This is a genomic window from Clostridium boliviensis (genome assembly GCF_033342255.1).
In the GTDB taxonomy this organism is placed as follows: domain Bacteria; phylum Bacillota; class Clostridia; order Lachnospirales; family Lachnospiraceae; genus Lacrimispora; species Lacrimispora boliviensis.
In genome coordinates this window covers 1-52,614 of the sequence record NZ_JAWONS010000049.1, presented here as the reverse complement: position 1 = coordinate 52,614, position 52,614 = coordinate 1, and the positions used below count along the sequence as shown (strand labels likewise).

51 protein-coding genes and 1 pseudogene are annotated in these 52,614 nt (G+C 44.0%); 47 read left to right on the top strand and 5 right to left on the bottom strand.

The window, feature by feature from the left end:
- The 4 genes and pseudogenes from RZO55_RS02635 to RZO55_RS02620 form a co-directional block, all read left to right on the top strand.
- Window positions 1–232: pseudogene (locus RZO55_RS02635) on the top strand (hypothetical protein); the annotation flags it as partial.
- A gap of 117 nt (window positions 233–349) precedes the next feature.
- Complete coding sequence (locus tag RZO55_RS02630; protein WP_318062747.1) at window positions 350–865, top strand: Gx transporter family protein; 516 nt, start codon at window positions 350–352, stop codon at window positions 863–865.
- 88 nt (window positions 866–953) lie between these two features.
- Entirely contained in the window at window positions 954–2,471 is a 1,518-nt protein-coding gene (galT, locus tag RZO55_RS02625) for a UDP-glucose--hexose-1-phosphate uridylyltransferase (protein ID WP_318062746.1), read from the top strand.
- Between the two features lie 141 nt (window positions 2,472–2,612).
- Window positions 2,613–3,476 carry a YitT family protein gene (locus RZO55_RS02620; RefSeq protein WP_318062745.1) on the top strand — a complete coding sequence of 288 codons (864 nt, stop codon included), beginning with the start codon at window positions 2,613–2,615 and terminating at the stop codon, window positions 3,474–3,476.
- 128 nt (window positions 3,477–3,604) lie between these two features.
- On the opposite strand, the gene RZO55_RS02615 is transcribed toward RZO55_RS02620, so the two are convergent.
- Window positions 3,605–4,567, bottom strand: a complete 963-nt coding sequence (locus tag RZO55_RS02615) for a glycoside hydrolase family 43 protein (RefSeq protein ID WP_318062744.1) — start codon at window positions 4,565–4,567, stop codon at window positions 3,605–3,607.
- A 354-nt stretch (window positions 4,568–4,921) separates the two neighbouring features.
- Between RZO55_RS02615 and RZO55_RS02610 the strand changes: the two genes are divergently transcribed.
- The 11 genes from RZO55_RS02610 (at window position 4,922) to RZO55_RS02560 (ending at window position 16,009) form a co-directional block, all read left to right on the top strand.
- Complete coding sequence (locus RZO55_RS02610; protein WP_318062743.1) at window positions 4,922–5,962, top strand: ABC transporter substrate-binding protein; 1,041 nt, start codon at window positions 4,922–4,924, stop codon at window positions 5,960–5,962.
- Window positions 5,963–6,105: 143 nt separating this feature from the next.
- Window positions 6,106–7,020, top strand: a complete 915-nt coding sequence (locus RZO55_RS02605; RefSeq protein ID WP_318062742.1) for an ABC transporter permease — start codon at window positions 6,106–6,108, stop codon at window positions 7,018–7,020.
- 2 nt (window positions 7,021–7,022) lie between these two features.
- Window positions 7,023–7,820 (top strand): ABC transporter ATP-binding protein, encoded by a 798-nt coding sequence (locus tag RZO55_RS02600; protein ID WP_318062741.1) that lies wholly within the window; start codon window positions 7,023–7,025, stop codon window positions 7,818–7,820.
- 193 nt (window positions 7,821–8,013) lie between these two features.
- The gene (locus tag RZO55_RS02595; protein WP_318062740.1) at window positions 8,014–9,606 is read left to right on the top strand and encodes a C40 family peptidase; all 1,593 of its coding nucleotides are present in this window, start codon (window positions 8,014–8,016) and stop codon (window positions 9,604–9,606) included.
- A 133-nt stretch (window positions 9,607–9,739) separates the two neighbouring features.
- Window positions 9,740–10,666, top strand: a complete 927-nt coding sequence (locus RZO55_RS02590) for an NTP transferase domain-containing protein (protein WP_318062739.1) — start codon at window positions 9,740–9,742, stop codon at window positions 10,664–10,666.
- Entirely contained in the window at window positions 10,666–11,697 is a 1,032-nt protein-coding gene (locus tag RZO55_RS02585; protein WP_318062738.1) for an XdhC family protein, read from the top strand. Before RZO55_RS02590 ends, RZO55_RS02585 begins: the two co-directional genes overlap by 1 nt.
- Window positions 11,697–12,293: a nucleoside-triphosphatase gene (locus tag RZO55_RS02580; RefSeq protein ID WP_318062737.1), complete on the top strand. Its 597-nt coding sequence runs from the start codon at window positions 11,697–11,699 to the stop codon at window positions 12,291–12,293. Before RZO55_RS02585 ends, RZO55_RS02580 begins: the two co-directional genes overlap by 1 nt.
- A complete protein-coding gene (locus tag RZO55_RS02575) occupies window positions 12,294–13,310 on the top strand; it encodes a FecCD family ABC transporter permease (protein WP_336624247.1) in 1,017 nt (338 codons plus the stop codon). It abuts the gene before it with no gap.
- A gap of 12 nt (window positions 13,311–13,322) precedes the next feature.
- Entirely contained in the window at window positions 13,323–14,126 is an 804-nt protein-coding gene (locus RZO55_RS02570; protein WP_318062736.1) for an ABC transporter ATP-binding protein, read from the top strand.
- Complete coding sequence (locus RZO55_RS02565; RefSeq protein WP_318062735.1) at window positions 14,102–14,845, top strand: Rossmann-like domain-containing protein; 744 nt, start codon at window positions 14,102–14,104, stop codon at window positions 14,843–14,845. The genes RZO55_RS02570 and RZO55_RS02565 overlap by 25 nt, the downstream gene beginning before the upstream one ends.
- Before the next feature lie 30 nt (window positions 14,846–14,875).
- On the top strand, window positions 14,876–16,009 hold the full coding sequence (locus tag RZO55_RS02560) for an ABC transporter substrate-binding protein (RefSeq protein ID WP_318062734.1): 1,134 nt from the start codon (window positions 14,876–14,878) through the stop codon (window positions 16,007–16,009).
- A gap of 4 nt (window positions 16,010–16,013) precedes the next feature.
- Here the strand turns inward: RZO55_RS02560 and RZO55_RS02555 are convergent, their stop codons facing one another.
- From RZO55_RS02555 to RZO55_RS02540, 4 genes are all read right to left on the bottom strand, one after another.
- On the bottom strand, window positions 16,014–16,991 hold the full coding sequence (locus tag RZO55_RS02555; protein ID WP_318062733.1) for an aldo/keto reductase: 978 nt from the start codon (window positions 16,989–16,991) through the stop codon (window positions 16,014–16,016).
- A 62-nt stretch (window positions 16,992–17,053) separates the two neighbouring features.
- Window positions 17,054–17,647: a TetR/AcrR family transcriptional regulator gene (locus RZO55_RS02550; RefSeq protein WP_318062732.1), complete on the bottom strand. Its 594-nt coding sequence runs from the start codon at window positions 17,645–17,647 to the stop codon at window positions 17,054–17,056.
- 153 nt (window positions 17,648–17,800) lie between these two features.
- Window positions 17,801–20,113 (bottom strand): hydratase, encoded by a 2,313-nt coding sequence (locus RZO55_RS02545; RefSeq protein ID WP_318062731.1) that lies wholly within the window; start codon window positions 20,111–20,113, stop codon window positions 17,801–17,803.
- A 3-nt stretch (window positions 20,114–20,116) separates the two neighbouring features.
- On the bottom strand, window positions 20,117–21,448 hold the full coding sequence (locus RZO55_RS02540) for a citrate synthase (protein ID WP_318062730.1): 1,332 nt from the start codon (window positions 21,446–21,448) through the stop codon (window positions 20,117–20,119).
- 351 nt (window positions 21,449–21,799) lie between these two features.
- On the opposite strand from RZO55_RS02540, the gene RZO55_RS02535 reads away from it, so the two are divergent.
- From RZO55_RS02535 to RZO55_RS02380, 32 genes are all read left to right on the top strand, one after another.
- Entirely contained in the window at window positions 21,800–22,492 is a 693-nt protein-coding gene (locus RZO55_RS02535) for a ClpP family protease (RefSeq protein WP_439100014.1), read from the top strand.
- A 61-nt stretch (window positions 22,493–22,553) separates the two neighbouring features.
- Complete coding sequence (locus tag RZO55_RS02530) at window positions 22,554–25,283, top strand: FtsK/SpoIIIE family DNA translocase (protein ID WP_318062728.1); 2,730 nt, start codon at window positions 22,554–22,556, stop codon at window positions 25,281–25,283.
- A gap of 23 nt (window positions 25,284–25,306) precedes the next feature.
- Window positions 25,307–26,977: a formate--tetrahydrofolate ligase gene (locus RZO55_RS02525; RefSeq protein ID WP_318062727.1), complete on the top strand. Its 1,671-nt coding sequence runs from the start codon at window positions 25,307–25,309 to the stop codon at window positions 26,975–26,977.
- Between the two features lie 13 nt (window positions 26,978–26,990).
- Entirely contained in the window at window positions 26,991–28,472 is a 1,482-nt protein-coding gene (locus tag RZO55_RS02520) for a UDP-N-acetylmuramoyl-L-alanyl-D-glutamate--2,6-diaminopimelate ligase (protein ID WP_318062726.1), read from the top strand.
- 45 nt (window positions 28,473–28,517) lie between these two features.
- Window positions 28,518–29,951 carry a UDP-N-acetylmuramoyl-tripeptide--D-alanyl-D-alanine ligase gene (locus tag RZO55_RS02515; protein ID WP_336624246.1) on the top strand — a complete coding sequence of 478 codons (1,434 nt, stop codon included), beginning with the start codon at window positions 28,518–28,520 and terminating at the stop codon, window positions 29,949–29,951.
- Window positions 29,952–29,975: 24 nt separating this feature from the next.
- Complete coding sequence (gene priA / locus RZO55_RS02510; protein WP_318062725.1) at window positions 29,976–32,204, top strand: replication restart helicase PriA; 2,229 nt, start codon at window positions 29,976–29,978, stop codon at window positions 32,202–32,204.
- 17 nt (window positions 32,205–32,221) lie between these two features.
- Entirely contained in the window at window positions 32,222–32,716 is a 495-nt protein-coding gene (def, locus tag RZO55_RS02505) for a peptide deformylase (RefSeq protein WP_318062724.1), read from the top strand.
- Window positions 32,716–33,651 (top strand): methionyl-tRNA formyltransferase, encoded by a 936-nt coding sequence (gene fmt, locus RZO55_RS02500; protein WP_318062723.1) that lies wholly within the window; start codon window positions 32,716–32,718, stop codon window positions 33,649–33,651. Before def ends, fmt begins: the two co-directional genes overlap by 1 nt.
- Window positions 33,652–33,690: 39 nt before the next feature.
- Complete coding sequence (locus RZO55_RS02495) at window positions 33,691–34,407, top strand: zinc metallopeptidase (protein ID WP_318062722.1); 717 nt, start codon at window positions 33,691–33,693, stop codon at window positions 34,405–34,407.
- Window positions 34,400–35,734: a 16S rRNA (cytosine(967)-C(5))-methyltransferase RsmB gene (gene rsmB / locus RZO55_RS02490; RefSeq protein WP_318062721.1), complete on the top strand. Its 1,335-nt coding sequence runs from the start codon at window positions 34,400–34,402 to the stop codon at window positions 35,732–35,734. The genes RZO55_RS02495 and rsmB overlap by 8 nt, the downstream gene beginning before the upstream one ends.
- A gap of 1 nt (window position 35,735) precedes the next feature.
- A complete protein-coding gene (gene rlmN / locus RZO55_RS02485; RefSeq protein ID WP_318062720.1) occupies window positions 35,736–36,773 on the top strand; it encodes a dual-specificity RNA methyltransferase RlmN in 1,038 nt (345 codons plus the stop codon).
- A 20-nt stretch (window positions 36,774–36,793) separates the two neighbouring features.
- Window positions 36,794–37,537 (top strand): Stp1/IreP family PP2C-type Ser/Thr phosphatase, encoded by a 744-nt coding sequence (locus RZO55_RS02480; protein ID WP_318062719.1) that lies wholly within the window; start codon window positions 36,794–36,796, stop codon window positions 37,535–37,537.
- Window positions 37,534–39,690 (top strand): Stk1 family PASTA domain-containing Ser/Thr kinase, encoded by a 2,157-nt coding sequence (pknB, locus tag RZO55_RS02475; RefSeq protein ID WP_318062718.1) that lies wholly within the window; start codon window positions 37,534–37,536, stop codon window positions 39,688–39,690. Before RZO55_RS02480 ends, pknB begins: the two co-directional genes overlap by 4 nt.
- Window positions 39,691–39,700: 10 nt before the next feature.
- Window positions 39,701–40,579 carry a ribosome small subunit-dependent GTPase A gene (rsgA, locus tag RZO55_RS02470; RefSeq protein WP_318062717.1) on the top strand — a complete coding sequence of 293 codons (879 nt, stop codon included), beginning with the start codon at window positions 39,701–39,703 and terminating at the stop codon, window positions 40,577–40,579.
- Between the two features lies 1 nt (window position 40,580).
- Window positions 40,581–41,243 carry a ribulose-phosphate 3-epimerase gene (gene rpe, locus RZO55_RS02465; RefSeq protein WP_318062716.1) on the top strand — a complete coding sequence of 221 codons (663 nt, stop codon included), beginning with the start codon at window positions 40,581–40,583 and terminating at the stop codon, window positions 41,241–41,243.
- Window positions 41,240–41,899, top strand: coding sequence for a thiamine diphosphokinase (locus RZO55_RS02460; RefSeq protein WP_318062715.1), 660 nt, complete (start codon window positions 41,240–41,242; stop codon window positions 41,897–41,899). Before rpe ends, RZO55_RS02460 begins: the two co-directional genes overlap by 4 nt.
- A gap of 96 nt (window positions 41,900–41,995) precedes the next feature.
- Complete coding sequence (locus tag RZO55_RS02455) at window positions 41,996–42,583, top strand: ECF transporter S component (protein ID WP_318062714.1); 588 nt, start codon at window positions 41,996–41,998, stop codon at window positions 42,581–42,583.
- Window positions 42,584–42,592: 9 nt separating this feature from the next.
- Complete coding sequence (locus RZO55_RS02450) at window positions 42,593–43,432, top strand: pyridoxamine kinase (protein WP_318062713.1); 840 nt, start codon at window positions 42,593–42,595, stop codon at window positions 43,430–43,432.
- Between the two features lie 130 nt (window positions 43,433–43,562).
- The gene (gene serS / locus RZO55_RS02445; protein ID WP_318062712.1) at window positions 43,563–44,852 is read left to right on the top strand and encodes a serine--tRNA ligase; all 1,290 of its coding nucleotides are present in this window, start codon (window positions 43,563–43,565) and stop codon (window positions 44,850–44,852) included.
- A 59-nt stretch (window positions 44,853–44,911) separates the two neighbouring features.
- Entirely contained in the window at window positions 44,912–45,277 is a 366-nt protein-coding gene (locus tag RZO55_RS02440; protein ID WP_318062711.1) for a VOC family protein, read from the top strand.
- 11 nt (window positions 45,278–45,288) lie between these two features.
- Window positions 45,289–45,954, top strand: a complete 666-nt coding sequence (locus RZO55_RS02435; protein ID WP_318062710.1) for an alpha/beta fold hydrolase — start codon at window positions 45,289–45,291, stop codon at window positions 45,952–45,954.
- Between the two features lie 79 nt (window positions 45,955–46,033).
- A complete protein-coding gene (gene ylxM / locus RZO55_RS02430) occupies window positions 46,034–46,384 on the top strand; it encodes a YlxM family DNA-binding protein (RefSeq protein ID WP_318062709.1) in 351 nt (116 codons plus the stop codon).
- Between the two features lie 11 nt (window positions 46,385–46,395).
- Window positions 46,396–47,751, top strand: coding sequence for a signal recognition particle protein (gene ffh, locus RZO55_RS02425; RefSeq protein ID WP_318062708.1), 1,356 nt, complete (start codon window positions 46,396–46,398; stop codon window positions 47,749–47,751).
- Between the two features lie 83 nt (window positions 47,752–47,834).
- The gene (rpsP, locus tag RZO55_RS02420; RefSeq protein ID WP_097004116.1) at window positions 47,835–48,077 is read left to right on the top strand and encodes a 30S ribosomal protein S16; all 243 of its coding nucleotides are present in this window, start codon (window positions 47,835–47,837) and stop codon (window positions 48,075–48,077) included.
- A 15-nt stretch (window positions 48,078–48,092) separates the two neighbouring features.
- Window positions 48,093–48,320 (top strand): KH domain-containing protein, encoded by a 228-nt coding sequence (locus RZO55_RS02415; RefSeq protein ID WP_104437503.1) that lies wholly within the window; start codon window positions 48,093–48,095, stop codon window positions 48,318–48,320.
- A 129-nt stretch (window positions 48,321–48,449) separates the two neighbouring features.
- A complete protein-coding gene (gene rimM / locus RZO55_RS02410) occupies window positions 48,450–48,959 on the top strand; it encodes a ribosome maturation factor RimM (protein ID WP_318062707.1) in 510 nt (169 codons plus the stop codon).
- 21 nt (window positions 48,960–48,980) lie between these two features.
- Window positions 48,981–49,727: a tRNA (guanosine(37)-N1)-methyltransferase TrmD gene (gene trmD, locus RZO55_RS02405; RefSeq protein ID WP_318062706.1), complete on the top strand. Its 747-nt coding sequence runs from the start codon at window positions 48,981–48,983 to the stop codon at window positions 49,725–49,727.
- A 138-nt stretch (window positions 49,728–49,865) separates the two neighbouring features.
- Window positions 49,866–50,213, top strand: coding sequence for a 50S ribosomal protein L19 (rplS, locus tag RZO55_RS02400; protein ID WP_318062705.1), 348 nt, complete (start codon window positions 49,866–49,868; stop codon window positions 50,211–50,213).
- Window positions 50,214–50,276: 63 nt separating this feature from the next.
- Entirely contained in the window at window positions 50,277–50,828 is a 552-nt protein-coding gene (lepB, locus tag RZO55_RS02395; RefSeq protein ID WP_318062704.1) for a signal peptidase I, read from the top strand.
- 9 nt (window positions 50,829–50,837) lie between these two features.
- Complete coding sequence (ylqF, locus tag RZO55_RS02390; RefSeq protein WP_318062703.1) at window positions 50,838–51,677, top strand: ribosome biogenesis GTPase YlqF; 840 nt, start codon at window positions 50,838–50,840, stop codon at window positions 51,675–51,677.
- 76 nt (window positions 51,678–51,753) lie between these two features.
- On the top strand, window positions 51,754–52,410 hold the full coding sequence (gene rnhB / locus RZO55_RS02385) for a ribonuclease HII (RefSeq protein ID WP_318062702.1): 657 nt from the start codon (window positions 51,754–51,756) through the stop codon (window positions 52,408–52,410).
- Window positions 52,400–52,614: YraN family protein (locus RZO55_RS02380; RefSeq protein ID WP_336624245.1), on the top strand; the 215-nt coding region annotated here is incomplete at its 3' end. The genes rnhB and RZO55_RS02380, both read left to right, overlap by 11 nt.

Here is a 52,614-nt window from a genome sequence, read left to right as displayed (position 1 = left end):
CGGAAGCAAAAAGAGCCAGCTTTCCATGGATGGAAAGTATGTGATGACGGAGAACGGACCCAAGTGGCATGAACAGGCAGAAGCAGTTGTGGGTTATGTGCTGGAGCACCAGTCATTGGAAGGTCTTGTTAATGAAGAGGGGTACACGGATTCAGTATCTTCTGTCAGCATTAACTTAATGGGATTTGTCAACGGAGTAAAAGACTGTTTAAACCAGGCAGGAAAGCAGTAGAGTTATAGCTAAATCCCGGAAACCGGCACATAGTGCCCTTTCCGGGATTTTTTATTTTTACACAATGAGGGGAATGTGATAAGATAAAAGCGGCATGTTAAAAGAAGGAGCTTAATCATGAAAAAAAAGAAATCGGCACACATGGCCGCGCTTTACGGAATGCTGATTGCACTTGCCTTTGTTCTCAGCTTTGTTGAAAGTCTTATACCAATTTCTCTGGGAATACCGGGTGTTAAGCTGGGACTGGCAAATCTTGTGACTGTTGTCGGACTTTATACGGTAGGAACTGCTGGAACTGTAGTTGTTTCTCTTCTTCGAATTGTACTGACAGGTTTTACATTCGGAAATTTATTTGCCATGCTGTACAGTCTGGCTGGCTGGGGACTTAGCATTGCGGTTATGGTTATTTGCAAAAAGAAAAACTGGTTTGGAACTTCAGGAATCAGCATTCTGGGGGGGATCGGCCATAACATCGGGCAGATTACAGTCGCTGCATTTGTGGTAAAGCAGGCGGGAGTATTTTTTTACCTTCCCATGCTGCTGATTGCAGGCACAGCGGCTGGGCTAGTTATAGGAATACTGGGGTCCATGATAATTAGCAGAATTAAAGAGGTTATAAAAAAATTGTATTAAATAAAAAAATATTGTATTGTGTTACTGTTTTGTCAAAGGTATAATGGGAAAGACAATAGGTGGAATGAACTCCAGGAGGAATAGCAGAATGATTGATATGGCAATTAAGAAACTGGTAACTTATGGACTGGAAACAGGGCTGATCAGTGAGGCAGACCGTTATTATGCAGTGAATCAAATTCTCGATGTATTGTGGATGGACGAGTATGAAGAGCCTGAGGAAGAGCCGGGGAAGACAGATCTTAAGGAGGTGCTTGGACAAATGCTTGATTATGCATTTGAGACTGGTATCATTCCCGAAAACAGTATTACATACAGGGATTTGCTGGATACGAAGCTGATGAACTGTCTGATGCCCAGGCCCAGTGAAGTGGGAACCAGATTCTGGGGGCTTTACAATCATCAGTCACCTCAGGCAGCCACTGATTATTATTATAAACTGAGTCAGGACTCTGATTACATCAGGCGGTATCGGATAAAAAAGGATATGAGATGGGTGACACCATCCAAATACGGAGATCTGGATATCACCATTAATTTATCAAAGCCCGAGAAAGATCCCAAAGCTATAGCAGCAGCAAAGCTTGCGAAGCAGAGCGGTTATCCCAAATGTCAGCTTTGCATGGAAAACGAAGGGTACGCGGGAAGAACGGATCAGCCCGCCAGAAACAATCACAGAATTATACGGTTAACCATCAATGACAGCCAATGGGGATTTCAGTACTCTCCCTATGTTTATTATAACGAACACTGTATCGTGTTTAACGGAACCCATACTCCTATGAAAATTGAAAGGGAAACCTTTGTAAAATTATTTGATTTTGTTAAACAGTTTCCTCATTATTTTCTTGGATCCAATGCGGACCTTCCGATTGTAGGGGGATCCATTTTATCCCATGATCATTTTCAGGGAGGGAATTATGAATTTGCAATGGCAAAGGCTCCCGTTAAAGAGCAGTTTTGCATCGACGGATTTGATGGTTTGACAGCCGGCATTGTGAAATGGCCCATGTCTGTATTACGTACAAGAAGCAGAAACCCGGAAGATTTAATCGAGCTTGGTTCCAGAGTGCTGAAAGCCTGGAGAGCCTATACCGATGAATCGGCCTTTATTTTTGCAAGTACCGGCGGACAACCTCATAATACAATTACTCCCATCGCAAGAAAGCGGGGGGAAGAATATGAACTGGATCTTGTATTGAGAAATAACATAACAACGGAAGAATTTCCATATGGCGTTTATCATCCGCATGAGGAGCTTCACCATATTAAGAAAGAAAACATCGGTTTAATTGAAGTGATGGGTCTTGCTGTTCTTCCTTCCAGACTGAAGGATGAACTGAATCTGATATCGGAATACCTGATTGAAGGAAAAGACATAAGAAGCAGCGAAACAATTGAAAAGCATGGAGACTGGGTGGATTCCTTCCGTACTAATTATGAATCCTTTACAAAGGATAATATAGAGGAAATATTAAAGAAAGAGGTTGGACTTGTCTTTGAACGTGTGCTGGAGGATTGCGGCGTCTTTGCGTGCAATGATACCGGAAGAGAAGGGTTTGTACGTTTTCTCTCCAGTATGGGTTTTCATCTGGTGCCACAATAGAAAGATTGTGAGAATATAAGAGAGAATCATGTTTGTAATTATCGCCCCTTTGAGTTATATTCTAGTGGGAACGGTTGGGAAGCTTCCGTTTACTGAATACGGAACCGGACTGATGAGCCGGAGGGGGACATAATAACAGTCATGAAGCAGATAGAAAATAAGACACTGAGAACGCTTACAGAGTATGGACTGATTACGTTCAGCATCTGGATAATGGTGGTGGGGATTTACTTTTTTAAATTTCCCAACAATTTTGCTTTCGGAGGTGTAACCGGGCTTGCGACTGTAATCAGTGCATTGACCCATTGGTCAGCCAGCGAATTTACCACAATTGTTAACACAGTACTGCTAGCGCTCGGATTTCTATTTTTAGGACGGAGCTTTGGTGTTAAGACAGTTTATGCCAGTGTCATGATGTCGGTGTTCTTATATATCCTGGAAAAGGTATGCCCGATTTCCAGACCGCTGACAAGTGAACCGCTGCTGGAACTGATTTTTGCTATACTTCTGCCCAGTATTGGATCAGCAATCCTGTTTAATATTGGAGCCTCCAGCGGAGGCACAGATATAATTGCTATGATATTAAAAAGGTATACCAGTTTTAACATTGGAACAGTACTGTTGTTAGTGGATGTAACCGGAGTGATTATCGCTTATTTTGTTTTTGGCCCTCAGACGGGATTATTTTCTTCCCTGGGATTAATGGCGAAGTCACTGGTAATTGATGATGTTATAGAAAATATGAATCTTTGTAAATGTTTCAGTATCATTTGTGATGATCCCGCTCCGATCTGCGATTATATTATTCACGGACTGAATCGAAGCGCTACTGTGTATGAAGCCCAGGGGGCTTACAGCCATCACAAAAAGACGGTGATCCTGACAACCATGAAGCGTTCCCAGGCACTGAAGCTTCGGAATTATATACGAAGGGTTGAGCCGTCAGCTTTTGTACTCATTTCTAATTCAAGTGAAATTATTGGCAAGGGTTTTCTTGCGGGTTAATGAATAAAAAAGGGGCTGTCGCACTAAGTAATTAGCGCGCAGCTCCTTTTTCATGCAAAAAAACAGTATAAGATTTAGAGATTCAAACAGCTTTTTGATTAACGGTCTGAATCAAATAATTCTGTTAATTAATAGGCTGGCCATCCATTACTGAAATACAGGTCGCTGATCAATAAGGTTGGATTTCCGTTATTTTCAGCATCATATGCATGGCGTGCAATTATATAGTTATTTCCGTTCTTATATACATCTTGACCACCCGGACCCTTCCATCTGGAATTGCCAGAATCTAAGATGGTGCCGCCTCCGTTAGTCATGCTTGTCCCATTCTTATCCACAAATGGTCCTGTAATGCTTTTAGACCGGCCATAGATGATCTTATAAGTACTGTTTACGCCCTGGCAGCACACACCGATAGATGCAAAGAGATAATAATATCCGTCCTTGTAAATTATGGAGCCGGCCTCTATGCCTCCTGATTTAATCGCAATGGAATAAATGGTACCATTCGGCTTCATTGTAGTCTTATTCAGTTCTACAATATGCAGACCGTCAAACCAGGAACCAAAAACAAGCCAGGGACTCCCGTTTGTGTCAATTACCAGGTTGGGATCAAGAGCATTGTATGAATTGGTCCCGTTTTTTGAAGAGATAACCATTCCGTCATCCCTCCAGTCGCCAGATAAAATACTGGAGCAGGAAGTAAGCCCTATGGCTGAATTATTTTTTCCAAATTCTGATACGCAGTAGTACATGTAATAACGTCCATTATAATATTCAATATCCGGGGCCCATACATCATTTGATCCCATACCAGGAGCATAGGACCTCCACCAGGGCAGTTCTGATTCAAAAATCTGCACTCCATTTTGCCAGGTCTTTCCATCTGTGGAGTATTTCATTGCCAACCCCTTACCGGTATAAGGTGACCACCAGAGATTCCCCTCTTTAATCAGTGCAGGGTCGTGTGTACCCACGTCACCGGTAAGATTCCAAAAGGCAGCCTGAACCGGCACTGTGCTTATCAGTGTAACAAGCACGATTACTGAAATTAATCGCAATAAAAGTTTTCTTCTTAATATTGATCCCATATTTAAATACCTCCTTTATTATAATTATATTGTGTGACTATTGAAATGAATCTTAATATTTTTTTGGTTATTTCTTAATACATCGCACAGATCATTAATAAACTTATAGGATGGAAAAACCGGTCAGCATTTATTTGAACTAAAAACAGCATAAGATTTAGATATTAAAATAGCTTTTTGCATAATAAATTATATGTAACAGTTAACAATATAAGTTAAAATGACGAAAATGTGCTTTAACACTTTAAAAACACATAAATTTAAAGTAATAAAATTGACGGAGGTTATTTTTTGTAGTATGATACAAATTAAGTTCTAAACAGGACAAGTTTTGGAAGGAAGAGGAGAGAAATTATGAAAAAGAAAGCGAAAGCATTATCCCTGGCACTTGCAGGTGTCATGATGTTATCCCTTGCCGCGTGCTCCGGCAAAGCACCTGAAAAGACGGAGGCGCCTGCAGACACCACTGCAGCACAAAGTTCTGAATCAGCAGGAGGGACTGAAACAACTGCAGCTAAAACGGCAGATGGGAAACAATATAAGATTGGAGTTCTTCAGCTGGTTCAGCATACGGCTCTTGATGCTTCCAATAAAGGGTTTATCCAGGCGCTTGATGACGCAGGACTTAATTATACGGTTGATCAGCAGAATGCTTCCGGTGACCAGCCTACCTGTCAGACCATTGCCAGCAAGCTGGTGAATGATGGCGATGATTTAATTCTTGCCATTGCAACTCCGGCAGCCCAGGCTGTAGCAGGTGCAACCAGTGAAATTCCGGTTCTGGTAACTGCTGTTACGGACCCGGCAGCTTCTGATCTGGTTGAAAGCAATGATATGCCTGGAGGCAATATCAGTGGAACTTCAGATCTGACTCCGGTAAAGGAACAGATCTCGTTATTAAAGAAGATTCTTCCTGATGCAAAAACCGTAGGTATTCTTTACTGTACTGCAGAATCCAATTCTGAAATCCAGGCAAAGATGGCAAAGGAAGCGATTGAGGCGGCCGGCATGACAGCCGTGGATTATACTGTTTCCAGTTCCAATGAGATCCAGACTGTTGTAACCTCCATGGTAGGTAAAGTAGATGCGATTTATGCGCCCACTGATAACACCATTGCGGCTGGTATGGCAACAGTAGCGATGATTGCCAATGAAAATAAACTTCCTACGATCTGCGGAGAGGATGGGATGGTAAAAGCTGGCGGTCTTGCAACTTATGGTATCGATTATTACGAACTGGGATACTTGACCGGACTGCAGGCAGTTAAGATCTTAACGGAGGATGCCGATGTTTCCCAAATGCCAATTGAATACCTTCCTCTTGAGAAGTGCAAACTATCTGTAAATGAAGAGACTGCAAAGGCACTGGGGATTGATTTATCCGGTCTGAAATAATACGAAATATAAATGGTAGAAACTACAGGCGGCCAGAAAAACGACCGCCTGTAATCCATAGATGCTTTACATAAAAGATGAATCATACATTTTTTATGTAAGGCATTTATGTCAGTGTAAAGAAGACAACGGAGGAATGATAGATGAGCGGTTTAATAGTATCCCTTCAGGACGCAGTAGTTCAGGGTGTTTTGTGGGGGATTATGGTGTTGGGTGTTTATATCACCTTTAAATTATTGGATATAGCGGATCTGACTGTAGATGGAAGCTTTGCACTTGGCGGCTGTGTCTGCGCTGTTATGATCCTGAACTTTCATATGGACCCGTGGGTTGCCCTGGCAGTGGCGGCAATTGCAGGAATGGCAGCTGGTGCGGTGACAGGATTGTTACATACAATCTTTGAAATTCCTGCAATTTTAGCGGGAATATTGACCCAGATAGGATTGTGGTCTGTTAATCTTCGGATTATGGGAGGCAAGAGTAATGTTCCACTTTTAAAGACAGATACCATTATGTCCAGATTCATTGATATTACAGGGTTCAATAAACCGATTGCTTCTCTTTTGATTGGTATTGGAATTGCAGTAATAATGATTGTGCTTCTTTACTGTTTTTTTGGAACGGAAATCGGAAGTGCCATGCGTGCTACCGGTAATAATGAATCCATGATCCGCGCCCAGGGCGTTAATACCAACTGGACCAAGCTTTTAGCTCTTGTAATCAGCAACGGACTGGTTGGAATATCAGGCGGTCTTGTCTGCCAAAGCCAGAAATATGCAGATATTGGTATGGGAACCGGCGCGATTGTCATCGGTCTGGCAGCAATTGTCATCGGAGATGTGCTGATGGGACGTCTGCGTTCATTTGGAAGTAAGCTGACTTCTGCAGTAGTGGGCTCCGTCCTCTATTTCGTGATCCGTGCGGTTGTATTGAGAATGGGTATGAATGCCAATGATATGAAACTTTTATCAGCAGCGATTGTTGCAGTGGCTCTTTGCGTACCTGTTGTGGTAAGAAAACTTCGTTTAAAAAATTCTTACACAGAAGGAGGAGAATGATCATGCTTGATATTAAGAATGTAAGAAAAACATTTAACAAGAATACAATCAATGAGAAAAAAGCGCTGAACGGCATTCACCTTCATCTGAATGAGGGGGATTTTGTTACGGTGATCGGCGGAAACGGAGCTGGCAAGTCTACCATGTTAAATATGATTGCAGGTGTATATCCCATTGATTCCGGAAAGATTGAGATTGATGGTATTAACATTTCCAGATATCCGGAATATAAGAGAGCCAAGTACATTGGAAGAGTGTTCCAGGATCCAATGATGGGTACAGCTGCCGGAATGGAGATTCAGGAGAATATGGCACTTGCTTACAGAAGGGGGAAAACAAGAGGCTTATCATGGGGAATAAAATCCGATGAGAAGGCATTTTATTATGAAGCGATTCAAAAGCTGGGACTGGGACTGCAGGACCGGATGACCAATAAGGTAGGACTTCTTTCCGGAGGGCAGAGGCAGGCGCTTACGCTTTTGATGGCAACACTTCAAAAGCCCAGGCTCCTTTTGTTAGATGAGCATACAGCTGCACTGGACCCTAAGACAGCCAGAAAAGTTCTTGATATCACGCAGGAAATTGTAGCGGAGCAGAATCTTACCACACTCATGATTACTCATAATATGAAGGATGCGATTCAGATTGGAAACCGGCTGATTATGATGCATGAAGGCCGTATCATATATGATGTTTCAGGAGCAGAAAAGAAAAAACTGGAAGTAGAAGATCTGCTGAAAAAGTTTGAGGAAGCAAGCGGAGAGGAATTTACAAACGACCGTATGATTCTTGCTAAGTAAATGAAAGATCAGGACCTGGGGCTTTTAAGAGAAGCTTCCGGTCCTTTTTTTAACTGATTTGTAACATAATCTTAATAATTTTTTGAAATTCACATGTCGCATAATGTAACAATTTGTGATATACTGTAGCAGATAGGCTCATAAACTGAATCGGTCAGCCGACGAATATATGAGGATGGAGAGAAAACACAGGATGGAAAACAACGAGAAAAAAGACTACATAATCCGTTTGGATAAAGCAAAAAAGAAACGTAATAAAAATGATTATAAAAAAATACTTATACTTGCAGGTTCTGCAGTTCTCCTGGTAACGGTTGCTACTGCGGCAGGTATAGCTGTCAGGAAGCAAAAGAGTGCAAGACCTGCTTCAGCTACAGCCTCGGAAGCAGTTGGAGCGAAGGCAGCCGACGGTTCTGAGCAAAAGAAGGATAATGAAGCGGAACAAAAAGCGAAAGAGGCCATGGAACGGGAAAGCGTGATCGGATCCTATAAAAACCTTGGTGTTGTTCAGGTAAGCGGATATTTAAATGTCCGTAAGGAACCGGGGACAGATGCAGACGTTATTGGAAAACTGCTGGGAGACAGCGCCTGTGATATTTTAGAAGATACGAAGCAGGGTTGGTACCACATCAAATCCGGCGGTATTGAAGGATATATTACTTCAGAGTATGTATTAACCGGAGAAGATGCTAAGAAGAAGGCCCAGGATCTGGTAAAGCTCAGGGCTGTCGTACAAACGGATAATCTGAATATCAGAAAAGAACCGTCTACGGATTCCGATGTGGTAGGACAGGCACTTACGGATGAACGGTATGAAGTGGTGGGACAGTCCGATGGATGGGTACAGACACCAACCGGATATATGTCTGCTGACTATGTGAAACTTGAATATTCCATGAACGAAGCCAGGAAGCTGGATTTAAAAGCCATGGTATTCAACTATTATAAGAATATTGGAATTTCTGATGTGGATAATTATCTCAATGTCAGACAGGAACCGAATGAGAGCGCGAAGATCATTGCTAAGATGCCAAGTAAGGCAGCCGGTAATATTCTTGAGACAACAGATGACGGCTGGTATAAGATCCAGTCTGGAAAAGTAACCGGTTATGTGAAGTCAGACTTTATTCTGACCGGTCAGCCGGCAAAGGATGAGGCCATGCAGGTTGCGGAACTGATGGCGGTGGTGAATACCGATATGCTTAATGCCAGAACGGAGCCATCCACTGATGCCAAGATATGGACCCAGATTTCTAACAATGAGAAATATCCGGTATTAAAGCAGATTGACGGCTGGATTGAGATTGAACTGGAAGAAAACAGCAGTGCATTTGTTTCTACCGATTACGTTGATGTCCGCTATGCCCTGCCGGAAGCCATTAAATTCTCTCCTCTTGAAGAGAAAGCCAATGCGCAGTCCTCTTTAAGAACTCAGATTGTTAATTACGCCCTTCAATTTCTGGGCAATCCATATGTATGGGGAGGAACCAGCCTGACAAAAGGAGCGGACTGCTCCGGATTTACAATGTCTATCTATAAAAAGTTTGGTATAGGACTGCCTCATTATTCCGGTTCCCAGTCAGGTATGGGAAAAGCGGTCAAGTCAGGTGATATGAAACCAGGTGATCTGCTCTTTTATGCAAGCAGCGGAGGGAAGGTCAATCATGTTGCCATGTATATTGGAAATGGGCAGATTGTTCATGCAGCAAGCCGGAGAACCGGAATAAAGATTTCCACATGGAATTACCGTACTCCTGTAAGAATAAGAAATTTAGTCGGAGATTAATATACTCCCGGAATGGATTAAAATCTGTTCCGGGAGTTTTTTTATGCCATTTGGGTTTACAAATATTTTCCAATGATCTATAATTAGGAAAAGCGTAATATTTTTAAAAACATAACGGTTAGGAGGGGATTATTTGAAGACAGGTGCTGTCATTACCGCAGCGGGACATAAGCGTACAGCCAATTCATTCAGTCCCATGCTGCCAATCGGGCATACGACTGTGATCAGAAGGATTATTATGACCCTGAAACGGTGCGGCGTAGATCCCATTGTGGTGATTACCGGCAGGGATGGCAAGGAGGTAGAAAAACATATATCCAAATTACGGGTGATATGCTTAAGAAATGAGGATTACGAGAATACACAGATGTTCGACAGCATTGGGATGGGGCTTCGCTACATAGAAGATCTGTGCGACAGAATTCTGATTCTTCCGCCCAAATTCCCCATGCTTCTTCCGGAAACGATTCAAAAGATAATGGATTGCAGCGGGGCTGCATCCTGTCCGGTATATGAAGGAAGAAGGGGGCACCCGGTTATGATAGATAAAACTCTGATTCCAACACTGCTTTCATACCGGGGAGAAAGAGGGTTGGGCGGTGCGCTCAGACAAGCAGGCATTAATGAGCTGGTGGAGGAGATCCAGGTAGAGGATAAAGGAATCATTGAAGCGATTGAGGCAGAAGGGGTGTCTGCTTATTCTCCCCATCCTGGACATCCGGCTATGCACCCATCCGTCAGTCTGCATCTGGAATTTGATGAAGTGTTCTTCGGTCCTGAGATGGCCCAGTTTTTAATGCTGATTGAACACGCCGGGTCAATGCAGACAGCATGCCGTCATATGAATATGTCTTACAGCAAGGGGTTCAAAATGTTAAAGAATGCGGAAAGTCAGCTGGGATATCCATTACTGATTACTCAGTCCGGAGGCCTGGAAGGGGGATTTTCCCAGCTTACGCCAAAGGCAGTAAGCCTGATGGAGAAGTATGTGGCACTGGAAAAAGAATTGAAAGGAAAGGCAGAGGAACTGTTTAATAAATACTTTGAGGAGGGTTTATAATGAGACAGCTGTTTCGTGAAGTACTATCTACACTATTACAGGGGGAAGATGCCGTTCTGGTTACCATTATTGCAAGCTCAGGCTCCACGCCCAGGGGAACCGGCTCCCATATGCTGGTACGCCAGGACGGGACGACTGCCGGTACCATCGGCGGAGGCGCTGTGGAATTTAAGTCTGTTGAACGGGCGTTAAAAGCAATGAAAGACAAGCGCTCCTATACCCATGGTTTTGTGCTGGGAAAAGAACAGGTGGCAGATTTGGGGATGATCTGCGGCGGAGATGTAGTGGTTTATTTTCAATATCTGGATCATGAAAATCTGGATTTTCAAACGGTTTGCAGTGAGATAGACAAAGCATTTGAACGGGATGAGAACAGCTGGCTTATTATGGATATTACTGATGAAGCAGCGTGGGGGCTGGGAATTTATAATGAATCTTCCGGATTTTTGGGAATCGAAGGACCGGATGAAGCGGGTAAGGCAGAAATGATTAAGAATAAATCGGTACAATTTTCCGCCGGAGGACGCAGATATTATAGTGAGCCCTTTGTCAGCGCCGGCTGTGTTTACATATTTGGGGGAGGACATGTTGCCCAGGAGATCGTTCCGGTTCTTGCTCATATTGGTTTTAAATGTGTGGTATTTGACGACCGGGAGGAATTTGCCAATAGAACGTTATTTCCTGCAGCAGAGAAGGTTATTACAGGAGATTATCAGAGGATTTTTGATTATCTGGAGATTCGGGAATTCGACTATGTGTGTATCATGACCAGGGGGCATCAGTCAGATTATATTGTGCAGAGACAGGTTCTGACCAGGAATGCATGTTATGTAGGAGTGATCGGAAGCAGAAAAAAACTGGCTGCTATAAAAGAAAAACTGATGGCAGACGGAATTCCTGGTGATAAAATTGACCGCTGTCACAGCCCTATCGGACTGGAAATATATGCAGAAACACCTGCTGAGATAGCAATCAGTGTAGCTGGCGAGTTAATCAGCGTAAGAGCAGGACGGGAAGGAAGACACAGATAATGGGTAAAAGTCTTTTTTTAAAGGGAGATTCGGGAGAGGGAAAGACTACACTTCTTTTTCAGTGTCTGAAGCCTTACCGGGCTGTTACGGGAGGCTTTTTTTCCCAACGGTTAGTGGATGAAAACGGAGATACAGCCGGGTTTAGGCTGGCATCTGCAAAAGAGGAGTGGGAACCGAAGGGAGTTTACAGGGAAGGGCTTGCTGATGTGTTCCTGAGACGTACAAAAGACGGTATGGTTTTATTTCCTCAGGTATTTTTGAGTACCGGAAGGAAGCTGCTTACCGGTAATGGAGAGGAGAAGTTCATACTGATGGATGAGATTGGCGGAGCTGAGCTTTTGATTCCTGAATTTATGGAAGCGGTGCATGACTGCCTGGATGGTCCGAAACTTTGTATCGGAGTGATTAAAAGCCGGAAAAATTATGCGACGATGATGAGCCGCAATGGAAGCTGTCCCTTCGCTCCCCGGCTTCGGGATATGCTGGAAGCAGAGGTTTTAAAAAATCAGGATAATCAGCTTTTAACCTATTGGAGAAAGGATACAGAAACTGCCAGAGAGAGAGTCTTAAACTATATAAGAGAAGGGATTTCATAAGTGGGAATAAGGGAAAAACGTTATAATAATCATCTTTATCTGATTGGGGTATTTTTTGTGCTCTGCTTTTTTGGCTCGTTTCTTTTGGGACGTTATCCTGTTTATCCGGTGACACTGGTAAAAGTTCTGCTGTCCCGTGTACTTCCCATTGAAACTGCCTGGCCTTCCCAGGTTGAAACTGTTGTATTTAAAGTCAGGCTTCCAAGAGTCTTAATGGCTGCACTGATCGGTGCAGGTCTTTCCTTTGCAGGAGCAGCCTACCAGGGAATCTTTAAAAACCCCATGGTTTCGCCTGATGTACTGGGAGCATCCTCAGGTGCCGGATTTGGAGCCGCTTTAGGATTGTTCCTTTCTTTGGGATACGGCGGCGTTTCCCTTTGTGCATTTGTTTTTGGCCTGACGGCTGTGGGAATTGTCTGCCTTGTAAGCAGCCGTGTTCCCTATAATCAGGTGCTGGGTCTGGTACTTTCCGGCATTATGGTCAGTTCTCTTGCCAATGCGGCTGTTTCGTTTATCAAGCTTGTGGCAGACCCCACCAATACGCTGCCGGTCATTACCTACTGGCTTATGGGAAGTCTGGCTTCCATACGCCAAAAAGATGTATTCTTTGCAGCCCCCTGGATTTTGATTGGAATTATCCCGATTTATCTTCTCAGATGGAGAATTAATGTATTAAGTCTTGGGGATGAAGAGGCAAAAAGCATGGGAATCCATACAGGAAGACTGAGGCTTGTCGTAGTGCTTGGTGCTACTCTGATTACATCTGCATCAGTATCCGTAAGCGGTTTAATCGGCTGGGTAGGCCTGGTTGTTCCCCACCTGGCACGAATGCTGGTTGGCAGTGACTACAGGAGACTTTTGCCGGCGTCCCTGCTTCTTGGAGGAGGCTTTCTTCTGATTGTAGATAACTTTGCAAGACTACTTACGACCAGTGAGATACCCATTGGTATTTTAACTGCTTTTGTGGGAGCACCATTTTTCCTGTATCTTATTTTAAAAGAAGGAAACAGGCTATAAAGGGGGACTATTATGGAATTAATGATTAAGAATCTGGAATTCTCCTATCAGAAGCATTCAGTCTTAAAAAAAACCTCTTTTACATTGAAGGGTGGGCAGCTGGTCTGTGTTCTGGGGAAAAACGGAACGGGAAAAAGTACCTTGTTCCGCTGTATTCTGGGATTTTTAAAGGGTTTTTCAGGGACTATTTATATTGATGAAAGGAAACAGGAGGATTATACAGAAGGGGAGCTTGCAAAAAAAGTTGCGTATATTCCCCAGAATCACGATACGGTATTCGATTTTCCGGTAATTGATATGGTAATGATGGGAACTGCGGCCACTCTGTCTTTGTTTGGCTCTCCTGGAAGAGAGGAAAGAAAAAAAGCCATAGAGGCGCTTGAGATGATGGGGATCGAAGGCTTAAAAGACCGGATTTACAGCCAGTTAAGCGGCGGTGAGCAGCAGCTTGTACTCATAGCCAGAGCAATTGCCCAGGATGCCAGGATTCTTCTGCTTGATGAGCCTTGTGCCAGTTTAGATTACGGGAATCAGATCAGAGTCATGAAAGAGTTAAAGAATTTATCGGAAAAAGGTTATCTGATTGTGATGTCCACTCATAATCCGGAACATGCATTTTATTTTGCCCATCAGGCCATGGTCATGATGGAGGGGGTAGTTGCAGCGCTGGGAGAACCGTCGAACGTATTGACTAAAGAGCTGCTTCAGAGGCTTTATCAGGTACCCATTGATATTTATGAGGATGGACGCAGTGGTAGAAAAATATGCATGCCAGGGAAGGAGAACAATAGATGTGGGAACTATATGATAGTCTGATTGAGCCGATTCCAGCTGATGTAAGAGTAAGTGATTATCTTACAGGGAATTACTGTACGCTGGTAACTGCAGGGGACTGTATGGGGGCAGCAGCTACAAATCCTTTAAGTACGGTGAAAAGAGCAGGAAAAGAAGTGGGGGAGATGTCCTTAAAGGAAGCAGCGGGAATGATAAAATCATGGAATTTTGTTGAGGCAAGTATTGGTGCAGCGGCGGTAAATGCATTTTACAATCAGGCTGAGTGTCTGGAACACCTTAATAAAACCGGGCAGATCACCATGCTGTCCGGTGAAGATACATTTTTGGCGCATAAAGAAGATTTCAGAGGGAAAAAAGTTGCAACTATCGGACATTTTTGCTATGCAGAGGAATTTTTAAGGGAAGCCGCCACCTGTGTCATTCTGGAGCGGAATCCAAGAGAGAACGATTATCCGGATACTGCCTGCGAATTCCTGCTTCACGATATGGATTACGTGTTTATTACAGGACTTACACTGGTCAATAAAACCCTGCCGAGACTTCTTAAATTAACACGGAATGCAAAAGTTATTTTAGTGGGACCAAGCATTCCCCTGGCACCCCAGCTCTTTGAGTTGGGTGTCAGCGAGCTTGCAGGAACCTTAATTCGTGACAGAATACAGTTGAAAGAAATGGTAAAAAACGGTGAATATAAAGCGGTAATACGTGCTGGTACTCCGATTCGCATTACCGGAAAATAAATATTGCCCAAATGGCAGAATGGAGGATTTATGAGAAAATTTAGAGGAGGATTAGTTCTGGCAGCTGCACTTTGCACCGTTTTTTTCATGTATGGCTGTCAACAGGGGGAAACAAAGGAAACAGCAGCTGTTAAGACGGAGGCAGCTTCTTTCCCATCTTCTGAGAGTGCAAAAGCAGGTTCTTTTGAAAACACCAGTGATAAAACCCGTGTGTTTACGGACTCAGCAGGACGGGAGGTAACACTGCCGGAAGAAATTCATAAAATTGCACCCTCCGGTCCACTGGCACAGATCGTACTATACACCGTTGCACCGGACAAGCTTGCAGGTCTTGCAGCGGATTTTACAGATGGTGCAAAAAAGTATATTGATGAGAAATACTGGGGACTGCCCAGGTTCGGACAGTTTTATGGGAAAAACGCAAATCTGAACATGGAGGCTCTGATTGCTGCAAAACCCGATGTTATCATCGATATCGGTGAGGCGAAAAAGACAGTCAAGGAAGATATGGATGCATTGTCTGAGCAGTTAGGGATACCGGTAGTGTTTGTAGAGGCAGACTTAGATTCCATGAGTGCTGCTTATAAAATGCTGGGAGAGATTACTGGAGAGACAGGGCAGGCCGAAAAGCTGGCTGATTACTGCGACAGCACATTGAAAAAATCTGAAGCGGTCAAGGCTTCCCTGGTGGCAAATCAAAAAAAATCGGTTTATTTTGCAATCGGAGACAATGGACTGCATACCAATGCGGAAGGTTCCATACATGCCCGGGTAATAGAACAGATCGGGGCTGAGAATGCGGCAAAGGTAGAACAGGCATCCAGCGGAGGCGGAAGTGAAGTGTCGATGGAGCAGCTTCTTCTCTGGCAGCCGGATATTATTCTGGCAGATTCACAAGCTCTCTATCAGACTATTACAACAGATTCCGTCTGGGCTGAATTAAATGCTGTGAAGGAAGGACGTGTTTATCAGATTCCATCAGCTCCTTACAGCTTCATGAGTAATCCTCCTTCCGTCAACCGGCTGATCGGTATTCTCTGGCTTGGCAACCTTGTTTATCCGGAGCAGTATCATGAAGATGTAAAGGCTGATGTTAAAACATTTTATGATTTATTTTATCATGTGCAGCTTACCGATGCACAGGCAGATGATATTGAAAAATAAGAGATTAGTTTAGCAGCTGATCTATTTCTTTCATTTGTTCAGGCGTAAGCTTTCCAAGTTCCATGGCCCCGGCATTTTCCTTTATCTGCTGTGGGGTTTTAAAGCCTGGAATTGGAATGGTCACGCTGCTTTTTGCCCAGATCCAGGCGAGTGAGCCCTGTACCAGGGTTCTTCCGTTACTGGTAAGAATATCCCGCACTTTATTAAGCTTTTTTAAAACTTCCGGTGCAGGTCTTCCATTTTTAAAGACTGCTTCTGTCCAGGAATGGCCTGCACCTCTGACATCATCAGGGGAAAGCAAGGAATCCTGGTTGAATTTACCACTTAATAATCCCATGGCGAGAGGACTGCGGTTGATGCTTGCAAGATTTCTTTCCTCGCAGAGCTGAATCATCTCGGGGGAATCCTGAAGAATATTTAACTGATGCTGAATGGCACTGCAGTTCCTGTTCTCTGAAAAAAGTTTTGCTCCGTTTACCAGATCGGTACTCCAGCCGTAGGTTCTGATTTTTCCTTTCTCTGTCATTCGTTCCAGAGTATCCAGAACTGTTTCCATCTCTGACAATCCTATCTCCCAGACATGAAGCTGATACAGATCAATGGTATCTGTTTTTAAACGGCGCATGGAGGCCTCGCAGGCTCTTTCTATATATCCAGGATCTAAATTGTAACCGTTTAACGTACGTGTAGCTTCATTTCCCATGTAGCCAAATTTTGTTGCAAGAACAACCTGATTTCTTTTTCCTTCAATCGCCTTTCCGATCACAGTTTCGCTGTGGCCGATTCCATATGCATCTGATGTGTCAATTAAATTGATTCCAAGATCCAAAGCAGTCTGAATGGCTTTGATGGAAGTCTCATCGTCTGTCTTGCCGTAGCCGTCGATTTTTCCGTCCATATAGAATTGACCGCCGATCGCCCAGCTGCCGATTCCCATTGGGCTTACTTTAATACCGGATCTTCCTAATAATCTGTTTTCCATTCTAAATTACCTCCCTAATAATATACCAACCGTTTGGTAGAATACGCTGAAAAATAAAGGGGCTATACACCCTTTATTCCATTCCAAAATACTTTAAAACATGAATCCATTTGGCGAAGCCCCTGTTCCAGACTCATTAATCCAGTAGACAGGGTAATGCAGGTGATCAGATAGTAAAAAGTGGCGGCCATATCTGCCGGATTTAATGACTGAAGCTCTTTTTTTTCAATTCCATTCTTCATAACAGAAGTCAGTTGGGCATTAAATATATCGAAACTGTCCTGTGTAAAATGAATGATTTCCTCCTTCATCTGTTCCGGGGGATAGTAATAAATCATATTCCAGAAGTCCATCTCTGTATTATACCAGTGATACTCCAGATAATCTTTATAAATGGTAGACAGAAGCTGTCTGGTAGGCAGATCTTTATACTTATGAAATATGGTTGTTAAGTAATTATAGTATTTTTCTACAATGATATCGAATAGTTCGCGAAACAACTGCTCCTTACTTTTAAAATAAAAATAGAGAGAGGCTTTGTTGATGCCGACTTTAGATGCGATCTTTTCCATACGGGCGCCTTCAAAGCCGTGAAGAGAGAATTCCTCCAATGCTGCCTGCATAATCCGTTCTTTTGTATCCGCTCCCTGACCCATGTGCTGTATTCCTTTCCATACAATTAAACTACCAGTTGGTAGATTGAATATAACATAGTTCATCAGCGCTGTCAATAACAGAGGATTGTTTTCTGTAAAAAACACAGCCGCGGCTTACAGGCATTATTCTTCCTGCAGGCCGCGGCTTATAAATTATAACTGGCTGCTTTTATTCCTGTTGTAATTAATCAGACAGCCGGCTTTGACGATTTCCCGTTCTTCCGGTGTCATGTCTGCAATATGAAGCCGTATTTCATGAATGGGATTTCCCTCCTCATTTTTTACCACATAAGCAGTGATGTGATTCATGTCTCCGTTAAGAGCGGTACGGATATCAGAAACATAGATAAAGTCTCCTATATCAAAGGACGGATCTTCATCAAGTAAAAACGGCAGCATGCCCCAGTTCATTACATTGGAACGGTAACGCTTGGTAGCATACTCGTTGGCGATGTTGGCAAGTCCTCCCAGAACTCTCTGACAGCTGGCTGCCTGCTCTCTTGCAGAACCGTCGCCCGGTTTTACTGCATAGATGACACTGCCGATTTCTGTTTCGCTGGCTTTTAAATCCGGCTGTTTTAAATATTCCTTAAGAGCGTGAAATGCAGATTCCAGTTCCTGATCGGCTTTAAGCGGGCAGGCTCCTGATTTCCTTATATTTTCCAGCTTATTTACTTCTTTGGAACGGCCAACGTATTCCGGATCCCGACGGGACAGGGTGAATTCCGCCAGTCCCAGCGGATTGGAACGGTAGGATGAGGTCTCGCCTGAAGGAATCAACTCATCGGTTGTTGTAACTGGGTCCATAATCCTGGAACATACGCGAAGTAAAATATTGTCGGTCAGGGCGATCATGGAAGGCCAGTCTTTAATGTTCGGTCCGTAAATCAAGGATTCATCCTCTATGGCTTTTTGGTACCCCTGGTAGACACGTCTGTCATAGGAGGATGAGTCAAATTCATAGGCAGGGACGGTATAATCGTCTACAAAATTCTCTGCAGATGTTAAATATCCGCCGTTTGCAGCAGTAGCCGCAATAGAGCGGGCATCCATTAATGCCACGCAGGATATCTGGCCATTACCCGGTTTGGAACCTTCCCGGCTGGGGAAATTCCTGGTGGTATGGCGAATGCTCAGAGCGTTATTTGATGGTGTATCTCCGGCACCGAAGCAGGGTCCGCAGAAAGCGGTACGCACAGTGGCACCAGCTGCCATCAGCTGGGATATGGCACCTTTTTTCACCAGGTCCATATAGACCGGCTGGGATGACGGATAGACAGAAAGATTAAAAATGTCATTTCCACAATCCTTGCCGGATAGCATGTGTGCAGCCATCATTACATTGGAATAATTGCCGCCTGCACAGCCTGCGATTACACCCTGCTGTACCATCAGTTTCCCGTCTTTAATCTTATCGGTTAATGAAAGAGCAGCTTTTCCGGTTCCCAGAATATGGGCAGCTTCCTGTTCCACTGTTCTTAAAATGTCACCCAGATTATGGTTCAGTTCGTCAATCTCATAAGTATTGCTTGGATGGAAGGGGAGGGCAATCATTGGTTTAATGGTGCTTAAATCCACGTGGACAACACCATCGTAATAAGCTGTTTCACCTGGGTTTAATTCCTGATAGTCAGATTCTCTGCCGTGAAGCTTTAAATATTCCCTGGTGTCCTCATCCGTTCTCCACACAGAGGAGAGACAGGTTGTTTCTGTCGTCATAACATCAACGCCATTTCTGTAATCAGTGTCCATGGATGATACACCGGGACCTACAAATTCCATGATTTTATTTTTCACATAGCCATTTTTAAATACAGCTCCGATAATAGCCAGCGCCACATCATGGGGGCCAATAAATGGAGCAGGAGATCCGGTTAAATAGATGGCAACAACTCCCGGATAGGCGACGTCGTAGGTGTCTAAAAGAAGTTGTTTTACCAGTTCGCCGCCTCCTTCGCCGATCGCCATGGTACCAAGAGCACCATAGCGGGTATGGCTGTCTGAACCAAGAATCATGCGCCCGCAGCCTGCCATCATTTCTCTCATATACTGGTGTATGACTGCAATGTGGGGAGGAACGAAGATTCCTCCGTATTTTTTAGCAGCAGATAGACCAAATACATGATCATCCTCATTAATTGTTCCGCCAACAGCACAAAGAGAATTGTGGCAGTTGGTCATCACGTATGGAATGGGGAATTTGGTAAGACCGGATGCCCGGGCTGTCTGAATAATTCCTACAAATGTTATGTCATGGGATGCCATGGAGTCAAAACGCAGTTTTAAGTGCTCCATGTTTCCTGATGTATTATGTTTTTCTAATATGGAGTATGCAATAGTACACTTTTTTGCTTCTTCTTTTGTAATGGGAGTACTTCTCCCGCCGTTTACCGCAGACAATTCCTCTTCTGAAATCAGCTGGGTGCCGTTTATAAGATAAGCTCCTCCGTCATACAACTTTACCATAAGTTATCGTTCCTCTCTCTTTTTATAGGGAATGGTTTCACCCACATATTTGGTAGCCGGACGCATGATTCTGCCGTCATACATCTTGTTTTCAATGTTATGAGAAAGCCAGCCTGCCATACGGGAGCATACAAATAATGGGGTATACATGTCTTCGGGTATCTGTAACATATTATAAGCGAAGCCGCTATAGAAGTCCACATTGTTTGACAGGGACTTACCGTTTCCGGCCAGGCAGGTTTTTGCAACTTTCTCAAATTTTGTCAGGAATTCATATTCATCTTCCCTGTTTTTTTGCCGTGCAAGTTTTTCACAGCAGACTTTTAAAAGATCGGCACGGGGATCAGAAACTGTATAGACCGCGTGTCCAAGCCCGTATACAAGGCCGGAATTATCATAGAAATCCTTTGCCAGAATTTTTTGGATTACTGTTTTCATCTGTGCTTCTGTTGCTTTGATCCCGATTTCTTTTTCGATAGCACTGATCATCTCACTGCAGCGGATATTGGCACCGCCATGCTTTGGACCTTTTAAGGAGCCGATGGAGGCGGAGCTGGAGGAATAGATATCGGTTCCGGTCGAGGAGATGACAACGTTTGTAAAAGTGGAATTATTGCCGCCGCCGTGATCTGCGTGGATCATAAGCATGATGTCTAAAAGATCCGCTTCCTGCTGGGTAAAGATTCCGTCTCTTCTTAACATGTAAAGGATGTTCTCAGCCATGGAATACTCCGGCTTGGGATAATGAATGATCAGACTTTCCCGGTTGTAGTGATGGATCTTGCACTGATAGGCATATACAGCAAGAGAAGGAAGCTTAGCCAGTATATTAATTCCTTTCAGCAGTGTCTGATACGGGTCCGTATTATCCGGATCCTCATCGTAATCGTAAAGAGCCAGGATGCTTTTTTGCAGACTGTTCATTAAGTTTAAGGAAGGGCTGCGTAGCATGTTTTTTTCAAGAAATTCATCTTGAAGATAATAGTGCTGGCACAGCAGAGAGGTAAATTCCCGCAATTCCTTTTGGGTAGGAAGGTATCCAAAAAGGAGTAAAAATGATGTTTCTTCAAAACCAAACCGGGAATTGTCTTTGCCGTTGACAAGATCGCTGATTTCAATTCCGCGATAATAAAGCTTACCCGGAACATTTACCTTTTTCCCATCTTCGATTTCATAGCCAACTACATCGGATACGCGGGTAAGACCGACTCTGACTCCGGTACCGTCATCGTTGCGGAGCCCCTTTTTTACGTTGTATTCTTTGAATAGGTTATTTGGAATATCCGTAAAGTTTGAGGATTTTCCAAACGTTTGTGCAATGAAAAAGTTGTTCATGCGATAATTTCTCCTTTTTTCAGATTAAGCCACAGAGATTTTTACAGAAAGGCAGCGCGATAGGATTACTCCTGCGCTGCCTTCGTTGGCAAAGAAATGTGACTTTTTATTGTTTCGTAGTTTATCATGTAAAAGCATCAAAGTCAATACCTTGTTGCGATCACAATGAAAATATTGTTGTATTTTTGTTTTTCAAGTCAGGCATATTTTTACCAAATTTATCACATCATAAGAAAGCTATTCAATATAATCGCAAACAGGAGGTTTCCTTACGTGAAAGAGTCTGAATATAGAAACAACAATCAGGAAGAAAACGATACCAGGAATACAAATGGAATCAGAAAAGAAAATCTGGAAGAAAAAAAGGCAGAGAAAGATATCGAGCAGAAAGAGGATCAGAAACTGGAAGAGTATGGGCAGGCGACTCTGGAGGATAATGAGGGCAAGCGGAAAATTCATCTGCTGACCATAATCGGAGAGATAGAAGGGCATGAAAATCTTTCCAGCAACAGCAAAACTACAAAATACGACCATATTCTTCCCAAACTTGCAGAAATCGAAGATGATGATTCGGTGGAGGGATTATTGATTTTGTTAAACACCTCCGGAGGGGATGTGGATGCAGGTTTAGCTATTGCGGAGATGATCGCTTCCTTAAGTATTCCCACCGTATCCCTGGTTCTTGGGGGGAGCCATTCGATCGGAGTGCCTTTGGCGGTCTGTACCAATTATTCTTTTATCGTGCCCACTGGTACCATGATGATTCATCCCGTAAGAATGACCGGCATGGTAATTGGTGCCTCTCAGACTTATGAATATTTTGAAATGATACAGGACAGAATCTTAAGCTTTGTTTCTGCTCATGCAAAGATTGCATATGACCAGTTAAAAAGGCTGATGCTGAATACGGAAATGCTCACCAGGGATTTAGGGACAGTACTTGTAGGGGAAGAGACTGTGAAGGAAGGCCTGATTGATGAAGTGGGCGGAATTAAAGAGGCATTGAAAAAATTATATGAGCTGATGGAAACTGCTTCCTCTTAGCCGTTGCAATTCTCCCGTTTTTTTTGTATACTGATACCAATGGATAGAAGGGGGAAGTATTGTGCCTGAGACAACAAAGAAGAAGACAACAGCAAAAAAAGGGACAAAAACAAGAAGCGGGAGAGCGAAGAACACCAGCACCAGAAAGAATGTGGTTCTGCCGGAACCGGAATTTATCCACTCGGAAGTCATAATTATTATATCATTTGCCGCTGCGGCCATCCTGTTTTTAAGTAATTTTCATTTATGCGGAATGGTAGGCGATTTTTTTCGCAGCGTGCAGCTTGGTATATTCGGCGGAATCGGATACATTGCACCGGTTTTGATGTTTGCGGGAATTGCATTTTACATTTCAAACCAGGGAAGCCCAAGAGCCGTTTTTAAACTGGTCTCCTGTGTTTTGGCGCTGGTTTCTTTGTGCGGATTTTTACAGCTTCTTTTTGGAGTAAATACCGGTGAAAATTCCGGACTTTTAAATATTTACCTGGATGCTTCCGTCAGTGGAACAGGTGGAGGCTTAGTTGGCGGATTGCTGGCGGAAGGGCTTGTTTCCATAATCGGAGTGGTGGGTGCGTATCTGGTAACTCTGGTTTTAATCATTATCTCACTGGTGTGTATTACAGAAAAATCCTTTGTTAATATGATAAAGGCAGGAAGCGGAAAGGCCTATCATCATGCAAAAGAAAATATGGACATGCATATGGAGATTCATGCAAAGCGGCAGGAGCTGAGGAAACAGCTGAGAGAGGAACAGAAACTGCGGGGCGTGAATTTGGACGCTACCAAGCTTTCTGCAGTCCGGCAGGAAGTAGAACCAGATAAACCAGATTTTGAGAGAGATCTCTATGAGGAAGAGCAGGATATTGGTGTTGGAGACATTGCGGATGAGATAGATCTGCAGACGGATAAGCTGACTGCAGTGACAGCAGTTCAGACAGAAGAAGAAAATCCGGCTGATGTGTTTCGTGGCAGCATTTCTCCTGAACCGAAAACAGAGGACGAAGACACGGTTCCATTTGAACCGGATGATATCGCGGCTCCATATAAGAGAAGTTCTGACGAGACAACCTTCTATATGAAGAAAGAGGTCAGAACGCTTAAGGAAATGGATATTGTGGAAGAAGATTTCTATCCCGAAGAACCAGAACCGGCTGTGGTTGCAGCGAACGAGACATTCTCTATTCCAGAGGAACCAAAGCAGGTGGTGACTGCATCTGGCAAGATCATTGAGACAGATACCGAGGCGCTGCAAAAGAAGCTGGAGAAGAAGCGGGAAGAATCTCAAAAAGATGAAGATGTCAGTGTAAGCCGGCAAATTATTGAAAAGAAGGAAATAGTGAAAAAGGAATATAAGTATCCGCCTCTTTCGCTGCTGAAAAAAGGCAAGTCATCGGTATTTTCTAACCAGGAATACAAGGAGACAGCCATCAAACTGCAGAAGACATTGCAGAATTTCGGTGTGGGAGTAACTGTAACCAATATCAGCTGCGGACCCTCCGTAACCAGATATGAGCTTCATCCCGAGCAGGGAGTTAAGGTGAGCAAGATCGTTGGTCTGGCTGATGATATCAAGCTGAGTCTTGCTGCAGCAGATATTCGTATCGAAGCGCCGATTCCGGGAAAATCCGCAGTTGGAATTGAAGTGCCTAATAAAGAGAACAACATGGTGTTTTTACGTGATATTCTGGAAGCTGACAGTTTTCAGAAACACTCCTCAAGTATTGCTTTTGCAGTGGGAAAAGACATCGGCGGACAGGTTGTTGTAACGGATATTGCCAAGATGCCCCATCTGCTGATTGCAGGTGCTACCGGCTCTGGTAAGTCTGTCTGTATCAATACACTTATTATGAGCATTATTTTCAAAGCGGATCCTGAAGATGTGAAGTTAATCATGGTAGACCCGAAAGTGGTGGAATTAAGCGTTTATAACGGAATTCCCCATTTACTGCTTCCGGTGGTGACCGATCCGAAGAAGGCGTCAGGTGCTTTAAACTGGGCAGTGGCGGAGATGACAGACCGTTATAATAAATTCGCCCAGTACAATGTCCGTGAGATAAAAGGTTATAATGCCAAAGTAGAAAACTTAAAAGATATTGATGATGAGAACAAGCCTCAGAAGATGCCGCAGATTGTTATTATTATCGATGAGCTTGCGGATCTGATGATGGTTGCGCCTGGTGAGGTGGAGGATTCTATCTGCCGGCTTGCACAGCTTGCGAGGGCTGCAGGTATCCATCTGGTTATCGCTACCCAGCGTCCCTCTGTCAATGTAATCACTGGCTTAATTAAAGCAAATGTGCCGTCAAGAGTGGCCTTTGCCGTATCTTCCGGAGTGGATTCCAGAACTATTATTGACATGAATGGTGCGGAGAAGCTTCTGGGAAAGGGAGATATGCTGTTTTATCCTGCCGGTTATCCAAAGCCCATGCGTGTTCAGGGAGCATTTGTATCTGATACAGAGGTCTCGAAAGTGGTGGATTTCCTGACGGAACAGGGTATGGCACCTGAGTACAATCCGGAAGTAGAGAATATGATTGCTTCTGCTCCTGCAGCTGCAGATTCAAAAGGCGGCCAAAGTGACCGGGATGAGTATTTTGCCCAGGCAGGAAGATTTATAATAGAAAAAGATAAGGCCTCTATTGGCATGCTGCAGAGAATGTATAAAATCGGGTTTAACCGGGCAGCCAGAATCATGGATCAGCTTGCTGAGGCCGGTGTTGTTGGAGAAGAGGAAGGAACCAAGCCACGTAAGGTAATTATGAGCATGGAAGAGTTTGATGAGATGTTTTAGCACATATAAGGAGGATGATACTTATGAAAACTGATATTGAGATCGCACAGGAAGCGAATATGATACCGATTAAGGAAGTGGCAGCATCCTATGGGATAGCAGAGGATGATCTGGAGCTTTACGGCAAATACAAAGCAAAGCTTTCTGATGATTTATGGGAACAGGTAAAAGACCGCCCGAATGGAAAACTGGTTCTTGTTACAGCCATCAATCCTACACCTGCAGGCGAAGGAAAGACCACTACGACTGTCGGACTGGGACAGGCATTTGGGAAAATAGGGAAAAAAGCGATCATTGCTTTAAGAGAGCCCTCATTAGGTCCGTGCTTTGGAATCAAGGGCGGAGCAGCGGGCGGCGGCTATGCCCAGGTTGTTCCTATGGAGGATTTAAATCTCCATTTTACCGGAGATTTTCATGCCATTACTTCAGCAAATAATTTACTGTCAGCGCTCCTAGACAATCACATCCACCAGGGCAATGCTTTGGGAATTGATACAAGGCAGATTCTGTGGAAGAGATGTCTGGATATGAATGACCGCGCATTAAGGAATATCGTGGTGGGACTTGGCTCAAAAGCGGAAGGATTTGTCAGAGAAGATCACTTCGTCATTACAGTGGCTTCCGAAATTATGGCAATTCTCTGCCTTGCGGATGATATGAATGATTTAAAAGAGCGATTGGGACGAATTATCGTTGCATATAATTATTCCGGAGAGTCTGTGACTGCAGCCCAGTTAAATGCTGTGGGTGCCATGGCGGCATTGCTTAAGGATGCTTTGAAGCCGAATCTGATCCAGACTCTGGAGCATACAGGTGCCATCGTTCATGGAGGTCCTTTTGCCAATATCGCCCATGGCTGTAACAGTGTGCGTGCAACAAAGACAGCATTAAAGCTAGCCGATGTAGTGGTTACAGAGGCTGGTTTCGGTGCCGATTTGGGTGCGGAAAAATTCCTGGATATCAAATGCAGAAAGGCAGGCTTAAAGCCGGATGCCATCGTTTTAGTAGCTACCGTCAGAGCCTTAAAATACAACGGCGGCGTGGCGAAAGACCAGCTGAAGGAAGAGAATTTAGAAGCGCTGAAAAAAGGAATTGTAAATCTGGAAAAGCACATCGAGAATATGCAAAAGTATGGTGTTCCTGTTATCGTAACGCTGAATTCTTTTATAACCGATACAGAGAGTGAGTACCAGTTTGTAAAGAGTTTCTGTGAGGAAAAGGGCTGCGAATTTGCTTTATCCCAGGTGTGGGAAAAGGGCGGTGAAGGCGGAATAAAACTGGCAGAAAAGGTCCTTGAAACACTGGAAAACAAAGAGAGCCATTTTGCACCTGTTTATCCTGATGATATGAGTCTTATGGATAAGATCGGTACAGTTGCCAGAGAAATCTACGGGGCGGACGGAGTGACATATGCTCCTGCCGCTGTAAAAGCGATTAAAAAGTTTGAAGAAATGGGATTTGGCAGTATGCCGGTGTGTATGGCAAAGACCCAGTATTCCTTATCTGATGACCAGACAAAGCTGGGACGTCCCCGGGGATTTGAGATCCAGGTGCGGGATGCTTATGTCAGCGCAGGTGCTGGATTTGTTGTTGTTTTAACAGGTGCCATTATGACAATGCCTGGTCTGCCGAAGAAACCGGCAGCAGATAATATTGATGTAAATAATGACGGAGTAATCACAGGATTATTCTAATTTGGAGGTTTTTATGAAGTTTAGTCAGTGGCTTAAGGGTCTGGAGTATGAATTACTGCAGGGGAATCCTGATGTGGAAGTGGAGGATGTGGTCTACGATTCCAGAAAGGTCAAAAGCGGTGCTGTCTTTGTCTGTACCGTAGGCACCAGAGTTGATTCCCATGATTTTATACCGGAAGTGGTGGAGAAAGGTGTGACTGTTCTGGTTCTGGAACGCAGGGTAAGCCTGCCGGAAGGAGTAACTGCCATTTTCGTACATAGTGCCAGAGAAGCACTGGCTGTTTTATCTGCCGCACGATTTGATTATCCGGCAAAACGTATGGTGACCATTGGGGTAACCGGTACAAAGGGGAAAACTACAACGACCCATATGATCAAGGCAGTTTTGGAAGCGTGCGGTAAAAAGGTGGGGATGATTGGAACCACAGGGATTGTAATTGGAGAAAAGGTGAGGCCTACAGCCAATACCACGCCGGAATCTTATCAGCTTCATGAAGCTTTTTACCAAATGGCGGAAGAAGGCTGTGAGTATATGGTGATGGAAGTTTCCTCCCAGGCATTTAAGATGCACCGTGTGGATGGACTGGTCTTTGACTATGGATTATTTACTAATATATCCCCAGATCATATCGGACCGGATGAACATGAGGATTTTGATGAGTATTTATACTACAAGTCAAAGATATTCCAGTGCTCCAGGGTGGGGATTATGAATGGGGATGACGACCATTTCACTGAAGCTGTCAGGAATGCAGCCTGCAAACTGTATTCATTTTCCCTTGATAAAGAGGGGACCAGTTTTAAAGCGGAGAACATCCGTTACGTGGCGCAGTCTGATTTTGTGGGGCTGGAATTTGACGTAAAAGGAGAATATGAGCTCCCGGTGCGGGTTAATATACCTGGCAGATTCAATGTTGCCAATGCTCTTGCTGCAATCAGTGTTTTAAGCTTTTTGAATCTTCCAAAGGAAAAGGTCTGCCATGGTCTGGAACAGTTAAGTGTGAACGGAAGGATGGAGATCGTTTATTCTTCTCCTCAATGTACGGTTCTTGTTGATTATGCCCATAATGCAGTCAGCATGGAAAGCCTTTTAAAAACTTTAAGAGATTATAAACCAGTACGTCTGGTCTGTGTATTTGGCTGTGGAGGAAACCGTTCCAAAGACCGCCGTTACTCCATGGGCGACAGCGCAGGCAGACTGGCAGACTTTACAATTCTCACTGCCGATAACTCCCGGTTTGAGAAAACCGAAGACATCCTGGCAGATATCAGAAGCAGCATCTCAAAAACTGGGGGAACCTTTATCGAAATTCCGGACCGGAGAGAGGCGATACGCTACAGTATTATGAACGCCCAGCCGGGAGATATGATTGCTGTAATAGGCAAAGGCCACGAAGATTATCAGGAAGTGAACGGAGAGCGTCACCATTTCTCAGACAGGGAAGAGATTATAAGCGTTGTGCAGAGCACTGATTTTCTTAATAGAGAGAATTGACTAAAATTGCAATAAGAAAAGAATGCCGGAGGCCGATGAGCAAGTGTGGCTTTCGGCATTTCCACGGAAGATGGCAGGAATGTGCGCATAGAGCGGACATGGAACGGAGGAAACATGGTAGATATGACAGTAAAGGAAATCCTTTCAGCTACAGGCGGAACGCTTCTTAGCGGAAGTGAGGATACAGTTTTAGAGCACATCAGCATTGATTCCAGGACCATGAAGGGCAATGATTTATTTGTGCCCATTATTGGGGAAAAGGTGGATGCGCACCGGTTTATTAAACAGGCGTTTGAGCATGGAGCTGCAGCGGTACTGACCAGCGAGCATGATGAGATGGTATCTGAAAAACCCTGGATACGTGTGGCAGATACAAAAAAAGCGCTGCAGGCAGTGGGGAGCTTTTACAGAGATCATTTATCCCTGCCGTTAATTGGGATTACAGGAAGTGTAGGAAAGACGACTACCAGAGAGATGGCAGCCTGTGCCCTGTCTTCCCGTTACCGGGTTTATAAGACTCCTGGCAACAGCAACAGCCAGGTAGGGCTCCCCATCACGCTTAGTGAGATTACGCCGGAGGATGAGATAGGAGTTATCGAACTGGGAATGAGTGAACCGGGAGAACTGACCGTAATTGCCAGAATTGCAAGAATACATATGGCTGTCATTACAAACATAGGAGTTACGCATATTGAGCAGCTGGGCTCCAAAGAAAATATATACAAAGAAAAACTGACCATTCAGGATGGACTGTGTGATAACGGAATTCTCTTTTTAAATGGAGATGACGATATGCTGAAAGAAACAAAGGCAAAGACAGGATGCACAACCATCTATTACGGAACCGGTGAAAACTGTGATTACAGAGCGATTGACGTGCATGCAGAGGATGGATTTCCTGCTTTCACAGCTGTACATAAAGGAAAGCAAGTCCCTGTACGGCTGTCTGTTCTGGGAAGCCATAATGTTTTAAATGCCATGGTATCTCTGGCAGTTGCGGCAGAAAACGGGATTCCAATGGAAGAGGCGGCAAAGTCTCTCATGAGCTTCACCGGATTTAAAAACCGGCAGCAGATCTATCAGACAGGGAAGCTGACTGTAATAGACGATACCTATAATGCAAGCCCTGTTTCCATGAAGGCAGGACTTGAAATTTTAGACTCCATTACGAAGACAGAAAGAAAGATTGCCGTACTGGCTGACATGAAGGAACTGGGAGAACGTTCACGGGAATTCCATTATGAAATCGGTGTCTATATTGCAAATCACCCGGTTGACTGTGTGGTAACACTGGGAGAACTGGCTGGAGAAATTGCCAGGGCAGTGCGAGAGAATGCACCTGATATTACAGTAATGGAATTTATGGAACAGGAACCCTTAATAGCTTATTTAAAGGGAGCGTTAAAGACAGGTGACTGTGTGTTGTTTAAAGGCTCCAACAGCATGAAGCTGGGGCAGGTAGCAGAACAGTTTCACTGATCAGTCCCGATCTGGAGGAAATGAATGACAAAAAACTATGCCAGGATCATCATTGATATTTCCCATGAAAAAGTAGACAGAACCTTTGATTACCGGATTCCGGAGAACCTGCTTGCGGATATTTCTGTGGGAACCCGGGTTCTGATCCCTTTTGGCAGGGGGAATACCATGCGCAAAGGATATGTGGTGGAAATTACAGCCCAGGCTGGTTATGATCCGGATAAGATAAAAGAGATTGCGGGCATTGTGACTGACGGAGTGACAGCGGAATCCCGGTTGATTACCCTGGCATGGTGGCTGAAAGAACAATATGGATCCACCATGAACCAGGCACTGAAAACCGTGCTTCCGGTAAAGCAGAAGGTTAAACCAAAAGAAAAAAAGATTATTCGAAGTCTTTTAAACCGGGAACAGCTGACAGGTGCGTTAAATGAAGCGGTAAAAAAGAATTATAAGGCGAGAATCAGGCTTTTTTCTGCGCTGCTTAATAATCCGGTCATCCCCTATGAGATAGCAGTGAACCAGATGAGTCTTTCCGCATCCGCCATAAAGCCTCTGATTGAAAAAGGGGAGATTTGCCTGGAATCGGAAGAGATTTACCGCAATCCAATTAAGGCCGGTGAACAAAAGGGAAAAACGTTTAAATTAAATAAGGAACAGCAGAAGATTGTGAATTGCTTCTGCCAGGATTATGCAGCAGGTATCAGAAAAACCTATCTGATTCATGGCATAACCGGGAGCGGTAAAACAGAGGTTTATATGGAGCTGATTCATAATGTCATCGAAGACGACAGGCAGGTCATTGTGCTGATTCCCGAAATTGCGCTGACCTATCAGACGGTGATGCGTTTCTATGGAAGATTTGGAAACCGGGTCTCCATTATCAATTCCCGGTTATCTGCAGGTGAACGTTTCGATCAGTTTGAACGTGCGAAAAATGGTGATATTGATATTATGATCGGTCCCAGATCCGCATTGTTTACCCCTTTCTCCAGGCTGGGGCTGATTCTCATTGATGAAGAACATGAAAGCGCCTATAAAAGTGAGACAGTACCCAGGTATCATGCCAGAGAGGTGGCTGCAAAGAGGGCCCGTATGGAGAATGCATCTTTGGTGCTTGGATCAGCAACTCCTTCCCTGGAAGCCTATTCCAGGGCACAAAGAGGTGACTACCAGTTGTTTCGCCTGACAGAACGAGCAAAAAAAGACAGCAGTCTGGCCAATGTATCGGTCGTGGACTTGAGACAGGAATTAAAGGACGGCAATAAATCAATTTTCAGCAGAAGACTGCAGGCGTTAATGGAAGAAAAGCTCAGGAAAAAAGAACAGATCATTCTGTTTATAAACCGGAGAGGCTATGCTAATTTCGTATCATGCCGATCCTGCGGGGAAGCCATCCGATGCCCTCATTGTGATGTAACACTAACGCTTCATAATAACAGCTACCTTGTATGCCATTACTGTGGACATCATATACCCATGCCCTCCAAATGTCCCTCCTGCGGTTCGCCTTATATCGCAAATTTCGGAGTTGGAACCCAGAAGATTGAACAGATGACCCGGAAAATGTTTCCCCAGGCGAAAATTTTGCGCATGGATTTGGATACGACGAAAGAAAAGGGCGGTCATGAAGCGATACTTTCCGCATTTTCTGAGCATGAGGGAGATATCCTCATTGGAACTCAGATGATTGTAAAAGGACATGATTTTCCTGATGTGACACTGGTTGGTGTACTGGCAGCGGATTTATCCTTAAATACACCGGACTACCGCTCTGCAGAACGCACCTTTCAGCTTCTTACCCAGGCAGCCGGGAGAGCCGGCAGAGATGCGAAGCGCGGAGATGTCATTATTCAGACCTACAGCCCCGATCATTACAGTATCGTCACTGCGGCAAACCAGGATTATGAGACCTTTTATAACCAGGAAATGGCTTTCCGCCGCCTGATGAAGTATCCGCCAGCCAGCGGGCTTTTAACCATTCAGTTCTCCTCCAGGAATGAACCGGTTCTTGGGGAGACGGCAGCTGCAGCGGGAGTATTTGTAACCGCTTTGGGTGAACCGCAGGACGTACAGATCATCGGTCCGGTAGAGGCTTCTGTCTACAAAATTAATGATATATATCGAAAAATTTTATACTTGAAACAGGAAAACTATGATATACTAATAAAAATCAGGGATCAGATGGATGGTTTTTCCGAAAATCATCCGGAATTGTTTGAACAAGTCTTGATCCAGTATGATTTTTCATAAATGAGAGGACAAAGAGAATGGCTATTAGAAAAATTAGAACCATTGGAGATGAAATTCTAAGAAAAAAATGCAAACCTGTAAAGGAAATTACCCCAAGAATCACAGATTTAATCAAGGACATGTTTGAAACCATGTATGAGGCCAATGGTGTGGGTCTTGCAGCTCCTCAGGTAGGCATACTAAAGCAGATTGTGGTGATTGATGTAGAGGATGGGAACCAGTATGTTCTCATCAATCCTGAAATTATAGAGACAGACGGCGAACAGACCGGACCGGAAGGCTGCTTAAGTGTACCAGGAAAATCCGGAACAGTTACCAGACCCAATCATGTAAAAGTTCGTGCATTTGATGCGGATATGCAGCCTTTTGAGCTGGAGGGCGAAGAGCTTCTTGCCCGTGCAATCTGCCACGAATGCGACCATTTAAGCGGGGAACTGTTTGTGGATAAGGTAGAAGGCGAAATTGAAGATGTGACTCTGGAGGAAGAGGACGAGGAGGTAGAGGAATATTGATGAGAATCATATTTATGGGAACTCCGGACTTTTCAGTCCCTGCTCTTTGCGCACTGGCAGAGGCAGGCCATGAAATTCTGGCTGTAGTGACCCAGCCGGATAAGCCAAAGGGAAGAGGCAAGGAAGTTTCTATGTCTCCTGTTAAGGTAAAAGCACTGGAATATGGATTTCCTGTTTATCAGCCTGTTAAGGCGAGAGATCCGGAATTTGTAAAATTACTGACAGACTTAAAACCGGACGTGATGGTGGTTGCGGCGTTCGGGCAGCTTCTTCCAAAAACCATTTTAGAGATTCCGAAATTTGGCTGTGTCAATATTCATGCATCCCTGCTTCCTAAATACCGAGGTGCATCTCCTATTCAGTATGCAGTTATTAACGGGGAAGAGATAAGCGGTATCACTACCATGATGATGGCGGAAGCGTTGGATACAGGAGATATGCTTGACCAGGAAACTGTTGTGCTGGATAAAAAAGAGACTGGCGGTAGTCTTCATGATAAGCTGGGTAAGATCGGCGGAAGCCTCATTGTTAAAACCTTAAAGAAGTTAGAGGATGGAACCGCTGTTTTGCAAAAGCAGAATGATGCTGATTCATGCTATGTAGGAATGATCAAAAAGAATATGGGTGATATCGACTGGTCCATGGATGCGGTATCTATTGAGCGGCTAATCCGTGGATTAAATCCCTGGCCTAGTGCCTATACTGACTGGAACGGCAGAGTGGTGAAACTCTGGGATGCAGATGTAGTGGAAAAGGAATATGAAGGTGTCTGCGGCCAGGTGGTGGAAAGCGGCAAAGATTATCTGGTAGTAAAAACCGGCAAAGGCGGATTGTCCATTAAAGAGCTGCAGCTCCAGGGGAAAAAACGTATGGAGATTGGTGCATTTCTCCGGGGTTACCAGATTGAAAATGGAACTGTTTTCAAACATATGTAAGGAATGCAGACGGCATTCCCCGGAAAGGAGAATCTGAGTATGTATTATGGCGGTATGATGGGGTACTATTTTGACCCCACCTGGATTTTTGTAATCATTGGCGCTGTGTTATCCATGGCTGCATCGGCCAGAGTAAACAGTACTTTTAATAAATATTCCAAAGTAAGAAGCATGTCTGGAATGACAGGAGCTGAAGCGGCGAAGCGGCTTTTGAATTCCCAGGGCATTTATGATGTACAGGTACGTCCTGTCAGCGGAAAGTTGTCCGATCATTATGACCCCAGGACGAAAACGGTTAATTTATCCGATTCTATTTATGGATCCACTTCAGTTGCTGCAATCGGAGTGGCTGCTCATGAGTGCGGACATGCCATACAGGATAATACCGGATATGTGCCTCTACGGTTAAGAGGGGCTATTGTACCGGCAGCCAATATTGGTTCCCATGCTGCACTGCCTATTATTTTGCTGGGCTTTTTCATCAGCGGTGCTGGTTCACCTCTGGTAAACATCGGACTGATTTTATTCTCGCTGGCAGTCTTGTTTCAGCTTGTAACGCTTCCGGTGGAATTTGATGCTTCCAGAAGAGCAGTGGTTTTACTGGGAAAAGTGGGAATTCTGGGGGATGAAGAACTGTCCCACACAAGAAAAGTGCTTGGAGCAGCGGCTCTTACCTACGTGGCAGCACTTGCAGCAACTGTTCTTCAGCTGCTGAGACTTGTTATTTTATTTGGAGGAAGAAGAGATAATGACTAAAGACACAGACAGCAGGGAGATTGTACTGGACGTTCTTATAGAAATACTGGAACGATCAGCATACAGCCATTTAGTCCTGCGTCAGGCCTTAAATAAATACCAGTATCTGGATAAAGCAGAACGTTCCTTTATAACCAGAACTGTTGAAGGAACAGTGGAATACTTAATACAAATTGATTATGTCATTGATTTTATTTCCTCAACAAAGGTAAAGAAGATGAAGCCCGTCATCCGTACGATCCTGCGGATGTCGGTTTATCAGATTTTATACATGGACCGGGTCCCGGATTGTGCGGTATGTAATGAGGCGGTAAAGCTTGCTGCCAAGCGGAAATTCACGGGATTAAAGGGATTTGTAAACGGCGTTTTGAGAAATATTTCAAGGAATAAGGAAACTCTGGAATGGCCGGATGACTCTGTCCGTTACTCTGTTCCTGCATGGATTGTATCCATGTGGACCAGAGACTATGGGAAGGAAACAGCCAAAACCATTCTGTCATCAATGCTGGAAGACAGGAAGACCTACGTACGCTTAAATACTTCCAGGGCAGGAAAGGAAGAAATTCTTAACAGTCTGAAACGACAGGATGTACAGACGTCCGAATCCAGTATTTCAGAAGATATCCTGATTTTAGAAAAATATGATTATCTTGATAGTCTGGAAGTTTTTCAAAACGGATATATTCAGGTTCAGGATGTAAGCTCTGCTCTTGTGGGAGAGGCAGCTGATCCCGGAAAAGGAGATTTTTGTATTGATGTCTGCGGGGCTCCGGGAGGCAAGAGTATTCATCTTGCAGACAAACTAAATGGCACCGGCATGGTGGAAGTAAGGGATTTAACAGAGTATAAGGTTAGTATGATACAGGAAAATATTGACCGGTGCGGCTTTGACAACATCCGGACAAGAGTTTGGGATGCCCTGGTTTACGATCCGGATTCGTTTGAAAAAGCTGACATTGTACTGGCGGATCTTCCTTGCTCCGGTCTTGGTATTATGGGACGGAAGCCGGACATTAAGTACAGGATCAAGCCGGAAAACTTAGATGAACTGGCTTCCCTTCAAAGAGAAATTCTTTCCGTTGTCCAGGCTTATGTTAAACCAGGCGGGAAGCTGGTCTTCAGCACCTGTACTATAGATAAAAAAGAGAATGAAGAAAACATGGCATGGTTTTTAGAAACGTTTCCATTTCAGGCTGTTGATCTGGAAGGAACGTTTAAAGGCCGCTTACAGATAGATACCATGAAGCAGGGATATATGCAGCTTTTGCCGGGAATTCACCCCTGTGACGGATTCTTTATCGGTGTATTACAAAAAAAGGTAGAATAAGATGGAACGAACAGATATTAAGTCACTTAATCTGGAAGAGCTGACTGCATTCCTGGTGTCAGCCGGGGAAAAACCGTTTCGTGCAAAACAGCTGTACGAGTGGATTCATCAGAAGCTGGCTGCCAGTTATGATGAAATGACGAATCTTCCGAAATCATTGAAGGAAAAGCTGATTGAGATAGCAGATCTTCCTTCTCTTACTGCAGCAGAAGAAAAAATCTCACAGATAGACGGGACGAGAAAGTATTTATTTGCTCTTTCCGATGGCAATATAATTGAAAGTGTACTGATGAAATACAAGCACGGCAATTCCGTGTGCATCTCCTCTCAGGTCGGGTGCCGCATGGGCTGCCGCTTTTGCGCATCCACACTTGACGGTCTGGAGCGTAATTTAAGCCCTGCTGAGATGCTGGATCAGATTTACCGGATCCAAAAACTTACTGGTGAGCGGGTATCCAATGTGGTTGTTATGGGTTCTGGAGAACCGCTTGACAATTACGATAATCTGGTGAAGTTTATCCGCCTTCTCACCGATGATAACGGCTTGAATATCAGTCAGAGGAACGTGACGGTTTCCACCTGCGGGATCGTTCCCGGTATCTTAAAACTGGCGGATGAGAAACTGCAGATTACTCTCGCTCTTTCCCTGCATGCACCCAATGACGAGGTCCGGAAAAGCCTGATGCCTGTAGCAAACCGCTATCCGCTGTCTGATGTTCTTTCGGCATGCCACACTTACTTTGAAAAAACCGGGAGAAGGATTACCTTTGAATACAGTCTTGTAAGCGGAGTAAATGATAATCTGAAAGAGGCGGCTGCACTTACTGCACTTCTAAAGGCCCAGCATGGACATATTAATCTGATTCCCGTTAACCCCATTAAGGAGCGGAATTATGTACAGTCTGACCGGAAAGCAATTGAAGCGTTTAAAAATCTCCTTGAAAAAAACGGAATTAATGTTACTATAAGAAGAGAAATGGGCAGGGACATCAATGGTGCCTGCGGACAGCTGCGGAAAAGTTTTTTAAATCAGGAGTAAAAGGAAGTGAGAATATTACGATGAAGGCTTGTGCTATGACGGATACCGGCAGAGTCCGTTCGGCAAATCAGGATTATGTTTTTGCCTCAATTGAGCCTGTGGGCGTGCTGCCTGATCTGTTTCTTGTTGCAGATGGTATGGGAGGCCACCAGGCCGGAGATTATGCTTCCAGATTCATTGCCGAAAATCTGGTGGCTCATTTTAAAACTACAAAGGACACCAGAATTGTTCCGGTTCTCAGAGACGGAATTGAAAAGGTGAACGAACTGTTGTATCAGGAATCCATGAAAAAACCAGAATTAAACGGAATGGGAACCACGCTTGTTACTGCTGTGATTGAAGACGCAGCCATGTATGTGGCAAATGTGGGAGACAGCCGTCTTTACTTGATCCGCAACCATTTACAGCAGATTACCAAAGACCATTCTTATGTGGAGGAACTGGTTTCTTTGGGACAGATGGAACGGGGAAGCAAGGATTACAGGGAGAAAAAGAATATAATAACCAGAGCGGTCGGAACAGAAGATAAACTGGAGATTGATTTTTTTGAAGTTGCCCTGGAACCGGGAGATTATATACTTTTGTGTTCGGACGGACTTAGCAATATGCTGGAAGATGCTGAAATAGAAGAAATCATCTGCTCGGAACTGGAGCTGCCGGAAAAGGCAGAAAAATTAATTACAGTAGCCAATGATAATGGGGGGAAAGACAATATTGCTGTTGTTTTAATAGAACCTCAGCTTGGCAGGGAGGGAAGCTTATGATTTTAAGACCGGGGACATTTTTACAGGACAGATATGAAATACTGGAACAGATCGGTTCCGGTGGTATGTCAGATGTGTATAAGGCCCTGTGCCATAAATTAAACCGCCTGGTAGCCATTAAGGTATTAAAGGAAGAATTCAGTTCAGACAGTAATTTTGTCAGCAAGTTTAAAATGGAGGCCCAGTCAGCGGCCAGACTTTCCCATCCCAACATAGTCAATATCTATGACGTTGTGGATGAGGGAGACCTTCATTTCATAGTAATGGAACTGATTGAAGGAATTACTTTAAAGAATTATATTATGAAAAAAGGATGTCTTGATATCAAGGAAGCTATTGGCATTGCCATGCAGGTTGCACAGGGGATAGCCGCTGCTCATGAGCAGGGGATTATTCACCGGGATATCAAGCCTCAGAATATTATCATTGCCAGAGACGGAAAAGTAAAGGTGGCAGATTTCGGAATTGCCAGAGCAGCATCCTCTCAGACGATGAGTGCTACTGCTGTGGGGTCGGTTCACTACATATCGCCGGAACAGGCGCGCGGAGGTTACAGCGATGTGAGAAGTGATATCTATTCACTGGGTATCACGCTATATGAGATGGTTGCCGGCAGGGTACCGTTTCAGGGAGATAATACCGTGACGGTTGCGCTGGCTCATCTGGAGGCTGTGATTACACCTCCCAGCTATTTCAATGAGATGATTCCAGTTGCACTGGAGAATATTATATTAAAAAGTACTGAGAAAAAACCGGAATACAGATATGGAAATATGTATGAGGTAATTTCCGATCTGCGCAAAGCACTGGTCAATCCCAATGGGGATTTTGTGCAAAATCATACCACCGTGGATGATTCCCAGACCATAATTATTGGAAAACCCGAACTGGAACAGATCCGTTCCGGCAGAAAGCCCCAGCAGGAACCTCCCATGAAGCGTGCCTCATCAGGAGAGGAGTATGGACAGAACCATCAGCCGTCTTCAAACTATGACGAACAGTCCGGGTCTGGAAGAAAAAGAAGAAATCATACGGACGAGGACATCAATCCAAAGATCGAAAAGCTTCTGACTGCGGCCGGCGTTGTTACCGCTATTATTATCGTGGTGATACTGGCGGTTGTCTTTTCTAAGATCAGTGGCCTGTTCCGTTCTGGTTCCGGAGAAGAAACGGTTTCTACGGCTGCTATTTCAACGGAAGAAACACTCAGTGAAAAGACCGTGAAAATGCCAGATGTTTCTGGCCTGGATTCTGACACAGCAGAAAAGAAACTGAAGGATAACGGTGATCTGTATATGAAAGTCAGTGAGTATCAGTTTTCTGATACCGTTGATAAGGGAGATGTGATTTCCCAGGATCCGGTGGCTGATAAGGTTGTGGATAAATACTCAGCGGTGTACGTAGTGATCAGCAAAGGTCCGGAGCATGTGGCAATTGATCTGTCCAAGCTGGGCCTTGAAACCATGGATTCTGCTTCGGCTAAGTCTTTACTGGAAAGCAAGGGACTGGTTGTGAACGTAGAGCAAAAAAACAGCGACACGGTAACAGCCGGTAATGTGATAAGCTACAGTCCAAGTGAAGCAAAAGAAGGGGAAACGGTTTCCCTGTTCTCCAGCAGCGGTCCCACTCTGGTCAATCCGGTTGTTGTGCCGAATCTGGAAGGACAGAAACAGGAGGTTGCAGTGGAAATGCTTGCAGACGTAGGTTTGGTTCAGGGCACTGTCACCGAAGCTTCTTCTGAGACCGTTGCGAGAGGCTGTGTCATCAGTCAGTCAGCATTACCGGGAAGCCAGGTGGAGTCCCAGACTGCAGTTGATTTTGTGGTCAGCACCGGAAACAGCCAGGAATCAAAATATAAGTATCTGGCCTCCATTAATGAATCCTTCTCCCTGCAAAACATTATTGGTCCGGGATCCGGAAGCACCCAGCTGACTTTAAAAATCCAGCTGAGGCAGTCGGTTGACGGACAGGACTCCGTAAAAAAGCTGATGGATCCGGTGACGTTAAATGGAGATCAGCTGCTTCCGGTTTCATTTAAAAATATTGAGGGAGCATACGGTGTGACAAGCGGATCGGTAGAAATTGTAAATGTGGATACAGGTGAGGTGGTTAATTCTTACGCGATTACCTTTGTTCCTGTTCCCCAATCCTAAGGAAGCGTATATGACAGGAAAAATATTAAAAGGTATTGCTGGATTTTATTATGTCCACAGCAAGGATGGAACTCTTTACGAATGTAAGGCAAAAGGCATATTCCGAAACAGAAATGTAAAACCTCTTGTAGGAGATGATGTGGAAATTTCCGTTCTGGATGAAACAGAACGGAAAGGAAACATCGAAGAGATCCTGCCCAGGAAAAATGCTCTGGTGCGGCCCGCTGCAGCCAATGTAGATCAGGCACTTGTGGTGTTTTCCGTTACTCACCCGGAGCCTAATTTAAATCTTCTGGATCGTTTTCTGGTAATGATGGAATCACAGGAGGTCCCCGTTCATATCTGCTTTAACAAAATAGACCTTACGAAAAACGATGAGATGGAAAACCTGCGGCGGATGTATGAAGCGGCTGGTTACCCCGTTTATTTTACCAGTATTTATGAAAGAAAGGGAATTGACTGTATAAAAGAGATTCTGGACGGTAAAACCACTGTTCTGGCAGGACCGTCCGGTGTGGGAAAGTCATCTCTGACAAACCTGCTTTATCCGGAAGCAGAGATGGAAACCGGACGGATCAGCGAAAAGATCCAGAGAGGGAAACATACCACCAGACACTCAGAGTTATTTGGAATTGGAAATCAGACATATATGATGGATACGCCCGGCTTCAGTTCAATGTATTTAGAGGACATGGAGTGCGGGCAGTTAAAGGACTATTTTCCTGAATTTGACCCATTTGTAGCAGACTGCAGGTTTTTGGGCTGTGTGCATATCGGAGAAAGGGTCTGCGGAATTAAGAATGCCGTTGCTGAAGGAAAAATCAGTCAGAGCCGCTATGATAATTACCGGCTTTTATACGAGGAACTGAAAGAAAAAAGGAGATACTAATATGCTGAAACTTGCCCCCTCAATCTTAGCGGCAGACTTTAAAAATCTTGGACAACAGGTAACAGATACAGCCAATGCAGGAGCCCACTATATTCATCTGGATGTAATGGATGGAGCTTTCGTGCCCAGCATATCGTTTGGCATGCCGGTGATTGGCAGCTTAAGAAGCTGTACAGACCGGATCTTTGATGTTCATATGATGGTGGAGGAGCCGGGACGCTATATATCAGATATCAAAGCTGCGGGTGCGAATTTAATCTGCGTTCATATGGAGGCGTGCAGGCATCTGGACAGGACGGTAAACCAGATTAAAGAAGCAGGACTTAAAGCAGCGGTTGCATTAAATCCAGCCACGCCATTATCGGTTCTGGACTGCATATTGCCGGAGCTTGATATGGTACTGATTATGACGGTGAATCCAGGATTCGGCGGACAGAAATTTATTCCCTACACACTGGAAAAAGTACGCAGGCTGCGAACCATGATAAAGAACCAGGGACTGGATATAGACATTGAAGTTGACGGTGGTGTCACCTGTGACAATATCAGACAGCTGATAGAAGCCGGTGCCAATGTTTTTGTAGCAGGATCTGCTGTATTCAAAGGTGATGCGGCAGCTAATACCAGAAAATTTATAGATATTTTTGAGGAATATGAAAGGTGAAAGAACGAGCGGGGTTAATTGTAACAGGGGGAACCATTGATTTTGAGTTTGCCAGAGAATTTCTGGCAAATCAAAGCTTTGATAAGATCATTGCAGTAGACGGAGGGCTTAATGCCCTGACCAGGCTGAATCTGAAGCCGGACGCAATTGTAGGTGATTTTGACACGGTGGACGAATCGGTTCTTTCGGAATACCGGAATTCTTCCGATAAGATCACATGGGACATACACAAGCCGGAGAAAGACGAGACAGACACAGAACTGGCTATTAATACAGCCATAAACTTAGGGTGTAATCAGCTTGTTCTTCTGGGTGCAGCGGGAGGCAGGCTTGATCACTTTATGGGGAACCTTCATCTGCTTTATTATTGCCTGAAACAGGGAGTGTATGCTTCTATAGTAGATTCCAAAAACCGTATCACCATTTTGGAAAGAGGCAGGATCTTTGAATCAGAAAAAACGTGGGGGAAATATATTTCATTTCTTCCGCTGAGTATGGAAGTAAAGGGAATCACCCTTTCCGGATTTAAATATCCGCTTTATAAAAAAGACATCTCTATAGGAACAAGTCTTTGCATCAGCAATGAACTGACCGGTGCATCGGGGTCCATTGAATTTGATTCAGGAATACTGATTTGTGTCGAATCCCATGATTAAACTGGTATGGCTTAATAACTGGAAACTGGATATTTATATCACTCCACTTGCGTGCTAAGATTAAGAACAATAAAAGCGGCAAGGGAGGAATCATCAATGAATGGAACAAATCAGAGGATTAATAAAGTCACGCTGACTGGATTTTTTGCAGCCATGTCCTACGTGGTTTTTACATTTCTTCAGTTTAAAATCACACTTCCGGGAGGGGATGCCACATCAATTCACCTAGGCAATGCAGTCTGCGTTCTGGGAGCACTGCTTCTGGGCGGATTATATGGGGGCCTTGGCGGTGCCATCGGAATGACCATCGGTGACCTGTTAGATCCGGTCTATATTATATATGCTCCGAAAACATTTATTTTAAAATTATGCATTGGTCTGATCACAGGTCTGGTTGCCCATCGGCTGGGAAAGATTAATGAATCCTATGATAACAGACATATTCTTAAATGGACCATACTGGCAGCATTTGCAGGGCTTTTATTTAATGTAATATTCGATCCCATGGCAGGATATTTTTACAAGCTTCTCATACTTGGAAAACCGGCGGCAGAGCTGGCTCTGGTTTGGAACGTTGCCTCCACTTCCATTAATGCGGTAACTTCCGGGATCGTATCTGTTCTTATATATATGCCCCTTCGGAATGCTTTGGTGCGGTCAGGATTATTTACCCGGATATGTTAGGAGTTTGTTATGACAAAAGAATATAAACAGAAAAAAATTGCTGCTATTCATGACCTTTCTGGATATGGCCGCTGTTCGCTAACCGTGGCTATTCCTGTTATATCTGCCTTAAAGGTGCAGTGCTGTCCGGTTCCGACCTCGATCTTGTCCAACCATACAGGATTTCCCACCTGCTTCTTTGATGACTATACAGAAAAGATGCCTCTGTATCTGGAACAATGGAAGAAATTGAATCTGGACTTCGACGGCATATTTACCGGATTTTTAGGCTCAGCAGACCAGATTGAAATTGTTGCGGATATGATAAGGGATTTTAAAACAGCAAAAACCCTGGTTATCATAGATCCCATTATGGGAGATGACGGGAAGACCTATCAGACTTATACAAAAGAGCTGTGCAGTCGCATGAAGACACTGGTGGAATCCGGAGATATTGTGACTCCCAACTTAACTGAGGCATGCATTCTGACAGGAAGGCAGTACCGTCAGGATAACTGGACCAGAAAAGAGCTGACTGACATGGCAGAAGATATCATAAGCATGGGACCTCACAGTGCAGTGATTACAGGGGTGAGGGAAGGAACTTTTATAACCAATGTGGTTGCTAAAAAGTCTTCGAAAGTTCAGTTTATCAGGACATTAAAAGCGGGAGGGAACAGGCCAGGGACTGGAGATGTGTTTTCCAGTATCGTAGCTGCACAGTCGGTCAAAGGCGTATCTTTGCAAAAAAGTGTAAAAACAGCAGCAGACTTTGTAAAGCAGAGTATCCTGGTTTCGGATCAGCTGAATGTGCCAACTGAGAATGGAGTTTGTTTTGAAGAGATCCTGTCTCTGCTTATTCGTCAGTAAAAGAGGAAGAGAGATGGGGAATTTTAGGAAAAGGGCTTTTCTTTGCCCTTTTTTTGTAGTATAATCAACGGCAGATTATTATGCGGATACTGTTCGCAGAAAATATTGAGGAAAAACCAGGAGGAATACCATGTTAGATTTAAAGTTTGTAAGAGAAAATCCTGAAATTGTGAAACAGAACATAAAAAACAAATTTCAGGACAGCAAGCTTGCTCTGGTCGATGAGGTCATTGAGCTGGATGAGCAAAACCGCGCGGCAAAGCAGGAAGGAGATGCTTTAAGAGCGGAACGCAACAAACTTTCCAAACAGATTGGTGCCTTGATGGGACAGGGGAAAAAAGAAGAAGCAGAAGAGATGAAGCGGTTGGTAACTGATGCTTCCGACCATCTGGCTGAACTGGAAAAAACGGAAGGTGAACTGGAAGAAAAAATCAAGAAAATCATGATGACCATTCCTAACATCATTGACCCCAGTGTACCAATCGGCAAGGATGACAGTGAGAATGTGGAAGTAGAGCGTTATGGTGAACCGGTAGTGCCGGACTTTGATATTCCATATCATGCGGAGATAATGGAAAGCTTTGACGGAATTGACCTTGACAGTGCAAGAAAGGTTGCAGGTAATGGTTTCTATTATCTTATGGGAGACATTGCAAGACTTCATTCATCTGTTATTTCCTATGCAAGAGATTTTATGATCGGACGGGGATTCACTTACTGTATACCTCCTTTTATGATCCGCAGTGAAGTAGTAACAGGAGTTATGAGCTTTGCAGAAATGGATGCCATGATGTATAAGATCGAGGGAGAGGATCTATATTTAATAGGTACCAGTGAACATTCCATGATCGGTAAATTTATTGACACCATCCTTCCAGAGACTAAGCTTCCACAGACGCTCACCAGCTACTCTCCCTGTTTTAGAAAAGAAAAAGGAGCGCATGGTCTGGAAGAGCGAGGAGTGTATCGGATTCATCAGTTTGAAAAACAGGAGATGATCGTAGTCTGCAAACCGGAAGAGAGTATGGACTGGTATGAAAAACTGTGGCAGAATACCGTTGATTTATTCCGGACTCTGGATATTCCGGTCAGAACATTAGAATGCTGCTCCGGTGATCTGGCAGACTTAAAAGTTAAATCTGTAGATGTTGAGGCATGGTCTCCAAGACAGAAAAAATATTTTGAAGTTGGCAGCTGTTCCAATTTAGGAGATGCTCAGGCAAGAAGACTAAAGATCCGGGTATCAGGCGAGGACGGTAAAAAATACTTTGCCCATACCCTGAATAATACAGTAGTAGCACCGCCAAGAATGCTTATTGCTTTCCTGGAAAATAATTTACAGGCAGACGGAACTGTGAAGATTCCGGAAGCACTGCAGCCTTATATGGGCGGTATGAAAGCACTTGTACCAAAGAAGTAAATAATAAAAAGTCCGGCTTTTTACAGGTCGGACTCTTTTTGAAAAGGAGAGAACCCATTATGATTACCTTCAATCACTTTAATTTTAATGTTCTTGATCTGGAAAAAAGCCTGAAGTTTTATAAAAAGGCTCTGGGTCTGGTACCAGTACGTGAAAAGACAGCAGCTGACGGATCCTTCCGACTGGTCTATCTTGGAGATGGAAAGACTGATTTTACGCTTGAACTGACCTATTTAACTGACAGGACAGAACCATATAATTTAGGGGAATGTGAATTTCATCTTGCATTTCATACAGATGAATATGAGGAATGTTATAAGAAACATAAGGAAATGGGCGTAATCTGCTTTGAAAATCCGGGAATGGGAATTTATTTTATCAGTGATCCGGATGGATACTGGCTGGAGATTGTTCCTGCAAAATAAGGAGAGACCAGGTGTTTATAACAGTGAATGGAATCCGGCTTCACTATGAAGTATCGGGGAAAGGACCGGCAGTGATTCTGGTCCATGGAAACGGGGAAGATCACAGCATATATAACGAGACAGCAAGTCTGCTTCAAACAGAATATACGGTATATGCCCTTGATTCCAGGGGACATGGGAAAAGTACGGGAAAAAACGATATCAGTTACGAGAAGATGGCGAAAGATGTGGCGGAATTTATCCGGATTTTAGAGCTTGACAGACCTCTTTACTGCGGTTTCAGTGACGGAGGAATCATTGGTATCCTGGCAGCTGTCCGGTATCCGGGACTGCTTAAAAAGATGGTAATCTGCGGTGCCAACGCATTTCCGGAGGGTTTAAAACGCCGCTGGCTTTTTCTATTTGGCTTCCTCGGGATTCTTGTTCGTGAGCCAAGGGTCCGGATGATGTTAAAGGAGCCACAGATATCAGGAAGGGAACTGGAACAGATTTCCATTCCGACCTTGCTGCTGGCAGGAGAAAAGGATATGGTTCTTCTATCCCATACCCAGTATCTGGCCTCCAGAATTAAAGACAGCATCCTTAAAATTCTGCCGGGTGAAACCCACGGAAGTTATGTGATTCACAGCAGAAAGCTTTATTTTCATATTAAAAAATTTATGAAAGATACTGCCTGAGACCAGATTATTTACAGGGTGTAAAGAAAAAACACTTGACACCCCAAAAAAAGTATTGTATGATATCACAGGTGATGATATGGAGAAGATTGCAAGACAGGGACTTTTGTATGATTTCTACGGAGCTCTGCTGACAGAGCATCAAAAGAATATTTATGAAGATGTGGTATTATACGATTTGTCTCTCAGTGAGATTGCGCAGGAGCAGGGAATCAGCCGGCAGGGTGTTCATGATCTGGTAAAGCGCTGTGATAAGATCCTGGAAGGCTATGAAGAAAAACTTCATCTGGTAGAAAAATTTGAAAAGACCAAAAGACTGGCTAGAGAAATTCGGAATTTAACTGCTGAGTTTGCCAGAACAAAAGACATGAATCTGGTCCACCGCATCGAAGAGATATCGGGCGAAATCATCGAGCTGGAAGCTCATTAGGAGGGCGTTAGATGGCTTTTGAGAGCTTATCCGATAAGTTACAGAATGTATTTAAAAATTTAAGAGGCAAAGGACGTTTGTCCGAAGCTGATGTAAAAACAGCCTTAAAAGAAGTTAAGATGGCTTTACTGGAAGCTGACGTAAATTTCAAGGTTGTAAAACAGTTTATTAGTGCTGTGCAGGAACGGGCGATCGGACAGGATGTCCAGAACAGTCTGACTCCGGGCCAGATGGTAATAAAGATAGTAAATGAAGAGCTGGTGAAACTCATGGGCTCTGAGACAACGGAAATAGACTTAAAGCCTGCCAGTGAGATAACAGTGATCCTGATGGCTGGTCTCCAGGGTGCAGGTAAGACGACTACCACAGCCAAGATTGCCGGCAAATTAAAGGCAAAGGGAAGAAATCCACTTTTGGTTGCCTGTGATATTTACCGTCCCGCTGCGATCAAACAGCTGCAGATTAACGGTGAAAAGCAGGGCGTTCCGGTATTTTCCATGGGAGAGAACCAGAAGCCGGCTGATATTGCAAAAGCTGCTTTGGCATCTGCGGCAAAGAACGGACAGAATGTTGTGATTCTGGATACGGCAGGCCGTCTTCACATTGATGAAGATATGATGAATGAGCTGATAGAAATCAAAGACAGCGTAGATGTTCATCAGACCATTCTCGTGGTTGATGCCATGACTGGTCAGGATGCTGTGAATGTGGCCGGTATGTTCCATGAAAAGATTGGTATTGACGGAGTTATTATTACAAAGCTGGATGGCGATACAAGAGGTGGTTCCGCCCTTTCCATTCGTGCTGTTACAGGGAAGCCGGTTCTTTACGTTGGTATGGGAGAAAAGCTTTCTGATCTGGAGCAGTTTTACCCGGACCGTATGGCTTCCAGAATTTTGGGCATGGGAGATATCCTTTCTCTGATTGAGAAGGCGGAGACCCAGGTGGACGAAGAGAAAGCCAGGGAATTATCCCAGAAGCTTAAAAAAGCGGAATTTGATTATAACGATTTTCTGGAGCAGATGACCCAGGTGAAGAACATGGGCGGAATGGCCAGCATTATGAGCATGATGCCTGGCATGGGCCAGATGAAAGATATGGATTTTGATGAAAAAGCCATGGATCGGGTGGAAGCGATTATCCTGTCCATGACAAAAAAAGAACGGACTAGTCCCGACCTGATGAAGAACGCCGCCAGAAAACAGCGGGTTGCAAAAGGGGCAGGAGTTGATATCAGTGAAGTAAACCGGATTGTTAAGCAGTTTGATCAGATGAAAAAGATGATGAAGCAGCTGCCGGGAATGCTTGGCGGAGGAAAACGCCGCGGGGGCGCAGGTTTGCTGGGTAAACTGAAATTACCGTTTTAATATTTATTAATGCTAGCAAGGCAGATTCCTGCGTCGCTATAGATAGGTTTCAAATTTAAGATTTTAAGGAGGTGAATTAAAACATGGCAGTAAAGATGAGATTAAAAAGAATGGGTCAGAAAAAGGCTCCTTTCTATAGAATTGTAGTTGCAGATTCCAGATCTCCCAGAGATGGAAGATTCATCGAAGAAATTGGATACTATGATCCTACCACAGAACCAAGCGTAATCAAGTTTAACGAAGAGAACGCAAAGAAGTGGTTAGCAACAGGTGCTCAGCCAACAGAAGTTGTAAGCAAGCTTTTAAAGATCGCCGGTATCCAGTAGTGAGAGGTGAAGCATATGAAGGAATTAGTAGAAGTAATTGCAAGAGCACTGGTTGATAATCCAGATCATGTTGCTGTTACTGAGACTGTTAAAGACGATGAGATCGTCCTTGAACTTACGGTAGAACCTTCCGATATGGGTAAGGTAATTGGCAAACAGGGCAGAATTGCGAAAGCGATCCGCTCTGTTGTAAAAGCAGCAGCTTCCAAAGAAGATAAGAAGGTTACTGTTGAAATTCAGTAGCCTGTTAAGACCGCCGGCCTGTCGGGAAGACGGTCTTCTTTTGCTTTCATAAATTCTGGTTTATGAGTGCGGTTAAGAATTAAGCCGGATAGTGATATCCGGTTTCTTTTATATGATATGGAGAGACAGATGGAAAATTTGTTAAGAGTCGGAGTAATTTCTTCCACCCACGGGATTAAGGGAGAAGTAAAGGTATTTCCAACAACGGATGATACCGCCCGTTTTAATCAGCTGAAGAAAGTTATTCTTGATACAGGGCGGGAACAGATTGATTTAGAAATTGAGGGTGTAAAATTCTTTAAAAATATGGTAATCCTGAAGTTTAAGGGATATGATTCCATTGATGAAATTGAAAAATACAAGGGTAAGGATCTTTTGATCACAAGAGATCTGGCAGTAAAACTGGGCCCCGATGAAAACTTTATTACTGACCTCATCGGACTTTTAGTTGTAAAAGATGATGGGGAAGAACTTGGAACATTGACCGATGTAATTAAAACAGGTGCCAATGATGTTTATGAAGTCAGGATGGCGGATGGCAGAGAGGTGCTTCTGCCTGCAATTAAAGAATGCGTTCTGAATGTGGATCTGGAAAAGGGGACCATCACAGTTCATATGATGGACGGGCTTCTGGATTAAGGATAGGAGTGGAACGAACGAATGAATTATCATATATTGACGCTGTTTCCTGATATGGTCTTAAACGGCTTAAATACCAGTATTATTGGTAGAGCCGCAGAAAAGGGGCTTTTATCCATAGAGGCAATTGATATCAGAGACTATTCTGCCGATAAGCATCACAGTGTGGATGATTATCCATATGGCGGCGGTGCTGGAATGGTTATGCAGCCCATGCCCATATGTGAAGCATATGATGATCTTTGCAGAAAGCTTGGAAAGAAACCGCGTGTCATCTACATGACACCTCAGGGAACTGTATTCAATCAGACGATTGCAGGCGAACTGGCAAAAGAAGAGGATCTGGTTTTCTTATGCGGCCACTATGAAGGGATTGATGAGAGGGCATTAAATCTGGTGGCTACGGATTTCCTTTCCATTGGGGATTATGTACTGACCGGAGGCGAGCTTCCTGCCATGGTCATGATTGACTGTATCTCCCGACTGATTCCAGGTGTTTTAAAGAATGAAACCTCTGCTGAATTTGAATCCTTTCATGATAATCTGCTTGAATATCCCCAGTACACCAGACCGGAGGAGTACAGAGGCTTAAAGGTTCCTGAGGTTTTGTTATCCGGCCATCATAAGAATATTGAAATCTGGAGACGGGAGCAATCCATAAAGAGAACTCTGGAGCGGAGACCCGATCTTCTTAAGGAAGCGGTTCTTTCAAAAAAAGAAGAAGAGTTTCTGGATAAGCTTGTAAAAGAGCCGGAAAACAGGGAATAATAATAATGAAAAGGGCTTGCATTCGACAATCCTTTATGATAAAATACAGAATGTTGTGATGAAAAGGCGATGGTCCTCTGTTACGGATTCCAGTATGAAGTATTAAGAACATCAAATAAAATCAAGGAGGTTCACACAATGAACGAAATTATTAAGAATATTGAAGCAGCACAGTTAAAGCAGACCGTACCGGTGTTCCATGTTGGTGATACTGTAAAAGTATACAACAAGATCAAAGAGGGAACCCGCGAAAGAATCCAGATTTTTGAAGGAACTGTTATTAAAAGACAGAACGGCGGAGCAAGAGAAACCTTTACTGTAAGAAAGAACTCTAACGGTATTGGCGTTGAGAAAACCTGGCCATTACATTCCCCTTCCGTAGACAACGTTGAAGTTGTAAGAAAGGGTAAAGTAAGAAGAGCAAAACTGTATTACTTAAGAGACAGAGTTGGTAAGGCTGCTAAGGTTAAAGAGCTGGTTAAATAATTCCGGAACATTTGGGGGGGACAATGTAAATTGTCCCTTTCTTTAGTAGGTGGGGTGTTATAAATGGACTTTTATCATAGTGAAGATAATAATAAGCTCCGCCATTTTGTCAACTGGATTGTTGACATTATTGTAGTGATTGCATTTGCATGGTTTCTGGTCTATGCTTATGGAAGTCAGATTGTTGTTGCTGGGCATTCCATGCTTCCGCTTTTTGCAAACGGCGATGTAGTTTTAATGGACCGCCTTTCCTATGACTTTGGGAAGCCGGACCGGTTTGATGTGGTTGTGTTTCAAAGAGATGACCAGAAGATGAATGTAAAACGTATCGTTGGACTGCCGGGAGAGACTGTGCAGATAAAAAACGATGATATCTATATCAATGGCGAAAAGCTGAAAGAACCGGCAGGTCTTGGCCGGGTATCCCTTGCAGGTCTGGCAGAGAAGCCGATGAAGCTGGGAGAAGAGGAATATTTTTTATTAGGTGATAACCGGGACAGCAGTGAAGACAGCCGTTTTTCTAATATTGGAAACGTAAGCGGCAGTCAGATCAAAGGAAGAATATGGTTACGTATGCTGCCCCTTGTAAAGTTGGAATTAATTCGTTCGAAATAGAGGAATGTTATGAATATACAATGGTACCCAGGTCATATGACCAAAGCGAAAAGGGCAATGAAGGAAGATATCAAATTAATTGATTTGATTATCGAACTGGTAGATGCGAGAGTTCCGCTAAGCAGCCGGAACCCGGATATTGACGATCTGGGGGCGGGGAAAGCCCGCCTGATCCTGCTGAATAAATCAGATCTTGCTGATGAACGGTGCAATAATGCATGGGCAGCTTATTTTGAAGAAAAAGGCTGTCATGTTGTGAAAGTGAATTCAAAAAGCGGTGCAGGCTTAAAATCTATTAATGGTGTTGTTTTAGAGGCCTGTAAGGAGAAGATCGAACGGGACCGGAGAAGGGGTATTTTAAACCGCCCGGTACGTGCGATGGTTGTAGGAATTCCTAATGTGGGAAAGTCCACATTTATTAATTCCTTTGCAGGAAAAGCGTGTGCGAAGACTGGAAACAAGCCTGGCGTCACAAAGGGCAACCAGTGGATCCGGTTAAATAAGAGCCTGGAGCTCCTTGACACACCTGGAATATTGTGGCCGAGATTTGAAGACCAGAAGGTGGGAATCCGTCTTGCTCTCATCGGTTCCATCAATGATGAGATCTTAAATAAAGACGAGCTTGCCATGGAACTGATCCGGTTTTTAACGAAATCTTATCCTCACGTTCTGTCTGAGCGCTATGCGCTTGCGACGGAAGATCCATTAGAGGGTCTTATGCAGGTCGCCAGGTCCAGGTCCTGTCTGGCTAAAGGGGGAGAACTGGATTTAAACAGAGCGGCAAACCTGCTGATTGAGGATTTCAGAAGCGGTAAACTGGGACGTCTGACTCTTGAAACACCGCATTAATTATAAGAAGACATCAAAGGGCAGGCTCATTTTAAAGAGCAGGCCCTTATTTTAATCAGAACACTGGAGAAAAAGGATGAGAAAATTAACAGAAGAAAAACGCCTGGAAGAACTGAAACGGTTAGAGATCATGAAGGAATATGAATTAAACTATGATTCCCACGTGCTTGTGTGCGGAATTGATGAAGCAGGAAGGGGACCGTTAGCGGGGCCTGTGGTGGCAGGAGCCGTCATACTGCCCAGAGATTGTGAGATCCTCTTTTTAAATGATTCCAAAAAGCTGTCTGAAAAGCGCAGGGAAGCTTTGTTTGAGGAAATTGAGGAAAAAGCACTGGCAGTGGGACTGGGCGTAGTAGGCCCGGACCGGATTGATGAAATCAATATATTGCAGGCAACTTATGAAGCCATGAGAAGTGCAGTTGCTAAGCTGGGTATTATGCCGGAAATTCTCTTAAATGATGCGGTAACTATTCCGGATCTTGACATAACACAGATACCTATTGTGAAGGGAGATGGAAAAAGCGTGTCAATCGCGGCCGCCAGTATTATGGCAAAAGTGACAAGAGATCATATGATGGAAGAGTACGATAAGCTGTTTCCCCAGTATGGCTTTGCGAAACACAAGGGATACGGCACCCCAGCCCATATCGCAGCATTAAAAGAGCATGGTCCATGTCCCATTCACAGACGGAGTTTTATTAAAAATTTCATTTCCGGGGAGAATGATGAATAACAGGGAGACAGGAACGCGGTTTGAAGAGATCGCTGCAGATTATTTAGAGCAGGCCGGCTATGAGATTCTGGAACGGAATTACCGGGACCGTTCAGGGGAAATCGACTTAATAGCGAAAGACGGGAACTATTACGTATTTGTAGAGGTAAAATACCGGGAAAATGCAAAGAAGGGTGATCCTGCAGAAGCGGTAGATGCAAGAAA

Bases quoted from the DNA above. Each gene is read 5' to 3' on its own strand.
- RZO55_RS02455 (WP_318062714.1), top strand. From the start codon at position 41,996: ATGAATGGAACAAATCAGAGGATTAATAAAGTCACGCTGACTGGATTT.
- rnhB (WP_318062702.1), top strand. From the start codon at position 51,754: ATGAGAAAATTAACAGAAGAAAAACGCCTGGAAGAACTGAAACGGTTA.
- RZO55_RS02545 (WP_318062731.1), bottom strand. From the start codon at position 20,113: ATGGTAAAGTTGTATGACGGAGGAGCTTATCTTATAAACGGCACCCAG.
- RZO55_RS02580 (WP_318062737.1), top strand. From the start codon at position 11,697: ATGGGTAAAAGTCTTTTTTTAAAGGGAGATTCGGGAGAGGGAAAGACT.
- rsmB (WP_318062721.1), top strand. From the start codon at position 34,400: ATGACTAAAGACACAGACAGCAGGGAGATTGTACTGGACGTTCTTATA.
- def (WP_318062724.1), top strand. From the start codon at position 32,222: ATGGCTATTAGAAAAATTAGAACCATTGGAGATGAAATTCTAAGAAAA.
- rimM (WP_318062707.1), top strand. From the start codon at position 48,450: ATGGAAAATTTGTTAAGAGTCGGAGTAATTTCTTCCACCCACGGGATT.
- serS (WP_318062712.1), top strand. From the start codon at position 43,563: ATGTTAGATTTAAAGTTTGTAAGAGAAAATCCTGAAATTGTGAAACAG.
- RZO55_RS02495 (WP_318062722.1), top strand. From the start codon at position 33,691: ATGTATTATGGCGGTATGATGGGGTACTATTTTGACCCCACCTGGATT.
- RZO55_RS02540 (WP_318062730.1), bottom strand. From the start codon at position 21,448: ATGAACAACTTTTTCATTGCACAAACGTTTGGAAAATCCTCAAACTTT.
- RZO55_RS02415 (WP_104437503.1), top strand. From the start codon at position 48,093: ATGAAGGAATTAGTAGAAGTAATTGCAAGAGCACTGGTTGATAATCCA.
- RZO55_RS02550 (WP_318062732.1), bottom strand. From the start codon at position 17,647: ATGGGTCAGGGAGCGGATACAAAAGAACGGATTATGCAGGCAGCATTG.
- ffh (WP_318062708.1), top strand. From the start codon at position 46,396: ATGGCTTTTGAGAGCTTATCCGATAAGTTACAGAATGTATTTAAAAAT.
- RZO55_RS02610 (WP_318062743.1), top strand. From the start codon at position 4,922: ATGAAAAAGAAAGCGAAAGCATTATCCCTGGCACTTGCAGGTGTCATG.
- RZO55_RS02555 (WP_318062733.1), bottom strand. From the start codon at position 16,991: ATGGAAAACAGATTATTAGGAAGATCCGGTATTAAAGTAAGCCCAATG.
- trmD (WP_318062706.1), top strand. From the start codon at position 48,981: ATGAATTATCATATATTGACGCTGTTTCCTGATATGGTCTTAAACGGC.
- RZO55_RS02595 (WP_318062740.1), top strand. From the start codon at position 8,014: ATGGAAAACAACGAGAAAAAAGACTACATAATCCGTTTGGATAAAGCA.
- rpe (WP_318062716.1), top strand. From the start codon at position 40,581: ATGCTGAAACTTGCCCCCTCAATCTTAGCGGCAGACTTTAAAAATCTT.
- RZO55_RS02525 (WP_318062727.1), top strand. From the start codon at position 25,307: ATGAAAACTGATATTGAGATCGCACAGGAAGCGAATATGATACCGATT.
- rplS (WP_318062705.1), top strand. From the start codon at position 49,866: ATGAACGAAATTATTAAGAATATTGAAGCAGCACAGTTAAAGCAGACC.
- RZO55_RS02620 (WP_318062745.1), top strand. From the start codon at position 2,613: ATGAAGCAGATAGAAAATAAGACACTGAGAACGCTTACAGAGTATGGA.
- RZO55_RS02615 (WP_318062744.1), bottom strand. From the start codon at position 4,567: ATGGGATCAATATTAAGAAGAAAACTTTTATTGCGATTAATTTCAGTA.
- priA (WP_318062725.1), top strand. From the start codon at position 29,976: ATGACAAAAAACTATGCCAGGATCATCATTGATATTTCCCATGAAAAA.
- RZO55_RS02605 (WP_318062742.1), top strand. From the start codon at position 6,106: ATGAGCGGTTTAATAGTATCCCTTCAGGACGCAGTAGTTCAGGGTGTT.
- RZO55_RS02600 (WP_318062741.1), top strand. From the start codon at position 7,023: ATGCTTGATATTAAGAATGTAAGAAAAACATTTAACAAGAATACAATC.
- rlmN (WP_318062720.1), top strand. From the start codon at position 35,736: ATGGAACGAACAGATATTAAGTCACTTAATCTGGAAGAGCTGACTGCA.
- rsgA (WP_318062717.1), top strand. From the start codon at position 39,701: ATGACAGGAAAAATATTAAAAGGTATTGCTGGATTTTATTATGTCCAC.
- RZO55_RS02450 (WP_318062713.1), top strand. From the start codon at position 42,593: ATGACAAAAGAATATAAACAGAAAAAAATTGCTGCTATTCATGACCTT.
- RZO55_RS02560 (WP_318062734.1), top strand. From the start codon at position 14,876: ATGAGAAAATTTAGAGGAGGATTAGTTCTGGCAGCTGCACTTTGCACC.
- fmt (WP_318062723.1), top strand. From the start codon at position 32,716: ATGAGAATCATATTTATGGGAACTCCGGACTTTTCAGTCCCTGCTCTT.
- pknB (WP_318062718.1), top strand. From the start codon at position 37,534: ATGATTTTAAGACCGGGGACATTTTTACAGGACAGATATGAAATACTG.
- ylqF (WP_318062703.1), top strand. From the start codon at position 50,838: ATGAATATACAATGGTACCCAGGTCATATGACCAAAGCGAAAAGGGCA.
- RZO55_RS02480 (WP_318062719.1), top strand. From the start codon at position 36,794: ATGAAGGCTTGTGCTATGACGGATACCGGCAGAGTCCGTTCGGCAAAT.
- ylxM (WP_318062709.1), top strand. From the start codon at position 46,034: ATGGAGAAGATTGCAAGACAGGGACTTTTGTATGATTTCTACGGAGCT.
- rpsP (WP_097004116.1), top strand. From the start codon at position 47,835: ATGGCAGTAAAGATGAGATTAAAAAGAATGGGTCAGAAAAAGGCTCCT.
- RZO55_RS02565 (WP_318062735.1), top strand. From the start codon at position 14,102: ATGTGGGAACTATATGATAGTCTGATTGAGCCGATTCCAGCTGATGTA.
- RZO55_RS02440 (WP_318062711.1), top strand. From the start codon at position 44,912: ATGATTACCTTCAATCACTTTAATTTTAATGTTCTTGATCTGGAAAAA.
- galT (WP_318062746.1), top strand. From the start codon at position 954: ATGATTGATATGGCAATTAAGAAACTGGTAACTTATGGACTGGAAACA.
- RZO55_RS02570 (WP_318062736.1), top strand. From the start codon at position 13,323: ATGGAATTAATGATTAAGAATCTGGAATTCTCCTATCAGAAGCATTCA.
- lepB (WP_318062704.1), top strand. From the start codon at position 50,277: ATGGACTTTTATCATAGTGAAGATAATAATAAGCTCCGCCATTTTGTC.
- RZO55_RS02585 (WP_318062738.1), top strand. From the start codon at position 10,666: ATGAGACAGCTGTTTCGTGAAGTACTATCTACACTATTACAGGGGGAA.
- RZO55_RS02630 (WP_318062747.1), top strand. From the start codon at position 350: ATGAAAAAAAAGAAATCGGCACACATGGCCGCGCTTTACGGAATGCTG.
- RZO55_RS02520 (WP_318062726.1), top strand. From the start codon at position 26,991: ATGAAGTTTAGTCAGTGGCTTAAGGGTCTGGAGTATGAATTACTGCAG.